The following is a 56783-nucleotide window of genomic DNA, read 5'->3' on the forward strand; positions in this document are numbered from 1 at the left end:
GACCCGCTCGGGCATGCCGCCGCCGCTGAAATCGGTGTCCAGCGATTCGATGGCGTCGCGCTCGGCCAGATAGCTCTCGTGCGCGCGGCGGTAGGCGGCGGCCAGCGCCGGATCGGTCGCGATCCGCTCGGTCATCCCGCGCATCAGGCCCACGGCCTCCTGGCGGCTGGCCTCCGCGGTCAGACGCGGATCGGTCAGGTAGTACAGGGTCGGGAACGGTGTTCCGTCGGGGAGCCGGGGTGCGGTCTTCACCACGGCGGGCTGCCCGTCCGGGGTGCGGTAGGCGATGGCGAGTACGCCGCGCGGCGAACGGCCCAGCTGCCGGGCGACGATCTCGAGATCGGCGTCGCTGGGTGGGGTGTCGGTCACCGGGGCTTTCCTTCCGGGGTCGGGGGTGGCGGCGTGCCGGTCTGCGGCGCGGCCGCCGGAGCCGGTTGCGGGTTGTCCATACTGCGCCACAGCTCGGTGTACCAGGGGTCGGGTTTGCGAGGCGCGGCGGTCGGGGTGGGCACCGCGGGCTGTTCGATGCCGGGGACCTGCACGATGTAGGCGGTGTCACCGGGCATCACCAGCCGCAGGCGCTCGCGCGCCTCGGATTTGATGTACGCCGGATCCTGTTGCTGGGCACGACGATCGCGCAGACGCGCCACGTCCTGCTCGAGGTCGCGGCGCTGCTGGGCCAGCTGGGTCGCTTCGGCGCGCTGGCTCAGGTAGGTGCGCATCGGCACCGCCAGGGTCAGCGCCAGCGCGCAGAGCACCGCGGCAAGCAGCACCGCACGTCCGGTCGACAGACCGAGGAACCGATGCTCGCGCTTGTCCTTCGACCGCCCGGACGATCGCCTCGGCGACTTCTTCGCCGCCAGACCGGACTCGGACCTCGAACCCGATGTCCGGCGCTGCGCGGCCCGCTTACCCGCGGTCGTGCGGGCGGGCGGAGTGGAGACGGTACGTTCCGGGCGCGAGTGAGCCGACCTTGACGAGCGGCGGTCACCACGTCCGCCCGGACTGGTGCCGCGCGCCCGCCGTTCGGTCATCTCTCACACCTCCGCCGCCACAACGATTCCGACGGTACTATCCCTCGACGGCAAAGCGCGGGAACGCAACGTCCCCGGAGTAGCGGGCCGAATCGCCCAGCGCGTCCTCGATGCGCAGCAGCTGGTTGTACTTGGCGACGCGCTCGCTGCGGGCGGGGGCGCCGGTCTTGATCTGACCGCTGCCGACCGCCACGGCCAGATCCGCGATGGTGGTGTCCTCGGTCTCACCCGAGCGGTGGCTCATCATGGTCTTGTAGCCGTTGCGGTGGGCCAGGTCGACCGCGTCCAGGGTTTCGGTGAGCGTGCCGATCTGATTCACCTTGACCAGCAGAGCGTTCGCCGCGCCCTTGGCGATGCCGTCCTCGAGGCGCTCGGGATTGGTGACGAACAGATCGTCGCCGACGATCTGGACCTTGTCGCCGATCTCGTCGGTCAGCGAGACCCAGCCCGCCCAGTCGTCCTCGGACAGCGGATCCTCGATGGAGACCAGCGGATAGGCCGAGAGCAGCTCGTTGTAGAAGGCCGTCATCTCCTCGGCGGTGCGTACCGATCCCTCGAAGTTATAGCCGGTTCCGGCGGTGTAGAACTCGGTGGCCGCGACGTCCAGGGCCAGCGCGACCTCGCTGCCGACCTTGTAGCCGGCCTTGCCGATCGCGGCGGCGATGAGGTCGAGCGCCTCGCGGGTGCCACCGGCAAGATCGGGGGCGAAACCACCCTCGTCGCCCAGACCGGTGGACAGGCCCTTGGTCTTCAGCTCGGCCTTGAGCGCGTGGTAGACCTCCGCACCCCAGCGCAGCGCCTCCCGGAAGGTAGGGGCGCCGATCGGGGCGATCATGAATTCCTGCACGTCGACACTGGTGTCGGCGTGGGCGCCACCGTTGAGGATGTTCATCATGGGCACCGGAAGCACATGCGCGTTCGGGCCGCCCAGGTAACGGAACAGTTCCAGACCCGAGGACTCCGCGGCGGCGCGAGCCACCGCCAGCGAGACGCCCAGCAGCGCGTTCGCGCCCAGGCGGGACTTGTCGGGCGTGCCGTCCAGATCCAGCAGAACCTGGTCCACGGTGCGCTGCTCGACCGCGTCCAGGCCGATCACGGCCGGGGCGATCTCGTCGAGCACGCCCTCGACGGCCTTGTGCACACCCTTGCCGCCGTACCGCTCACCCCCGTCGCGCAATTCGACGGCCTCGTGTTCGCCGGTGGACGCGCCCGAGGGCACTGCCGCCCGGGTGAGCGTGCCGTCGTCGAGAGCGATCTCGACCTCGACGGTAGGGTTTCCGCGCGAATCCAGGATCTCGCGAGCTCCGACCTGTTCGATGATGGCCACGAAAACGACACTCCTTCGGCAGCAACAACGGCCCTGCCCACCGCCGTTCATGAGCAGGTCGCACGGCGATCCCGTGCGTAGCGAGCCTATCCCAGCCGGCCGCGCCACACCCGAACCCCTTACCCACACGCACCCCGTACTTGCACAAGCACCCCCGGCAGGCCCAGCGGCGTGTGCGGATCCACACACCGAGTGCGGTAGCGGGCTGTGTGCGCACCGGTTGCCGGACAGCGGATTCCGTTACGGGTGTCGGCCGATGCCGTAGGCGGCGGCGTCGCGACGGACCTCGGACATGTACGCGGTGGACTGGTTGTAGGTCAGCAGGGCTTGCCGCCAGCCCGGGGCGGCGGCCAGATTGCCGCCGCTGGCGCACAGGTAGCGGGCGGCGGTCAGGGCCGCGTCATCGATGCTGTCCGGATCGGCGACGCCGTCGCCGTTTGCGTCGACGCCCCAGTGTTGCCAGGTTCCGGGCAGGAACTGGAACGGGCCCATCGCGCGGACGTACACCGGACTGCCGGTGCGCGCGGTGGCCACCTCGTCGAGAATCTTTGCCACACCGGGTGATCCGTCCAACGGGATGCCCCGGATGGGCGGTGTGACCCGGCCGTCGGACTCGATGTGCGCACCGCCGTGACTGCCGTGCCGACTCTCCACGTTCGCGATCCCGGCCAGGGTGGTCCAGCCGATTCCGCAGTCCGGGCGCGAACGGGCGAGCACGGCCGCGGCGTAACCGTATGCCTCCAAGGCGATCACGGGGATGTTCAGCGCACCGGATCGATCGGCGGCCCAGCCGTGCAGCTGCGCGGCGCTGCGGCCGGGCGCGTCGAGATCGATCGCCGGAATCACCGCCCCAGGGCCGGGCGGTATGCCGTCCGGAATCGGCGGAAGATGTTCGCCCAGCCCGCATCCGCACAGCACGATGACCGCCGCGACGAGGGCGAACACGCCGACACGAGCAGCTGGAGCGACGCGACCACCGGTCCCCGCACTACGCACACCACCATCATCCAGATGCGTGAATTCGGGCGCCGATCCGCTACGGTGTCTTCTGTTTGTCGCGATGTGGGTTGGCTATCTTAACTCGCCGCTTATTAGGTAAGGCTTGCTTAATAAGGTTGAAGCGACTACCTTCGCAGACGAGTGGTCCCCCCGATGCTTCACCATGCCTCACAGAAGGGAATACCTGGTGAATCACGTTCTTTGCGAACGTAACCCGCACCACCCCGTCGACACCGCGTCCGATAGCTCACCCGACGATCAGATCGAGCGCCGCACGCTCACCGCGCCCGCGGCGCACGCCGTGCGAACCGCCGCGACTGAGATCGCCGTCACATTTCGAGCGATGCCGGGCGTGTCCGAACAGGTGTGTCGCACCCTCGCCGATCCGCGGCTGATCGACCTCGTCGACGTGCGCGCCGCCGAACTCCCCGAGTCCGTGCACAACGTCCTGCGCCCGCCCGCGAGCCATGCCGGAGCAGCTGTCCTGACCGGATTACCGCTGCTGGAGCAGGATCTCGGCCCTACTCCGCGGGACTGGCGCGAGGCGGCGGCCTGGAGCGGGGATCCCGCGCGCGGCCGGGCGTCGTTCCAGCTGGACGTCACCATGTTGCTGCTGGCCCGCAGCGCGGGCGAACCGTTCGGCTGGCACGGGCAGCAGGGCGGGCGACTGGTCAACAACATCGTTCCTTCGCCCGGCCACGAACACGAACAGTCCGGCGCGAGCAGCACCACCCTGCTGTGCCCGCACACCGAGGACGCGTTCCATCCGCAGCGGGCGCATCTGCTCATGCTGGGATGTCTGCGCAATCCGGACCGGGTGGGCACGACGGTGTCCTCGGTCCGCCAGGTACGCCTGAGCCCGGCGCAGCGGCATCGGCTCGGCCGTCCGCGCCTGCCGATCCTGCCGGATGTCTCCTACGGCACCGACTTTCACCGTTATCCCGCCGCGCCGCTCGCCACCGTCGGCGGGGACGAGTCACATCCCACGCTGCGTTACGACCCCGCCTACACCCCGCTCGACGACGCCGACGACGAATTCCGCAGCGCCTACGACCATCTCGGCAAGGAACTCGAAAGGGTCTGCCACACAGCCGTTCTCGAACCGGGCGAACTACTGCTGGTCGACAACGACGTCGTGGTGCACGGCCGGGTACCGTTCACTCCGCGCTACGACGGCACCGATCGCTGGCTCAAACGGGTGAACGTACGCCTGGCGCGCGATCGCCCGGCCGCCGAGTCGGCGGAAAATGGATATGGACAACGTACGGTCACCCCGTTCCGCGGGAGGGCCGAGGCCCGTGGCGCAGGAGTCCACGGGCGGACAGAGGCCGCAGACGACCAGTGAACCGAGGATTGCCATGATGCCCCGAACCACACCGTTGCGTGTGCTCAGCCGCAGCGACCTAGCCGACGTTCCGATCACCCCCGTCGCCGTGGTGCGCGCGGTCGAGGAGGCGTATCTGGCTCTGGCAGCGGGAGATTCGGATAATCCGCGCAAACTCAGCGTGGCTCATCCGGACGGTTGGTCGGTGGCCTACGCCATGCTCGGCCGGGACGGCCGACGCCGCGTGGTCGCGATGAAGACCTCGTACAAATTCGATCCCAGTCACGACCGCAGCACCAAGCGCTACTACACCACCATCACCCTGTACGACGACGCGACCGGCATGCCGATCGCGATGATGGACTGCGCCCGGGTCGGCGCGTTGCGCACACCGGCGGTGTCCTCGCTGCTGGTGCGGGAGACGATCCGTCCGGGAGCGCGCAGCGTACTGCTCATCGGCACCGGAACCCAGGGGCGTAATGCGTTGCCGCACTTGCTCGCCGCGAATCCGCAACTGGACAAGCTGATGCTCTACGGCACCCACCCGGACGGACTGAAGGCGGTGCACGAGCATCTCGCCGTGCACAATCCGCACGTGGAACTGAAGGACGTGGCCGATCCGCGCGAGGCCGCCCGCAGCGCCGACGTGGTGTTGGCCACCGCGGGCCCGGGCACCGAGGTCGCGCTCGAATCCACCGATCTGGCACCGGGTTCCACGGTGGTGCTGGTCGGCTACGGCCTGGCACCCTCGACGCTCGTGGACGCCGATCGCGTGATCGCGACCAACGCCCAGCAGATGTCGCTGACCGGAACCGATATGGCGGGCCCGGACGGGCGGCTGCGCGGCGTGGACGCCGAACTGCCGCAGATCCTGAGCCGCCGCGTCGAGGGCCGCACCCGCGACGACCAGCACATCTTCGTCTACAACAGCGGTCTGGTACTCACCGATATCGCGGTCGCGCACGCCCTGGCCGAACAGGCGATCGCCGAGGGACGCGGTACGGAGGTGTCCCTGTGGGATTGAGGCCGAGTCGGTGCGCGTGAGCCCGATCGCCGCTGCGGCGATGCCCGCCCATCGCGACGAGTGGGAACTGCGCCTGCTGACGGATCCGAATCTGCTGCGGGACATCGCGTTCGCCGTCGGTGGGCCGTTCCATGTGATGTATCCCGATCGGGTCGGCGACAATATCGACGGCTTTCACGCGACGTTCGCCCAGGCCGGTGTGGACGGTGCGATCTACTACGGCAAGAAGGCGAACAAGGCGTCCTGCGTGGTGCGCGCATGCGCCGAACACGATGCGGGAGTGGATGTCTCGAGCGTCGGTGAACTGAGTTCGGCTCTGGCGCAGGGCATTCGGGGCGAGGAGTTGATGGTGACCGGCCCGGCGAAGTCGGCGGAGTTGCTGTGGCTGGCCGCGCGGCACGGTGCGCTGATCGCCGTCGACGCGCCGGACGAGTTGGACGGGCTCGTGCGCGCGGGCCTGCCCGCCCGGGTGCTGCTGCGGATGCTGCCGCCGGACTCGAACAGCCGCTTCGGGATGAGCGGGGCCGAACTCGACGCGGCGTTGCGGCGCACCGATCTGGGGCCGATCACGGTGGAAGGCTTCAGCTTTCACCTGTCCGGCTACGATCCGATCGCGCGGGCGGAACTGGCCGCCACCCTGATCGACCGCTGTCGCGCCGCACGCGAGCAGGGGCATCGCGCCAGGACCATCTCCATCGGCGGCGGGTTCGCGGTGGACTATGTGAGCGAGCGGACCTGGCGGGACTTCCTCGCCGACTCGGACTCGCGGCGATTCCACGCGGACAAGCGGTTCGACTCCTACTACCCGTATCACACCGAATGCCCGGGTCCGGCCATGTTGAACGAGATCCTGCGGCACGGGAATCTGGCACAGCGCCTGCGCGAGAACGAGGTCCGGCTCGCCATCGAGCCCGGACGCGCCCTGCTCGATCGGGCGGGCAGCACCGTATTCCGTATCCAGGGCGTGAAAACCCGGACCGCGCACGATGATTCGTATCAGCTGCTGACCGTCGACGGGACAAGCCTGAGCCTGTCCGAGCAGTGGTTCGACAGCGAGTACCTACCCGATCCGGCGCTGTGGCCCACCCGGCCGGGCGCCCCGACACCGGCGAGCGTCGGCGCGGCCACCTGCCTGGAATCCGACATGCTCAGCTGGCGGCGTATCCCGCTGCCCCGAGCCGCCGACATCGGCGACCTGCTGGTCTACCCCAATACCGCCGGCTACCAGATGGATTCGAACGAGTCGGCGTTCCACGAGTTACCGATACCACCGAAAGTAGTGCTGTACAGCACATCCGGCGAATTCCGCTGGACGCTCGACGCCCGATGATCATCCGGCGTCACCGCAATTTCACCGCACTCGATTTCACCCCCTTGGACCGAGGAGACCCGAATGCCGCTCGTCACGCGTGTGACGGACCTGATCGGCAACACGCCGCTGTTCGAACTGGCGGCGACCACGACCGGTACACGGCTGTTACTCAAGCTCGAGCAGTTCAACCCGACCGGCGCGGCCAAAATCCGGATGGCCCGCGAAATGGTTCTCGATGCGGAGCGTCGGGGTTTGCTGAATGATGGCGGGCATATCATCGAGTCCACATCCGGAAACACCGGACTCGGACTGGCCGTGGTTGCCGCCGAACGCGGATATCGTTTCACCGCGGTCGTCGACCACCACGCCTGCAAGGACAAACTGCGCGCGATGCAAGCCATGGGAACCGAACTCGTCTACGTCGCCGACGACGGCGACGACGCCCTCGCGACCTCGGCACGGGAGGACCTCGCCGAGGAGATGGCCGCTGCCCGGCCCGACGCGTACTTCACCGAACAGCACAACAACGACGCCAACGCCCTGGGTTACTACGCGGTCGCTGACGAGTTGCTGAGCGACCTGGAACGGGTCGACATCCTGCTGTCGGCGGTCGGCACCGGCGGATCCCTGTTCGGCACCGCGCGGCGGCTGCGCGAGTTGGGCCGCCCGGCGCGGGTGATCGGCGTCGAGCCGGAGGGGTCGATCGCCTTCGGCGGTCCGGGTGGCCCTTACTGGCAGTCCGGAACCGGCACACCGCCCGGCGCGACGATCGGCACCGCGGTGGACTATTCGCTGCTGGACGAGGGCCTGAAGGTCTCCGACGTGGCCGCCTTCGCCACCGCCCGCGCCGTCGCGCGCAAGCTCGGGCTGATGATCGGCGGTTCGGCGGGCGGTTCGGTGCATGCCGCCCTGACCCGGCTCGAGGAGTTCCCGCCGGGTTCCACGGTGGTCACCATCGTGTGCGACGGCGGCGAGAAATACCTGGACACGGTCTTCGACGACGCGTGGATGACCGAACGCGACCTGCTCGACGAGTCGGCCGAGGCCGAGGTGCTGACACTGCTGACGCGCTACGCACCGGCCGCGACGGAGGATCTGGTGGGTGCGCGATGACCTCGCCACCGACCCCGCCGCCTCGGACGGATACCGTAACGAGAAGGAGGTTTCCAAATACTCCACCAAGTAAGGTATACCTAAGTGAGAATGCAATTCTCACCGATGGGGCGGCACGATGAGCAACACGACGGCGCGATCGGACGGGCGGCAGCTGACCGCCCTCGCCACGCCGATCGCCATGACACAGCTGGCGCAGGTCGCGGTGTCGACCACCAATATCGCGCTGATGGGCTCGCTCGGAGTGGATCAGGTCGCCGCCGGCGGGCTGGCGCTGGTGCTGTTCAACCAGATCCGCACCATGTGCGTCGGGCTGATCACCGCGACCGGTAATCAGGTCGCAACCGCGCTCAGCCGGGCGGAGAAGCGAAATGCCCGGGCGGACAACGAGATCCGCGAGGTGGTCCGCGCAAGCCTGCTGATCTCGACCGTCGCGGGCATTCTGGGCGGGCTGGTGCTCATCGGCCTGGGCTGGGCGCTGCAGTGGCTCGGCCAGGACGAGGCGGTGCTCGCGCAGGCCCGGCCGATGATGGTGGCGCTCGCGCCCGGACTGCTGCCGTGCCTGTGGTTCCAGGTGATCCGGCAGTACACCGTCGGCATGCAGCGCCCGCAGGCGCTGCTGCTGGTGACGCTCGGCTCGGTCGCGTTGAATCTCGTTGCGGCCCTCGCCTTCATGCACGGCTGGGCCGGTATTCCGGCAATGGGCCTGACCGGCGTGGGGGTGGCCACCTCGCTGGTGTTCCTGCTCATGTTCGTCGCGTTCTGGTTGATGGTGCACCACGACACCGAACTCGGTACGACCCTGCCGTTGCGGCCGTGGCCGGTGCGCCGGGCGACCGTCATGGCGGAGCTGCGCCTCGGCACGCCGATCGCGCTGACCTACGGGTCGGAGGCGGGCCTGTTCTCGGTGCTGGCCCTGGTGATGGGCGCCCTGGGCCCGGCCGCGCTGGCCGCGCACAATGTCGTCTATCAGCTGGTGTACATCGTTTTCCAAGTGGCGGTGGGGCTCTCGCACGGCGCATCGATCCTGGTCAGCCGGACCGCGGCGCGGGAGGAGTACCGGCGCGCCCGCGCGCTGGCCTGGCTGGCGCTGCGGCATGCGGCGGTGATCGCGGCGCTGGTGGGCGTGCTGTACCTGGTCATGCCGAGCATCGTGCTGCGTCCCTTCCTGACCAGCCACGATCGCGGGACCATCCACCTCGCGCACACTCTGCTGCTGATCGCGATCGTGCTGCAATTCTTCGATGCGGCGCAGAACATCGGCAACGGTCTGCTGCGCGGCATGACCGACACCAAGGCGGGATTCCGGCTGTCACTGATCGGCTACTGGATTGTGGGATTGCCCACAGCGCTGATCCTCGCCTTCCCGCTCGGACTGGGTGCGGCCGGGGTGTGGTGGGGTCTGACGGCCGGTCTCGCGACGACCGCCGGATTGATGCTGCGCCGGTACTTCGCGCACCTCGACGCGCGTGAGCAGGCCGAGCCGCGGCTGCTGGCCGGTAGCCTGCCCGGGCACAACTGAGCCGGACTCCTTCATCTGCGCGTAAGCATGTCGTCATCGGCCGCGGGCACTGTGGAGTCGGCGGGTTTCGCTATTCTCGGCAACGAGGACGAAGCCACACAGTGCCCGTCACGAACGGCGAGCGAGCGCGGGGAGGAGTCCGGTGCCCAGCAGCAGAGTCGCGGAATATCCGCGGCCGGACCATATTCTGTTCCATTTCAGTGACACCCATCTGGTCGGTGACGGCGCGCTCTACGGGGCGGTCGACGCGGTGGCACGGTTGCGTGGGCTGCTCGCCCAAGCCGAGGCCAGCCGGATCACACCCGCGGCGATCGTCTTCACCGGCGATCTGACCGATCAGGGTGAGGCGGACGCCTACGACCAGCTGCGCGCGCTGGTCGAACCGCTCGCCGAACAGCTCGGCGCGCCCGTGGTGTGGGTGCCCGGGAATCACGACGACCGGGCCGCACTGCGCGAGCGGCTGCTCGACGAGTCCGGCTCGGCCGAACCGCTGGACCGGGTGCACGTCGTCGACGGGCTGCGGATCGTGGTCCTGGACACGACGGTGCCGGGCGAACACTACGGTGAGCTCACCGATACCCAATTGGCTTGGCTGCGTTCGGTTCTGGCCGAGCCCGCGCCGTTCGGCAGCATCGTGGCCATGCATCACCCGCCGGTGCCGTGCATCCAGGATCTAGCCGTCGCGGTGGAGCTGCGCGACCAGCGCCGCCTCGCCGACGAGCTGCGCGGCACCGATGTGCGCGCCATCCTCGCCGGACACCTGCACTTCTCGACCACCGCGACATTCGCCGGAATCCCGGTCTCGGTGGCGTCCTCGGCCTGCTACAGCCAGGATCTGGCCGTCGCCGACGGCGGGCAGCGCGGCCGCGACGGGGCACAGAGTTTCAACTACGTGCACGTCTATCCGGACACGGTGGTGCATTCGGTGGTCCCGCTCGACCACGGTTCGACCGTCGGGCAACCCGCCACGCCCGAGGAGGCGGCGCGGCGGTTGCACGAGGCGGGCATCGTCATCCCGGAAGCCGGGCGCATCCCGCACGTTCTGCCAGGCGGCGTGGCAGCTCCCGAGTCCAACGGCGAAGCGGTGTCCTGAGCACCGCATCGAGCACGCGGTGCGATGCCGGAGCCCGAGCAGTGCCCTCGAAGTAACCGCGACCGGAAACGAGCACACTCGGTATCCGAATTCGCGCGAGCCACAGCCCGCGCGAGCGCCGGTGTTCTGGAAGCCGAGGGCATCGCGCACGTTCCGCCGGCGGAGGTCAACGGCCGGACCGGGAGGATCGGCGTTCGAATCCGAATCCGGTTATGCCGCACCGGGTTCGAGGGCGGCGAGCGGGTCGTCGTCGGTGATGAGTTCCCACGGGGCGGGCTCGGGGAAATAGCCCTGTAGGAACTCCGAGACCGCCCGGACGCGTTCGGCCTCGGCGACCTCCGGGAAACTGCCGTCGTTGAGGCAGAAGAAGTCCACATTGCGTCGGCGGGACAGGGGTGCCAGCATGCCGAGGCCGCTGTGGCTGGTGGTGTCGACGTAGCGCATCTTTGCCGACTCCTGCGGTACCGCGCGGCCGGTGAACAGGGCGTAGTAGTGGTACAGCGAATTGGTCACCGAGATGTCGGTGGCCGCGCGGAACCGGCTGGCCCGGGTGCGGTCGAAATCCGCGGCGAACTCGCGCTCCATCTCGCGCAATACGCTGCGGCGCAACGGAACCGGCGTATGTTCCAGATGCCGGGTGATCAGCGGCCCGAATCGCCGGGCCAGCAGCTGCCGGTTCACCCGGGCCGCGTTCTCGAATCCGCTGCGCCGTTCGTTGTTGGCCCCCGGGCCGATTCGCGTGCCCGCCTCGATGAACCGGCTGATTCCGGCCGGGGTGAAGAACATCGACGGCCGGATCGGACGGGCGAAGAACATATCGTCGTTGGAGTACAGGAAATGTTCGGACAGGCCCTCGATGTGGTGCAGCTGGGATTCGATGGCATGCGAATTGAACACCGGCAGCCCGGCGGTGTCCGAGAAGTGGTCCGCCGCACGCACGATCGTCACCTTCGGATCCTGCGCCAGCCAGCCCGGCACGGCGGAATCGGTGGCGATGAAGATGCGCCGGATCCAGGGCGCGTTCTTGTGCACCGAGCGCAGCGCGTACCGCAACTCGTCGATCTGGCGGATCCGGGCGTCGGCGGCATCACCCTCGCCGACGACGACCTGCGCCATCATTCCCGCACGGCGAGCACGGAATTCGGGATCGGCGCCGTCCACCCACGAGTAGACGATATCGATGTCGAAGCCGACGTCGTTGGGATGCGGCGCGAACATGCCGTCGAGGGTGGGCCAGCTGGTGTCGAACAGCAGGACCGTGGTGCGGGTGACGTCGGCCAGGTCGAAAACGGTGCGGGTCAACGCATTCGGACGCGGACACTCGACCGTGTCACCGTGCTGATCCCAAAGTTCGATATCAACGTGATGCGCCGGATCCGCATCTCTGCCCAATCTGATCACATTGCGGCGCAACTCATTACAGGAGAATCCGGCGATCATCGACGCCCCCAGCACCCGGCGCAATGCCTTGCGGTACGTGGAGTCCACGGCCAGCACCATCCGACCCGCCGCATCCCGAACCAGCAGGCACGGCACCTCTGCCGCGGCGAATTCACTTCGCAGATAACGCAAGTCATCGATCACCGCGGCCGACACCGACAGATTGCGCACCGCATTCGGGCCCTCGGCCCACCCGGTCGGGTCCACTGTATCGAATTCCGTCATCACCGATCTCCTGTTTTCCACATCGGCCCGCGCCGTCGAACCGACGGAATACGGGCATCCACACCCCTGAGGCGACAAACACACACATCGCCCTCCACCACCGCGGCGGAGGGTTCGCAGAACAGTTGAGCGCTAGGGATGAACCCGAATTCGTCCCGCCGCGGTGAGACTGTTCGGGAAGGCTGCCCACAATCGATGGCGAGTGAATCGCGATTCCATCAGTTCTCACCTCACTCACGGACGGACGCGCGGAAGCGTCGCTGATTGCTCTGACGATCGCCGACAGCGCGCATATACACAACGCGCGGCGCCACCCGGCGAACTTCACCGGACGGCCATCGGCCGGTAACTCTCGAGACCTCGACTGGACGAGGAACTGTTACGAATGATGCAACGAACAAGACCGATTAGTCAATCCATACCCGCGCAGGTCGAACGCATTTTTCACGGCGGTAACGAAACCGTCCCGACCGGGCGGTCGCCGAGCGGAGCGCACACACCTCGCACCCGCATTTGAGGATAGGCATACCAACCGTGCGCGCACCGCGATCACGAACAGTGTGCGCGGCCAGCGGTCATGCGGCGCAACGGCTTACACTACCAACTGTGGCACAGCCCGCCGCATAGCCGACCGTGAGGTGAGCAGAGATGGTAACCGGAGCCCGAGAACGTCACGAGTCCTCGACCGATCATCCCGAACTGGACACCCTGCCGGAGTGGCCGCTGGACACGATCGCGGTTCTAGTGACGACCGATCCGGCTCCGCACGCCATTCCCGTCTCCTGGCCGGTGCGCGCCGGGGATCGCCGAATTCTGTTGAGCCTCAAGTCCGATCGCGGTTCCCTGGCACGGTTGCGGGCGCGTCCCGAGGTGGCGCTGCTGATCCTCGGCGGCGGCAATGTCGCGCTGTGCGCGCGGGGCCGGGCGCACGTGCTGGCCGATCCGATGCCGGGCGCGCAGGATTACACGGCCGTGGACATCGACGTCGACGTGATCGACGATCACCACCAGTCCGCATTCGCCATAACCACCGGGATTCAGCGCAAGGTGCTGGACGATTCCGAGCTGCACTATCTGGAATCCCGGGTGGCGACCTTACGTTCGCTGGCCGAGGTTCGCCGATGATCGCCGCCTTCTCCATCACACCCATCGGGTCCGGCGAGGAGGTCGGGCGCGCGGTCGCCGAGGCGGTGCGCGTCGTGCGCGCCAGCGGCCTGCCCAACGAGACCACCGCCATGTACACCACCGTCGAGGGCGAGTGGGACGAGGTCATGGCCGTGATCAAACAGGCCACCGACGCCGTCATGGCCGTGTCCTCCCGCTGCAGCCTGGTCATCAAGGCCGATGTGCGGCCCGGGGTGAGCGATGCGATCACCTCGAAGGTGGCCAGCGTCGAGCGTTATCTCGCCGAAGGGTAGTCGTGCCCGCGGTTCAGATCGCCGTATGCGGTCCGCGGGAATGCACCGAGGCCGAGGCGGAGAACGCGCGGATCGCCGGTGCGCTGCTGGCCGAGGCCGGGGTGACGGTGTTGTGCGGCGGCGGTGACGGCGTGATGGCGGCGGTGGCCGCGGGGGCGAGCGCGGCCGGGGGCCTGGTCATCGGTATCCGGCCCGACGACGATCCGGCCACGGCCTGCGCCGGACTTTCGGCGGTGATTCGCACGAATATGGGCGAGGCACGCAACGCCATCCTCGTTTCCTCCGCCGACGCGGTGATCGTCATCGGCGGTTCCTGGGGCACCCTTTCCGAATTCGCCCTGGCCCACCGTCGCGGCACGGTCCCCGTGATCACCCTCGGCGGATGGCAGGTCTCCGACAGCACCGGTGCACCCGTGCCCGATCCCTCGATCATCGCGCACACCCCCGCCCAGGCGGTCCAGCACGCGCTGTCCCGGATCGCCGCGACCGAAAGCCAAGCGCACCAAGATAATTCCCGATGACCCAACCGGAACCACGCCCGTATCGGTCCTCTCCGGAACCGATGAGGCACGATACGAACGGCCTGAATCCACACTCGGCACACTTTCGGAACTCCGGAAGGATTCGGCCGGTAGATCGTAGCCAGCCCTTCGTCTGAGACGAATCCGTCTTCTACAGTGAGGATTCGATCTTCGGAAGCCACCGAGGTGAGCGGGAATCACCAATTCTCTTCTTCAGCATCGCATTCGACAGCGAATGATCGCGACGTCGTAATCAGAGCAGACATATCTGCTTGCCGCACTGGTGAATTCAGCGTGGCTGGCTCATGGCCGCCCATTCGCCCAGCACGAAACCGCCTCCCGCGCGGCGGACTTCGACCGCTCCGGAGCCACCGAGGTGGGCGGGAATCACCAATTCCCTTTCGTCTGCGGCGCGTTCGACGACTCGGCGGCGGGTGATCGCGGCCTCGCGGGGATCCAGGCACAGGCAGCTGCTGCACGACGGGTTCAATAGCTGCAGGGGGCTGTGCACCATATCGCCGACGAAGACGGCGCGGTCGGCGCCCGATGCCAGGCGGACCACCGAGGAGCCGGGAGTGTGGCCGGGGGCGGGTTCGAGGGTGAGGTTCTCGTCGATGCGGTAGGAGTCCTCCCACAGGACGCTCTGCCCCGCGCGATGGACGGGGGCGATGCTGTCCTCGTACAGGAGTCGATCGTCGGGGCGGTGGCCGCTGGCGTAGTTGTTGCCGGGGCCGAAGTATGCCTCGTCGGCGGCCGGAATCAGGTACCGCGCGTTGGGGAAGGCCGGCGCCCACTCGCCGTGGACATCGTGCGTATTCCAGCCGACGTGATCGCCGTGCAGGTGGGTGTTGACCACGATGTCGACCTCTTCCGGACGCACACCGGCGCGTTCCAGGCGATCGGGGAAGTCGGTGTGCCGCCGGTTGAACAGTTCCCGCGAGGGTCGCTCTCGATCGTTGCCGACGCCGGTATCGATCAGGATCGTGCGGCCGCCGCTGCGCAACACCCAGGTCTGGACCGCGGCCACGGTCAGTTCGGTGCCGGGATCCCAGTGGTCCGGTGCGAGCCACTCGGCGTTGTCCCGCCAGGTGCGCTCGGTCGTATCGGGCAGCAGGTCCGGACCGGGCATCAACGGCCCTCGCCATTCGATGACCCGGAAGATCTCGACATCGCCCAGCACGATGCTCTGTGAACTCTCCATACGTTTCAGGCTATTCAATCCGAGACGAGTCGATCAATGCTTGTTCAGCTCCTCTGGATACGTATTCATCTCATAGATGAGCGTTATCGCTATGATGGACACATGGACGTGCTCAGTGACGCGATCACCGCCATGCGCCTGGGGCAGCCGTCGTCGAGCCGGTTGCGCACCCGGGACCGCGGCTGGTCCACCCGCCTCGCCCCTTACGACGGCGCGGGTTTCCACATCGTCCTGCGAGGCAGTTGCTGGGTGCTGCCCGCCGAGGGCGATCCGGTCCTGCTCGGTCCGGGTGATGCGGTGCTGCTGCCGCACGGCACCGAACATGTCCTGGCCGACCATCCGGCCGACGAACGCGCCGCGGCCGGAGCCGTCCCGTTCGAACGGTGGAGCGCGCTGCGACTGCCCGAAATATCCTCGGAGACCGCAGAATTCGAGATTCTGTGCGGTAAGTACCGGCTCGACCGCCGCGGGCAGCACCCCCTCATCGCCGAACTGCCGCAGCTGATCCATCTGCCGACCCGCGTCGGTGATCGCATCGAACTGCGCTCCGCGATCGATCTGCTCGGACTCGAACTGGACCGGCGCGGCCCCGGCTCGTGCATCGCGGTCCCGGGCCTGCTCGACCTGCTGCTGATCTACATGATTCGCGCCTGGATGGCCGAATCCCGCACCGGCCTGTGGCCCGCCGCCCTGACCGATCCGATCACCGCCGCCGCCCTGCGCGCCCTGCACACCGACCCCGCGACCCCATGGACCATGGACCGCCTCGCCGCCGAGACCGGCGTCTCGCGCGCCACCCTCGCCCGCCGATTCACCGCCCTGGTCGGCCAGCCCCCGATGGGATACCTCACCTGGTGGCGGATGACCCGCGCCGCCGTCCTACTCCGCGACACCGCAGACCCGTTGGCCGCCATCGCATCTCAGGTCGGCTACGCCACCCCCTACGCCTTCTCCCACGCCTTCACCAGACAATTCGGCCTCTCCCCCGGCCGCTACCGCACCACCCACACCCGAACCCACACCCCCACAACACCATTCGCCGCAGCCGAATAACCGCCTACGCCCGCTCCAACGCATCGAACGGAATGGTCGCCTCCACCGGCTCATCGAGCAACAACACCCGCCGATGCACGGTATGCACCAGATACCGCCGCCCGGACCAGTCGAGCCGATACTCCTCGATCTCCTCGATCCGCTCTTCCTTCTGCTCGAGCCGAACGATCAGATACCTCGGAATCCCCGCTGTCGCATACTGAACGCGCTTGTCGTTGATATCGACATCGATGGTCGATCCGGACGCCGCGCCGCTTCGAGCATTCCAGCCAGCCGCCGAACGACACGACTGTGCAGCGGGCTCTGGGCCATCAGCCGAACCACCAGCCCCTGCACGATCTCGATACCGCCGAGACCATCCGCCTTTCCGTCGGCGAATTCCTCCGCGGTCAGACGAAGTTCGCGATGCTTGTCGGGGCCGCTCATGCCAGGATCAACGCAGATCCGACCGCATCAGGCCATCGGCTAGGTCCTTTGAACCTCGACCATCAGCGAGGACGAGTGCGGCATACTCGAGGGCGGCTAGCAGGTCGTCTCGCTCGAGGTCCGGGTAGTCTTCCAAGACCTCATCGATGCTCATCCCCGCAGCTGGTAGCTCGAGCAGCATTTCGACTGGATATCGCAGTCCGCGCACGACCGGCTTGCCGTGGCAGACTTCGGGTCGGAGTCGATGTGGTGCAGTCGGGAGATGTCGCCGACTATCGCGCGCACGAGTCGTTACCCGTCGGCCAGAAGGTGCGCCAGTCGTCTGGGGAGAGTGCGGTGCGCTTGCCGCGGGATTGTTCGGCGGTGTCTTCGGCGGTGCGGATGGCGGTGGCGAAGGTGAGGGTTGCTTTGCGGAGGCGTTCCTCGGCGCTCTCGGGGCCGCCGAGGTGGATGACGCGCAGCAGGTCGGGGACGAGGTCTTCGGGCAGGCCCGCTTTGGCGCCGCGGGAGCGGACCTTTTCGGCCAGGGCCAGGGCGGGTTGGGCCATGGCTATGCCGTCGAGGCAGGAGCGCCGGGACTTCTCCGCGGATTTCCTTTCCTCCCAAGCCTTTTCCTGGGCGGCGATCTTCTCCTCGACCGTCGCCGACGGATCGATCGGTGCGTCGCGCAGGTGCGGACTGCGGTGCACGAGCTTGGCGACCAGGGCAGCGGCTACGTCGTCGACGGTGAATTCGCCTGCGGCCTGGGCGATTCGGGAATGGAACAGCACCTGAAGGAGCAGATCGCCGAGTTCCTCCTTGACGGTGCCGGTGTCGCCCTGCTGGATGGCGTCGAGCAGCTCGTAGGTCTCCTCGAGCAGGTACGGGCGCAGGGAGTCGTGCGTCTGGGTGACCTCCCAGCCGCCGAAACTCCAGAGCCGGTCCATCACCTCGACGGCCTCGGTCAGGCCGTGCGCGATCCGTTCGGAATCGGCCGTGTGCGCCGGGTCGGCCGCATCGGCCTCGGGAGCACTCATCGCGCCGTCGACACCTCGGTTGCCACGTGCAAATCGACTGTGCCCTGAGGCTTTCCATCCAAGGCGAGCAGCATGTCGGCGATGAACTGGAGCAGTTGCACGTCGCGCACGCGGGCCGCGCCGACGCTGTCCTGCACTCGCGGCAACGCCAGCTGCACGATGCCGGTGGTCGGGCGGTAGGTGGCCGTGGGGTAGAGGCGCTTGAGACGCAGCTGCTTGGAATCGGGCAGCTGCATCGGGGAGATTTTGAGCGTCGTGCCGGTGACCCCGACCTCGGTGAGCCCGTACTCGCGGCACAGCAGCCGCAGTTTCGCCACCGACACCAGGCGGCCCACCTCCACCGGCAGCGGGCCGTACCGGTCGACGAGTTCCTCCACCACCGTGGCCAGCGCCGCATCATCCTGTGCCGCGGCGAGTTTGCGATACGCCTCGAGGCGCAGCCGATCGCTGGAGATGTAGTCGGGCGGGATGTGCGCGTCCACCGGAAGATCGATGCGCACCTCCTTGACCTCCTCATCGGTGACGATCGGGCGGCCGTCGGCGGCGGCGCGATACGCCTCCACGGCCTCGCCGACCAGCCGCACGTACAGATCGAATCCGACACCGGCGACATGTCCGGACTGCTCCGCGCCCAGAACGTTTCCGGCGCCGCGGATTTCGAGATCCTTCATCGCCACGGCCATACCCGCGCCCAGATCGGAGTTCTGCGAAATGGTGGCCAGCCGGTCGTAGGCGGTCTCGGTGAGCGGCTTCTCCGGCGGATACAGGAAGTACGCGTACCCGCGCTCGCGGCTGCGCCCGACCCGGCCGCGCAACTGGTGCAGCTGCGAAAGACCCAGTGCGTCAGCGCGTTCCACGATCAACGTGTTGGCATTGGAGATGTCCAGGCCGGTCTCGATGATGGTGGTGCACACCAGCACATCGGTCTCGCGCTCCCAGAAGCCCTGCACGGTGCGCTCGAGGTTGTCCTCGTTCATCTGACCGTGCGCGATGGCCACCCGCGCCTCGGGCACCAGATCGCGAATCCGCTTGGCCGCCTTGTCGATCGAGGACACCCGGTTGTGCACGTAGAACACCTGGCCGTCGCGCAGCAGCTCGCGGCGGATGGCGGCGGCGACCTGCTTGTCGTTGTAGCCGCCGACGTAGGTCAGGATCGGATGACGTTCCTCGGGCGGGGTGAGGATCGTGGACATCTCGCGGATACCGGCCAGGCTCATCTCCAGGGTGCGCGGAATCGGCGTCGCGGACATGGTCAGCATGTCCACGTGCGTGCGCAGCGCCTTGATGTGCTCCTTGTGCTCGACGCCGAAACGCTGCTCCTCGTCAATGATGACCAGGCCCAGATCCTTCCACCGCACACCGGTCTGCAGCAGGCGATGCGTGCCGACGACGATGTCGACCTCACCGGTCGTCATGCCCTCCAGCACTTCTCGCGACTCGGCCGGATCGGTGAAGCGGGACAGGCCCTTCACCGTCACCGGGAAACCCGCGACACGTTCGGCGAAGGTCTGCAGATGCTGCTGGGCCAGCAGCGTCGTGGGCACCAGTACCGCGACCTGTTTGCCGTCCTGCACGGCCTTGAACGCCGCGCGCACCGCGATCTCGGTCTTGCCGTAGCCGACGTCGCCGCAGATCACCCGGTCCATCGGGACGGCCTTCTCCATATCGGACTTGACCTCGGCGATGGCGGTGAGCTGATCGTGCGTCTCGGTGAACGCGAACGCGTCCTCCATCTCCTGCTGCCATGGGCTGTCCGCGGCGAAGGCGTGTCCGGGGGCGGCTTGGCGTGCGGCGTACAGCTGCACGAGTTCGGTCGCGATCTCGCGAACGGCCTTGCGCGCCTTGCGTTTCGTATTCGACCAGTCCGAACCGCCGAGTTTGGACAGGCTCGGCATCTCGCCGCCGACGTAGCGCGAGAGCTGATCGAGCGAATCCATCGGCACGAACAGCCGGTCGCCGGGCTGGCCGCGCTTACCGGGCGCGTACTCGATGACCAGGTACTCCCGGCGCGCGCCGCCGACGGTGCGCTCGATCATCTCCACGAAACGGCCGATGCCGTGCTGATCGTGCACGACCATATCGCCGGAGTTCAGCGCCAGCGGATCGACCTGGTTGCGACGACGGGCGGGCAGCTTCTTGCCCTCGCCGGGTGCGGTGACGCGGTTGCCGGTCAGATCCGATTCGGCGATGACGACCAGCTTCGCGTCCTCGAAGACCACGCCGTCGTGCAGTGAACCGCACAGCACGCCGACCAGTCCGCGCACCGGTTCCGCACCGGGCTCGAGCGTCGCCGCGGGGACCTCGGCGTCGGCGAGACGTTCCAGAATGCGTTGTGCCGTACCGTGTCCGGCGACCACGATGACCGCGCGGCCACCGGTGCTCACATGTGCGCGCAACGAGGCGAAGACCGTCGCGACGAGTTCCTCGGAACCGCGTGCGGCCGGTGCGGCCAGGACGGGCAGTACGACCTCGGCCGAATCGCCGGAGGACAGCGGGCTCAGCGTCCACCACGGCAGTTCCCGAGCGTCGGCGCCGGCGTGGATGACGTCGAGGCCGCGGTAGGCCGAGGCAGCCAGGTCCAGGCCGTGCGCGCCGAGCGGGGCCGACGCGCCGAACGAGGCGGCCGTCCAGGACGCCTCCAGGAATTCCTGGCCGGTGCGCACCAGATCGGCGGCGCGGGTGCGGATCTTCTCCGGATCGCACAGCAGCACATGGGTTCCGTCGGGCAGGACGTCGGTGAGCAGTTCCAGGCCCTGCGGGCGCAACACCGGCAGCAGCGCCTCCATACCCTCCACGGCGATGCCCTGGGCGAGTTTGTCCAGCATCTCCACCAGTGCGGCGTCGGCGGCGTTGTCGGCGGCGACCTCTGCCGCGCGAGCGCGCAGATCCTCGGTGAGCAGCAGCTCGCGACACGGTTGCGCGACAACCACTTCCACCGCGACATCGCTGAGCGAGCGCTGATCGGCGACCGAGAACGGCCGCAGCTCGCTGATCTCATCGCCCCAGAACTCCACGCGCACAGGATGATCCGCGGTCGGCGGGAAGATGTCCAGAATGCCGCCGCGCACCGCGAACTCACCGCGCTTGCCGACCATGTCGACCCGCTCGTACGCGAATTCGACCAGCCGAGCGGACAATTCGTCCAATTCGAATTCCGCGCCGACACGCAGCACCACCGGCTCGATATCCCCCAGTCCCGAGGCCATCGGCTGCATCAGCGACCGCACCGTGGTCACCACGATCCGCAGCGGCTCGACGTATGGATCCGCCCACCCGTCGCCCGACCCCCGCCCCTCATCGGATCGCTTCGCGATGCCGTAATCCAGCGCCAACCGCCGCAGCACCTGCAATCGCCGCCCCACGGTGTCCGCGCTGGGCGAGAGGCGCTCGTGCGGCAATGTCTCCCACGACGGGAACAACGCCACACCCGAACCCGCGATCTCCGCCAACTCGACGGTCAGATCATCGGCCTCCCGCCCGGTAGCGGTGACCACGACCAACGGCCGCTCCCCCGCCAACGTCGCGGCCACGAACGGCCGCACCGCAGACGGCGCCACCAACTGCACCGGCGATTGCCCGACCAACCCCCTGACCTCGGCAAGCGCAGTATCGGTACCGGCCACCGCGGCCAGTCCCGCAAGAGGTGGGCGTTGGGTGGACATGAACAGACTCCTGGCGCAAATGGGCATCAGACGGCGGCCAACCGAGTCTAATCACCACCCCCGACAGCTCCCCGCCCAGTCCCCGCGCACTCACTCGTTGTAGCAGTACCGCGCCTTCATGATCTTGACTTCCTTCTCGTCAGAGCGATACACGAGCCGATGTTCATCGTCGATGCGCCGCGACCAATACGCCGACAACTCGCCCTTCAACGGCTCCGGCTTGCCGATCCCGCTGAACGGCTCACGCTGGATCTCACCGATCAGTCGTGTAATGCGCTTGGCCATCTTGCGATCCGCGCCGAGCCAGAACAGGAAGTCCTCCCACGCAACAGGGTCGAAGCGAATACTCCTCACACATCACCTGCCAGCGATTCCAGTTCGTCCATTGTCTTGACCACATCGGCGGTGTCCGCACGGTCACGAGCGACGGCCTCCATCAGCCGCCGGGCGTTGGCCGGAGAACGAAGCAGGTAGATGGTCTCCTGCCATGAGTCGTAGTCCTCGGCGGACATGAGTATCGCGTCCCCACCCTTCGAACTGATGCGGACGGGCAGGTGATCGTCGTTGACCTGCTGAATCAGCGGGAACAAGCGCGAACGAGCATCGCTGGCACTGATAGTCATCGAAACACCCCTGAGCTAGGCATTTGAAATACCGTACCACTCAGGTACAGCATTGTTGTACCACTCAGAGGTAGGCCGTCAATCGCCTACGGCACGTAGCGGCGGAGGCGGCGGGCGGCGAACTCACGGAAGTACGCGAGCTTCTCCTCCGGGACGATCGACGGCAGCAGGAAGTACCAGAGACGTTCCATCCGGACGGCCATCTGGTCGATCGACTCGGTGCCCACGGCGGTGATGTGCACCCCTGCGGTCATCTCCTGCAGCAGCATGCCGATGGTGTCGGGGTCCAGGTCGGGTTTCAGATCGCCCTGGGCGACAGCGCGTTCGGCGAGGAGGCGGTGGGTTTCGCCCCAGGTCTTGGCGATGTTGTCGCCACTCGCGCCGCGGTAGTCGCCGATCTGGTGGGTCAGCTTGAGCATCGCGCCGACCATCGGGTCGTTCATGGTGAGATCCGCGACCACGTAGGTGATTCCGATGGATGCCTCGAGTGCGGGCACCCGTGGGTCGAAGAAGCCCTGACACGCGCTGACCAGACGTTCGTTGCCCTGGTCGACCACGGCACGGGCCAGCTCCTCCTTGGAGCCGAAGTGGAAGTACAACGCGCCCTTTGTGACATTGGACTGCGCGATGATCTCGCTCAGGCTCGCATTCGCGTAGCCCAGGCGCAGAAAGACATCGGCCGCGCCCGCAAGGACGGAATCGCGCGTGATCTCCGCGCGCGCTTGCCTAGCCATCAGATCCGCCTGTTCTCAATCCAGCCATCCCGAAGTAGACCGACATCCCGAAGTTGACCGACATCACAGCTCGAACAGCACTTGAAGGATGGGTGAACCGTACCATCCGACCGGCCCGCGCCAGTGGAATCGAGCATTCAGACCAGCCTCTGTCGCTAATTTTGGGTTAACTGTCCAGTTCCTCCCACAATTACGCACCATCCCGGCGCGCGGCGCGAATTAGGGTGTTGCGCCGCCGGAGGATTCGGGGATCCCGCTGGGCCATTCCGATGCCAGCTGCGGATCGGCCTCGAGATGGGTCAACCCGTTCCAGCAGAGATTGACCAGATGCGCCGCGACCACCTCCTTGGAGGGCTCGCGCACGTCCAGCCACCAGGTCGCGGCGGTGGCGACCATACCGACCAGCGCCTGCGCGTACAGCGTGGCCAGGCTGGTGTCGAAGCCGCGGCGGCCGAAATCCCCGGCGAGGATATGAGCGACCTGATTGACCGCCTCGTTCAGCAGGCTCGAGTAGGTGCCCTCGGCCGCGGCGGCGGGCTGATCGCGCATCAGAATGCGGAATCCGTCGGTGCGTTCCTCGATATAGGTCAGCAATGCCAGTGCCACCTGCTCGAGGCGCACCCGGGAACGGTTCTGTGTCAGCGAGGAGGTGACCATGTGCAGCAGCGAGGACATCTCCCGGTCCACGACGACCGCGTACAGGCCCTCCTTACCCCCGAAATGTTCGTAGACAACGGGTTTGGAGACCTGGGCCCGCTGCGCGATCTCCTCGATCGACGTAGCGTCGTAACCGCGTTCGGCGAACAGCGACCGCCCGATTTCGATCAACTGTTGCCGCCGTTGAGTTCCGGTCATGCGTGCGCGCCCCACCCGGCTCGAATCACCCGAGGTCATCCCCAACCACCTCCCTGCGCATCCGTCCAACTTGCTCTGACAACTCTTGCAGACCGTTCGAACCGCCTTTCGCGCGCACTGTCCCACAGCACATCCACACCCCTGGATTTCCAGTGCCAATTCCCCATTCCCACGCGTCCCGCAACGCTCCGGCCACCGCGGAACCGTGACTAACTCACCCGCGCCCCCGACCGCAGACCGACGACACGAGCCACTCGGTCCCGACGCCTGATCGCCGGCCGGAAACGCGGATGTCGGAGCACCCGAAATCACGCTGAGATTTCGAGTGGGTGGGGGAGACTGGCCGAAGACACCTCCGGCATGCGAGGATCTACGCGCATGCCGTGGCGCAGCGGCGGGTTCACGTGATCCGCCGGTGTGACAATCCGCCGTAGTGTAATGGCAGCACCACTGATTTTGGTTCAGTTAGTCCAGGTTCGAGTCCTGGCGGCGGAGCTCGGGAGCACGGTGACTATGGTGGTCGCGTCCAACCACCTAGACGACATCCGATACTGACGACGACACCCGACGACGCCAGCCGAGGGAGATCCATGCCACAGCAGACCGCCGTCGTCGTTCTCGCTGCCGGAGCCGGAACTCGAATGCGGTCCAAGCTACCCAAGGTGCTGCACTCGATGGCCGGACGCAGCATGCTCGCGCACGCGCTGCATGCCGCCGACGAGATCGACCCGACCTACCTCGTCGCCGTCATCGGCCACGACCGGGCGCAGGTCGGCGCAGCGGTGAATGCCGTTGCGGCGGAACTGAATCGGGAGATCGTCCCGGCCGTTCAGGACCAGCAGCTGGGCACCGGGCACGCCGTGCAGTGCGCCCTGGGCGCGCTGCCCGAGGACTTCACCGGCGATCTGCTCGTCACCTCCGCCGACGTGCCGCTGCTGGACGGGCACACCCTCTCGGCCCTGCTGGACGAACATCGCAGCTACCCCGAACGTTCGGCGGTCACGGTGCTGACCTTCGAGCCCGAGGATCCGAACGGATACGGCCGCATCGTGCGCGACGAGCAGGGCCGGGTGCTCGAGATCGTCGAACACGCCGACGCCACTCCGGAACAGGCCGCGATCAACGAGGTCAATTCCGGTGTGTACGTCTTCGACGCCGCCGTCCTGCGGATCATGATCGGCCGGCTGACCACCGCCAACGCCCAGCACGAGCTGTATCTGACCGATGTGCTGAAGCTGGCTCGCGAGGCCGGGCATCCGGTGCACGGCGCGCGCCTGGTCGACGCGAACAAGGTGACCGGCGTCAACGACCGGGTGCAGATGGCCGCGGCCGCGCGAACCCTGAACCGCTACATCCTCGAACGGCACATGCGCGCCGGGGTGACCGTCCTCGATCCGGCCACCACCTGGGTGGACGCGAGCGTGCGGATCGGCCGCGACGCGGTGCTGCGGCCCGGGGTGCAGTTGATGGGCAACACCGTCATCGGAGAGGACGCCGAGGTCGGGCCGGACAGCACGCTCACCGATGTCATCGTCGGCGACGGCGCGCGCGTGGTGCGCACCCACGGCGAGGGCGCGACCATCGGGCCCTCGGCCAGTATCGGCCCCTTCGCCTACCTGCGGCCCGGCACCATCGTCGGGATCTCCGGCAAGCTCGGGGCGTTCGTGGAGACCAAGAACGCCTCGATCGGCGCGCACACCAAGGTGCCGCATCTGACCTACGTCGGCGACGCGACGATCGGCGAGTACAGCAACATCGGCGCGTCCAGCGTGTTCGTCAACTACGACGGCGTCGACAAGCACCACACCACGATCGGCTCACACGTCCGGACCGGCAGCGACACCATGTTCATCGCCCCGGTCACGGTCGGTGATGGAGCCTATTCCGCGGCGGGTACTGTGCTGCGTAGAAACGTTCCGCCCGGCGCTCTGGCCGTCTCGGGCGGCGCACAGCGCAATATCGAGGGCTGGGTGCAGCGGAAACGTCCAGGGACCGCATCAGCACAGGCCGCGGCCGAGGCACTAGAGGCCGCGGGTTCAGCGAGTCAAGCAACCGAGCAAAAGGATGGCGACAGAGAGTGACCGCATTCTCGACGGATAACCAGAAGAACCTGATGCTGTTCTCGGGGCGCTCCCACCCCGAGTTGGCCGAGCAGGTCGCGAAGGAGCTGGACGTCTCCATCACCCCGCAGACGGCTCGCGATTTCGCCAACGGCGAGATCTTCGTCCGGTTCGAGGAATCCGTGCGCGGCTCGGATGCCTTTGTGCTGCAAAGCTTTCCGGCCCCTCTGAACGAGTGGCTGATGGAGCACCTGATCATGATCGACGCGCTCAAGCGCGGGTCGGCCAAGCGGATCACCTCGGTGCTGCCGTTCTATCCGTACGCCCGGCAGGACAAGAAGCACCGCGGCCGCGAGCCGATCTCCGCACGCCTGGTCGCCGACATGCTCAAGACCGCGGGCGCGGACCGCATCATCACCGTCGATCTGCACACCGATCAGATCCAGGGCTTCTTCGACGGCCCGGTGGACCACATGCACGCGCTCGTGCAGCTGTCGGAGTACGTGCGCACGCACTACTCCACCGAGAACGTCACGGTCGTCTCCCCCGACGCGGGCCGGGTCAAGGTCGCCGAGAAGTGGGCCGACTCGCTCAGCGGCGCACCGGTCGCGTTCATCCACAAGACCCGCGACCCGCTGGTACCCAACCAGGTCAAATCGCATCGCCCGGTCGGTGACGTCGAAGGCCGCACCTGCATCCTGATCGACGACATGATCGACACCGGCGGCACCATCGCCGAGGCCGTGCGCGTCCTGCGCGAGGCCGGTGCGGGCGACGTCGTCATCGCCGCCACCCACGGCGTCCTGTCGCACCCGGCAGCCGAGCGGCTGTCCTCCTGCGGCGCTAAGGAAGTCATCGTCACCAACACCCTGCCGATCACCGAGGACAAGAAGTTCCCGTCGCTGACGGTGCTGTCCATCGCCCCGCTGCTGGCCCGCACGATCCGCGAGGTCTTCGAGAACGGGTCCGTGACCGGCCTGTTCAACGGCAACGCCTGAGCTGTATTTTTGGCCTCCGCTCCGCTCCGGCGGGTTTTTCGGCGCCCTGAAGGCTCGTCGTTGCACGGCCGAGACTCGGCCTTCGGCCATGCGCTTCGACCGTGCAACGACGAGCCGCGCCGAAAAACATTGGGTTGATGTTGCTGGCCTGAGGTTTCCGGCGCACAGAGACGCTTCGCTGTCTGAGCGCGTTCGAGACGCAACGGTTGGGCTGTCGGCTCACCTTTCCCGACAGCATTGCGAACTTGTTCCGCGATAAGGCGCTGGGGCCTGGCGGACGGACAACTCGAGGTCCGCTGCCGGGCGCGTTTACATCTGTTGGACCTGCTTGTTCTCGCACAACGTGGGGCGCTGCGCATTCTCTCCGGCCCGGATCGGCGGTAGCGTTGGGCTATTACCCATGGTGGGCTTGTGGTGGAGAGGCGGTATGCCATGACCACGGCATCGGGACCGGATCAGGAACAGGATCCGCTGGTCGAAGAGGTGCTCGAGATGGACGACGACGAGCCGGACCTCGATTACGACATGGGGGATGACGAGCAGGCCGACGAGGTCCGCGAGTACGAGCGGTACATCAGCGATCCGCCGAGCAATCTGGTGATCGACTATCACGAGGACGGCGGACGGCAGGGCATCGCCCGCGATCTCGAACAGTCCTGGACTCGGCGGCGGCACCGTGACGAGGAACGCGCCGAGGACGATCGCCCGGCCGAACTCGCGGCGATGGAGGTGGTCGAGGAACCGGGTGACTGAGCAGATCGCCGCGCGCGGATCGCGCTGTCGTGGTAACCACTACGTACAGGCGATTATCGACAGCGAGGGGGTGCGGTGTGGGAACCGAATCCGACAATCCCGACGCCAGCTGGCAGTACCCGGGCGGCCACCGGCCCGGGCGCCCCGGCTCGGCCGAGGACGACGCGTCCGGAACCTGGAAATGCCTCGGCCCCGATCCCGTTCCGCCACACGGTAATCCGGCCCCATCGCCGATGCACCCGGTCGCCGGGCTGTTCTCCGCCATCGCCTTCGTCTGCGCCGGGCTCACCCTGCTGTCCTGTCTGTGGCTGCTGGGGCCGATCGGCGCGATCCTGGGCGCGGTGGGGCATGTGCGCGGCGAACGTCTCGGGAAATGGGCCGGTCTGGCCTCGGTCGCGGCGACGGTGGTGAGCCTGATCGTCTACCACTTCGCCCCGCGGGATCTGACCCTGGACGGGTCGCGCTAGGTTGACAGCATGAGCCGATTCATCGGGTTCCCGCTGGCCGGGCTCGACTTCTACGAGGATTTGGAAGCCGATAATTCGAAGGCGTTCTGGACCGCGCACAAGCACGTCTACGATTCCGCGGTCCGCGATCCGATGACCGCGCTGGTGGCCGAACTGGAGGACGACTTCGGTCCGGCCAAGATCTTCCGCCCCTACCGCGACGTGCGATTCTCCAAGGACAAGAAGCCCTACAAGAACCACCAGGGCGCGGTGGCGCACGTGGCGCCGGGCGCGGGGTGGTACGTACAGATCGGCGCCCCGGGACTGTTCGTCGCGGGCGGGCTGTATTCGGCCTCCCCGGAACAACTTTCGCGACTGCGCGCGACGATCGACGACGAGGTCCGCGGGCGCGAACTCGAGGGGATTCTGGCCGCGGTGACCGCCGCCGGATACACCGTCGGCGGCGACCGGCTCAAGACCCGCCCCAAGGGCTACCCGGCCGACCACCCGCGGATCGAGCTGCTACGGCACCGGTCGCTGGTGGTGAGCCGGGAGTTCGGCGCACCCGCCTGGCTGGAAACGCCACGTGCCGCAAAACATATCCGCGGTTCCTGGGAGACGATGCGCCCGATCGTGGAATGGCTTGCGGCCGTGGTCGGTTGAGCGTGCGAAGCGGCGCTCAGGTTCGCTGTGCGGGTCCGCGTGCGCCGAGGCCGAGGCGTTTGAGCGCGTAGGCATCCAGTTGGCTCAGCAGCCCGTTCAGGATCAGGGTCATCACCACCAGGATGATCAGCCCGGCGAACTCCCCGGCGGCGTCCAGGGCCATGGCGGAGTTGAACAGTTCGTGGCCCACGCCTTTGGACGAGGCGATGAACTCCCCGCCGATGACGCCGAGAATGGCCAGCGGACCACCCGCCTTGAGCGCGGCGAAGAATGGTGAGGCGAGCGTCGGTATCGTCACGTAGAAGAGCACATGGTGGGTGCGCCCGCCCATCATCTGAATACCTTGCACGAGTTCACGATCGGTCTGCCGCAACCCCAGATACAGGTTGTAGAACATCACGAAGGCCACACCCATGGCAGCGATCGTGATCTTCGACCACGCGCCGATTCCGAAGAACAGCATGAAAAGCGGCGCCAGCGCGATCTTGGGAATTCCGTTGATCGCCGCCATCAGCGGTTCGAGCACCCGGCCGGCCGTGGTGAAGGAACCGAGCAGCAGCCCCAGTACGGCGCCGAACAAGATGCCGAGGCCGAATCCCACCACCACCTCGACGGTGGTCGCCCAGATATCGATCCATCCCTTCGAGGAGATCAGCGTGTCCCACAGGGACACCGCCACCTCGGTCGGTCGGCTGATCGCGTAATCCGGGATCAATGTCCCGCTCACCAGCTGCCACACGGCCAGCACGGCGACGATGACCACGATGCGCATGGCCACGACCGTGCCATTGCTCCAACCCGCGCCTTTCGGCCGTTTTCGCGCGGGCGCGACGACCTCGACTTTTCTCGTACTCTGTTCGATATTCTCCGCGGTTACCATTTCGGTTCCTTCCCGGTCCACCCTGAACACGTCATTGCGGCAGATATTCGTTGGTCCAGTTGGAGTGGGTGATCTTCGTTCCCTTGGGAAGCGCACCCTCGGCGTTGAGGAATGCCATGGTGGTTTTCCATCCGGAATCGTTCATGGTGTTGCTCTCGGGCCAATCGACCTGCCGCAGACTGCGCAACAACACCGCGTCAGGGATACCTTTCAAAACCTTCTTCGCGACGCCCAACGACTCGTCCTCGTGCGAATGCATGAATTTCGTGGCCTGCTGGATCGCGCCGACGAACTTCTGGACGATGTCCGGATGCTCGTCGACGTAGCTCTGCCGGGCCACCACGATCTGGCCGTATCCGGTCTTCGGAATCGACCACGCCGGAACGGTTTCCGGACTAGCCACGACCACGCCGTCACCGGCCGCCTGGACCGCCAGCGGAATCGGCTCCGAGGTGACGAACCAGTCGATCCGGTTGTTGTTCAGCGCGGCCTTGTCCGCGGCCGGACTCGGCAGCGACACATAGCGGACGCGGGAGGGGTCGACTCCGTAGGCGCGCATGAAAATTCCGGCCTGCCCCCTGGTCGTGGCCGAACTCGCCCCGCCCGTCGAACCGATCAGGGCCTTGGCCACCGTCGCGGGCGGAGTCCGCTCGGTCAAGCCGTGCGCCTGGGCGAACTTCTTGCTGACGATGAGCCCGATCGGATTGCCGACCGCGTTCATCGAGACCCCGACCTCCGGGATCTTGCGGCCGACGGCGGTCAGGAAGTCGGTCGGGCTGTCGTTGTAGAACTGCACCGAATCCGATTCCAGGGCCGCCGCCCCGATCGAGGCGGTCAACGTCACGAACTTGACGTCCAGGCCCGCGGCACGGAAATAGCCGTTGGCATCGGCCACGTGCAGCTGCGTGTCGAAGATGCTGCCCCCGACTCCGACGGTCACCGTCGTGCGACCGTCGGAGTCCCCGCACGCGGTCACCAGCGCCGCACCGAGCGCCAGGATCACCGCGAGCACACCGAGTCGATTGCGGCGCTTCACCATTGAATCGCGCATCCGGCTAACCGCCGAGGCGTGCTGGCGGAACTCCGAGGGCGTCGCACGACTGTGCGACCAGCTCGTCGAAGTCGACCGGCCGAGGGATCACCTGTTGTTCGAGCGCGAAGGCGGCGGCTTCGGAGATCGGACCGCGGAGCGCTTCGAAACCGGCCGAATCACGTTGTGCCGCACCGGATGCCGCACTCTCGGAGACGACCTCGCGCATGGCGTCGTACACGGCGCAGATCGTCTCCGAATGCTCCCGCGCCGCCTCGACGGTGACGCCGATGATGTGGTTGACCGGCGCGAACCCCTTGCTCACAGTCCACTGCGCCGCGACGTCGAGCGCGTCGGGAATGGCCGTGCGAATGCGATCGTCCGAGGGGAGTTCATTGCCCATGATGCCGAAATCGAGACGGCCCTCCAGGAAGTCCTTCTGCAATTTCTCGCCCGCCGGCGCGCGGCTCACCCACTCGGGATCGGTGTACTCGTCCACGTGCCCGCCCTCGTACACGATCCAATTCACCTTGCGCAGGTCGACCCCGTACTGCTGCGCGAGAAATCCCCGCATCCACACGCCGGTGGTCTGGCTCCAGGACCGGACGCCGACGCTGCGGCCCTCGACATCCCCGACCGAAAGGTCCGAACACGTCACGAGCGTCTGGTGCTGGAACCGGGTCAGCGCGGTGATCGGCAGCAACACGACCGGCTTCCCGTACGCGACCGCCTGCAACAGGGTCGCCACCGCGAATTCGCAGATATCGGGCGACTCGCCGTTCAGGAAACCGCGCGACGCCTTGTGCACCGGTTCGACGTCGAGCCTTTCCAGCGGCGCCCCGACCGTGGCGGCCGCCTTTTCGGCCGCGCCTGCCAGATCGTCACGACCAACTACCAGTTTCATAGTTCCTCCACATAGGTAAGCATTCGAATTCGTTTCTCACTCATGAGGTCAGTGACCGTGCGGACCGTGACTGTGACTGTGGCCGTGCGGGCCGTGGCTGTGCGGCTCGTGCCCGTTCGGCCCGTGATGGTGCCGCTCGTGATGCTGGCGCAGCAGGTCGACGCCGTAGTCGTTGCCGTTCGGCGTGCGGACGATGGTGTGGATATGGCGACGGGTCGGCACATCGTTGTCGAACATCACCCCGGCCTGATGTTCGAATTCGATGAGGATCACCGGGCTGTGCAGCCGGTAGTAGAAGACCCCGTTCGCGTCACCGGCCCAGGCGAAATGCGTCTCCGATTCCTTGGCCAGGACCTCGTCCATGCGCACCGCGGCGTGCCCGTCGTTGGCGCGATTGACATACAGCCCGAGCAGGTCCCGCGCGATCGCGTTCTGTTCCAGGGTCAGGTCGCCGAGTGCGATGCCCGAATAGTTCAGCTCGAAATTGTCTCGGAAGGCTCCGACGAACAATTCCGGAGGCAGTTCGTCGGCGATCGTCGCGGCCTTGCGCTGCTGCTCGGTCAGACTGGAGAACAGATTCCGGCCCACGGCCTCCTCCCGCCCGAAAGCGCGGATCCCCGCGTACTTCCCGGCTTCCGCGAGCACCGGTTCGGCCCCGAGGAAACTCGGGGTGAGCACCATCTGATCGCCCACGAACGCGCAGTTGACGTTCACGTGGTGACCGTCCAGCTGCCATCCCCAGGGACCGCCGGTCTCCGGCTCCCCGTAGATGCTGAACCAGTACATCCACTCGTTCAGCAGATCGACCTCGTCGCGCAGTTCGCCGATCGTGAGGTTGAGCCGCATCAGATCGATGACCTGCGTGTAACCCGCCGCGCTGAGACTGCGCCGCAGGATCTCCATCACCAGATCGCGGGTGGTCTCGTCGAGGTCCTCCAGGCACAGCCCGTGGCGCAGGAAGTAGCGCGCGCCGTTCGACCAGTGCCGCCAGGACACATCGCCCATCGCGAAGCGCGCCTCGGCCAACTGCCGCGGGGTGAGCGCGGCCAAGTAGTTCTCGGCCGAACGCCGTATCCCGCTGACGTCGACGCCGGTGCTGCGCTGCGGGAACAACCCGGATACCAGGCCATCGGAGGTGCCGACCCCGCGGAAAGGCTCTGCCGCAGCACGTTTGCGCCACTCGACCTTCGCCAGCAACTCCGGTGTCCACACCTCCGGCCGCCGCGTGGGCGCAGGTCCCCGATTACGCAGTCCCATTGATATTTCTCCTTCGCGGTCCACGCTCGACGCCCGCGGACCTGGCTTTCTCATACGTGGGCATTCGCTGTGTCCAGCTCCGCCTTGAACAGGCTCCACAGGTCGTTGTAGAGCTCGGAGAATTCGCTCGTCTCGATCAGGGAGCCGATGTGCCGGGGACGTTCGAACGGAATCGGCAGGATCCGGCGGACCGTGCCGGGCCCGCTGGACATCACGATGACCTCGTCGGCGAGGTAGATCGCCTCGTTGAGGTCGTGCGTGACGAAAACGAGCGTGCCGTTCTGCTCCTCCCACAGATCGAGCAGGTCCTGCTGGAGTTTGAGCCGGGTGATCGCGTCCAGCGGCCCGAAGGGCTCGTCCATCAGCACGATCGACGGATCGTAGATCAGCGCGCGCGCGATCGAGACGCGCTTCTGCATTCCGCCGGACAGCTCCCGCGGATAGTGATTCTCGAAACCGGTGAGCCCGACGAGTTCGACCCAGTGGGCGATCCGTTCGGCGCGCTCGTTCTTCGGGACGTTGCGGAACTTCAGCGCGAGTCCGATATTGGCCCGCACGCTGAGCCAGGGCAGCAGATTGGCGCGCTGGGTCACGTAGGCGGCCGTGGAGTTGACGGTCGTGACGGGTTCGCTGTCGAAGTAGACCCGGCCCTGCGAGGGCGTGAGCAGTCCCGACGCGAGGTCGAGAACCGTGCTCTTACCGCATCCGCTGGGACCGATCACGGCGATGAACTTCCGTCGGGTGACCTGGAACGACACGTCGCGAATGGCGGGCCTGTGGCTCCCTGGGAATTCCAGTGTGACGTCCTCGAAACGGAGCACTTCCGCATCCGTATCGGGCTGAATGGTCGACATCGTCGTCTCCTTGACGTGCACGCGGGTCCCGGGGATCCCGCAGCCTCATATCTGGCGTCGAGTGCACTGTCCGGTGGGACGTCCGCGGCGTTACCCGCGATGACGCCCCACACTGTCACTCATAGATTGTCTAACAATTTGTGACTAGAAACTAGCACGGGGAGATCTGCACCACAAGCATCCTGAGGTCATAGCCGATTATGGCGACAAGGTGAGCTACGAAACCTCTTGCGCATCGCAGTGTTGTATGACAATCTGCATGTGACCTGCAACATACCGGCATCCACACCGACGACATGCGGATGCCGCGCCAGCGGCGGCGGCGGACCTTGATGCCGCCATCCCCTTCCGGCGGACTCGATCCCGAGCCGACCGTCTCGTCCGGCGACCGGATCGTCCGATCACCGCCCTCGAAGCCGATCTCGCGAAACGCAGGTAACCGAGAAAGAAAGTAGACAATGATGAGGAAAATCGCTGCAGCATCGGTGCTGCTCGCGGCCGCATTGAGCATCCCGGCCGGAACCGCGAGCGCGACCCCGGCCGCTCCCGGCAACGGCGCGGTCGACTTCCAGGCGAGCACCACGAACAACACGAGCATCATCAAGACCGACGCCGGTTCGATGGACGTCGCGAACGGCGTCTTCGAGATCAAGTCCGCGACGGGCAAAGTGCTGGCCGGAACGCCGCTGAAGTTCCGGGTGGACGATTTCGAGTTCCCGATCGCGGCGAACATCGCCGGGCACACCGCGACCCTCACGCCGCAGTTCGACATGGCGCACGCGGTCTACAAGCCGGTGGCCCTGCCCTACCAGGACTCCGCGCCCTGGAAGACGCCGTACGACCGTGAGCAGGCGGCCTGGAACCGCATGAAGGACACCATCACCGCCGGCGCCACCATCGGCACCCTGGTCGGCGGCCTGTCCGGTGGCGCGGTCGGTTGCGTGCTCGGCGGCATCGCGGGCGCCACCGTCGCGTCGGCGACCATCATCGGTATCTTCGGCGCGTTCGTCCCGGCTGCCGTGATCGGCTGCATGGGCGGCATCATCGCCGTCGGCGCGCTGGGCACCCTGGCGGGTCAGTTGCTGGTGACCGCCCCGGTCGTGGTCGCGGCCGTGGCACAGTACTTCACCACGATCAACGAGCCGTTCCACCCCTCGACCACTCCGTCGAAGTAGATCGGTTGTCCTGGACCGTATTTCGCTGACCCAGCAGCGACGGCCCGCCCGGTTCCGCACCGGGCGGGCCGCGCCGTCCCCGGACCACGACACAGCGCCGACGCCGTGTCAGCCGTTCGCGGATAAGAGCATCGACTCGACTAGCGATGAGATCCGTTGGCGCACGACACCGATGATCGATCCGCGGCCTGGCGGCGAACAGCGAACCCGGTCGCGGTCGCCCTGCTCGTCGGCATCGCCGGACCTTCGCCCGCACCCGGGTGGCGATCCGCCACTTCGCCGATATCGAGCAGAAGCGTTCCGCGCCAACGGATTATGCCGCACCGTCCGAACGGCGGCGGCCTAGCAGTTGTCGGCGTGCGACGATGCGGACAGGTCCGACGCGGCGAAATTCAGCTGCAACGCGTGCCGGACCGCCGACAGATGGTGTCGCATCGCCGCCGCGGCGGCCTCCGGATTATGGGTGACGATCGCGGCGAGGATCGCCTCGTGCTCCTTGACGGACTCGAGCCGCGGATTGCTGCGCTCGGCATTGCTGTACTGACGCAGGACCAGTGGATACAGCAGGCTGTCGACGAACCTGGTCAGGGTGGACTGCCGTGCGGTCTCCCGGATCTGCTCGTGGAACCTGTGATTGAGCCGCACGTATTCGTCACGCCCGCCGGGCTTCTGGTGGTCCCACATGCGCCGGCAGGTCTCGGTCATCGCCGCGAGGTCCTCCTCGGTGGCGCGTTCGGCGGCCTTGGCCGCCAGGGCCGCCTCGAGCACCGCGCGGGTCTCCAGAATCTCGACGGCCTCGTCCACGGTGAACGAGCGGGTCCGGGCGCCGCGGTTCACCTCGGTGGTGACGTACCCTTCCTGTGCCAGGCGCGCGAGCACCGACCGGACCGTCCCGCGCGAGACGCTGAGCTGCGTGGTGAGCTCGGATTCGGTGAGGCGGGAATCCGGCGCGTAGTGGCCGGACAGGATCAGCGTGCGGAGGTCGTTGTACGCCTGCGCGGTCCGGTTGGCGACCGAATCGGCGCCGACCTCGTTACCCACGGATACCACCATGGCGTAATACCCTCCCGCGATTCGGGGACAACGCCACAATGCCATGTTGTTCAACAACACTGGAGCGTTGCCCGGTGATTGCTCAGTCATCATCCTGCATGGATTGAACCAGCCGGATACTAGTGTTCAGTATTGTTGCACAATATGTCTGTTTTGCGCGAACGCAGCAGGCGATCGGGTCCCCGGTGTCCCGGGCACCCGATCGCCTGCGTGCGAGCTTATTTCTTCAGCAGGGCCAGCGCGTCGGCACGCACCGACAGATCGGTGTAGCTGTCGTAGGCGAGCACCTTCGTCTGAGTACCGCTGGCAATGTTCTGTCGCTGGATGAATTCCGCCTTCTTCTCGGGGAAGTCGAGGGTGGGCGAATAGCAGCCGTTCTGGTTGATGAACTGCCATTCCTGTTCACCCTCGGCCGCGGAACCCCCCGCGCCCACGTATGCCTTCACATACGGGTCCTTGGACTCGGGGGTTCCCAGGTAGGCGAACAGCTGCGCATAGCCCGCCAGCACCTTCACCAGCGCGCCGCGTTTCTTGGAGATCGCCTGGGTCGAGGCCACCGCCGCGTTGTTCATCCACAGCGGAAGTTCCTCGTTCACCGTAGCGATCATCCGGGCGCCCTGCTTCTTCGCGAGCACCTCGTTGCCGACCTGCCCGTAACCGCAGTCGACCTGTCCGGCCAGGGCCGCCTTCAGCGAATCGGCACTACTGCCGACATTGCGGAAGGTGGCGCCGTCCTTGGAAATCCCGTATTTCGCGAACAGCGCGGCGAATACGGCGTACAGCTCCGCCCCGACCGCACCGACGCCCAGCGACTTGCCGCCGAGGTCGCGCACGGAGGTGATCTGCGGATCCTTGCTGAACAGCGCGCTGGTGGACACGACCTGCGTGCCGCCGACGACCTTGAGCCGCATCCCCTTCTCGATCCCGGGGAGTATGCCGATCAGCCCGCTGGTCATGGTTAGGTCGGACGACCCCGACGCGACCGCGGCGAGAACCTGATTGCCGGCGCTGACGTTGGAGATCTTCGTCTTCACGCCTAGCTTGTCGAAATACTTTCCGTCAGTGAGCAATTGGTTCAACGCGACGGCCGCGGTGGCGGAGGTGTTGATGATCGAGATCGTGTTGGGATCGCTACCGCAGGCGGCCAGGAGCCCCGCCGCGCCCACCCCGGCGGTGAGACCGAGAAAGCCGCGACGCGACAGGCGTCCGAGCGGACGCTGGACATGCGTCGTTGCATGGTTCATTACTGCTGTCTCCGAGTCCAGGTGAGAAGGGGGCCAGAACTAGCCGGCGAACTGGGGATAGATCCGGGCCGCCGTGCCGCCGAGAATGTCGGCACGCTGCTCGGGGGCGAGTTCGGCGAGAGCGCCCTCGACGAAGGCGCGCAGATCCGCGAGCGAACCCTCGGACGCGGGGAAGTTCGAACCCCAGGAGATCCGATCGGAACCGAATCCCTCGACCAGGCGGGCGATCAGCTTGGCCGGATCACCGTCGGGCTCGGCCGCGGCCCGGCGGATCGTGATCGGGGTGATCTTCAGGAAGACGTTCGGGAATTCGGTGAGCTCGAACAACTCGCTCAGGCCCGAATACGGCGGTCCGCCGGCAAGATTCGGCCGGGCGCCGTGATCCAGCGCGACGACAAGTCCGGGATGGCGACGCAGGACCGACGCCAGAACCGGTGCGTGCTTGGAGTGCATCTGAATGCACACCGGGATCCGGTCCGCCTCCAGGCGCGACCAGGCCGGTTCCAGCCGGGGATCGTCCAGGCTCGCCGCATTTTTGACGGCCGTCGTGCCGTCGGCCGCCCGCACCCGGACCCCGGCGAAGCCCCGCTCGCCGATCCAGTGGTCGATCCGTTCCAGCGCGTCATCGGCGACCAGGTCGATCGAACCGACGCCGATCAGCCGGTCCCGGTGATCGCCCAGCGAGTCGGCGACGTAGCTGTTGTCGAATCCGTACATCGTCGCCGCCTGCACGACGGCCGCCTTCTCGATCCCGGCCTCGTCGAGCGACCGCAGCAACTGCTCGAGCGTGACGGGGCGCTCCGAAGACCAGGTCGATTGGTGGCCGCCGAGCGGACGGGACGGATAGCGCTCGGTGTCCGGGGAAATGATGTGCGTGTGCAGATCGAAGAGTGTCATTTCGTCCTTACTTCGTTCAGTCGCGCCACGGCGCGGCGATCTTCTCCAGCCAGCGAGCCAGACCGGTGAGCAGGACACCGATCAGCATCAGGGTCAGCACCGGGACCAGCATGGAATCGGTCTGATAGGCCGCGCCGTAGGTCTGGATCCGCCCGCCGAGTCCGGAGATACCGGTGAAGAATTCGGCGGCGACCGTACCGATCAGCGCACGGCCGATCGAGATGCGCAGGCCGGTCATGATGAACGGCACCGAACTGGGCAGGATGATCTTGCGGAAGACCTGCCCCTCCGAGGCCATGTACGCCCGGCTGACGTCGAGCACGTGCTGATCGACCTCGTGCACGCCCGCGGCGGTGTTGAACAGCATCGAGAACACGGTCAGCATGAACACCACGACGACCTTGGACTCGACCCCGAGGCCGAACCACACGATCACCAGCGGGATGATCGCCAGCAGCGGCGTCGCGTTGAGCGCGCTCATGATCCACTCGACCGACGACGCGACCAGCGCGTATCGCCCGATGATCAGACCGCCGAGGACGCCGACGACCACACCCAGCACCAGCCCCATGGCCAGAATCTCGAAACTCTGCCCGATGGCGGTGAACAGCGTCGCGGAGGTGACCTGATCCCAGGCCGCCGCGGCGACGGCCGTCGGGTAGGAGGTGAACAGCGGGTTGGCCTGCCCGATGATCTGCCAGCTGATCAGCAGTACCGCGGCCACGGCCAGCCGCAGCGCCCACACCAGGCCCAGCCGACGCAGGCGTGCCTGACGCTGCTGCTGGGCCCACTCGCGTTCCTCCGCGGTGGGCTCGTCCGACGCCTGGGATCCCTGTGCTTTCGCGGATCCGCGAACCACACTTTGAATCGTCGTCATTGGTCGCCTCCAGCTCGGATTTCGTGAGCCACGATGTCGCGCGCGGTGAGGAATGCGGGATCGGACTTCACCTCGTCGACCGAACCGCGCGTGCCGAGGTTCACGTCGATGATCTTGTGCACGCGTCCGGGATGCGGCAGCAGCACCAGGATCCGGTTGCTGAGGTAGACCGCCTCGTCCAGATCGTGCGTGACGAACATGATCGTCTTGCGGGTGGTCGCCTGTAGTTGCAGCAGTTCGGCCTGCAACCCTTCGCGCGTCTGGGCGTCCAGCGCCGAGAACGGCTCGTCCATCAGCAGGATCTGCGGATCGACGGCCAGGGCCCGCGCGAGTCCCACACGCTGCTGCATACCGCCGGAGAGCTGCTTGGGGTAGTACCGCTCGTAATCCTTCAGGCCGACGAGCTCGAGCGCGGCGCGGGATCGCTCCAGGCTCACATCCTTGTCGGTCCGCTTGAGTTCCAGGCCGAACTGCACGTTGCGCAGCGTGGTGCGCCAGGGCAGCAGCGATGCCTGCTGGAAGACGATGGCCCGGTCGTGACCGGGTCCGCTGACGTCCCGGCCGTCGACCCGGATCGCGCCGGAGTCGGGTTCGAGCAGTCCGCCGATGATGCGCAGCAAGGTGGTCTTACCGCAGCCGCTCAGGCCGACGACCGAGACGATCTCTCCCTCGTTCATCTCGAAGGAGATGTTCTTCAGGACCTGGACGAACCTCGCGCGCTTGCGGTCGGCCATCGACCGGAAGCTGCGCGATACCCCGTCGACCGTCAGCTTGGCCGGTTTCACCGCCGACCGCGGCGCCGTCGCGGCCGTCATCGGTCGCCCAGGTAGCGGTTGTAGTCGGCGAACAGGTCGTCGACGGTGGGCTTGTCGGTGATCAGATGCTGCTGGGCCGCATAGTCGATCGACAGCCGCAGCGCTTCGCGGATGCTGTCGGTCAGGCCGTGGCCGTAGCCGCGCGGGCCCGGCTCGGACTTCGCGGTCCACGCGTCGATCTCCGCGGCGAAGGTGTCCAGGACACTCCGCACGGCTTCGGGGTCCTCGCGCAGGATCTCGGTGCGCACGGTCAGCAGGTGGTTGATCGGCACCGTGTCGTGCCGCTGGTACCAGGCCTGCTCGACCGTCTTGTAGTCCTCGATCAGCGGTTCGAGCGGGGCGTCGGCGGGCACCGCCTTCGGGCCCATCACGACCGCGGTGATGTCGCCCGAGCGGGCCAGATCGACCAGCGAGCCGGAGGTTCGTTCGACATTGGCCGGTTCGACGTATTCCGCGACGTGCGGTCCCTCGGTGGTGACCCAGGTGATGTCGTCGGGGTCGACCCCGTAGTCCTCGGCCAGAACGCCGCGCACCCACATGCCGGTGGTCTGGGTGTAGGAGCGAACACCAACTCGCTTGCCCGCCAGATCCTTCGGGCTCTCGACCGGACCGCCGACCAACCGGACGATCGATCGGTGGTGGAAGTTCCCGTGCAGGGTCAGCGGCAGCAGGCTCAGTTCCTTACCGGCCTCGTGGGCCTGCAGATAGGTGGCCAGCGCCAGCTCGGAGAAGTCGTACTTCAGCTCCCGCACCATCGGGGCGAACGCCCTGTGGATGGGTTCGATCTCCGAGAAATCGACCTTGCGGTTCCCCGGTGCACGTTCGCCGGACTTCACCGGCGTCGTGTACGGGTAGTCGCGAACTGCGGCTGTGTAGGTCCTCATTGTCCACCAACCTCCCAGTGCGTTTTCGTGCTCGGCCCGGCCGTCGTCCGTGATCGCGCCGCGCGGGGTGACCGCTCGGACGTGACGTTCTGATTCGATTCGAAAGGCGGGCGAGGTCGAACCGTCGCTCTCAACGCAGATTGTCTAACAAGATGTGAGATCAAGCTAACATCGTCCCAGCATTACGGCAAGTATCTTGCCCGTGCTGAGTTCACACTGATAACGTGCTGAAGAAAGTTGTTAAACAATCCACGCGATTGCGGGTGCTCCCTCCCCCAGTCGCGGAAGGCGTCCCGCAGCCGAGCACCCGTCCGACGCCGCACGAGCCAAGCGAGGTCCATTGCGTTGATCACCATCAAAGAAGACATAGACGTTCCCGTCCCGCCCGATCGCGCCTGGGAGGTGATCTCGGACCCCCCACAGGTCGTCGGCTGCATCCGCGGCGCGGAACTCGGGGAATCCCATGAGGATGGTTCGTTCGACGGCGCCATGGTGGTCAAATTCGGCGCGGTGCGAGTGAAGTTCGGCGCACGCATCACACTCGATCTCGACGCCGAGACGCAGGAGGGACACCTGACGGCCCGGGGTAACGACGGGCAGGGCGCCACGCGGTACAAGGCCAATGCCACCTTCGGCGTCGGCCAGGGGCCGACGGAGGGGACGTCCCGGGTCACCGTGCGCGGCGAGATCACCCTCACCGGCAAGCTCGTCCCGCTGATCGAAGCGGGTGCGGGAGCGGTCATCTCCCGCATGACGAAGGACTTCGCCGACCAACTCGTCCTGCGCTGTGCGGGCGAGGAGGCCGTGGCCGCCGCCGCGCCGGCCCGCCGATCCTTCTGGGCGCGCCTGGGCGACTGGTGGCGACGGATCACTCAGAAGCAGCAGACCCGGCAGGAGGTCGCCCGATGACGAGGCTGAACAGTGTGATCGGCGCGCTGGAATCGGGCGGGCACGCCTTCGCGGCGTTCGCCCCGCCCGAGCCCGCCGCCGCACTCGACTTCGCGACCAGCGACTACGACGGCCTGGTGTTCGAGTCGGAGCACAAGCCTTGGGACGCAACGACTTTGCGGGACACCCTGCAATATCTGCTGAACCGCCGGCGGATCTTCGAGGCCGAGACGCTCGCCCCCTCCCCGACCCCGCTGGTGCGGGTTCCGGTCAACGGCGCGGAATTCGGTCAGTGGCACGCGAAGCAGGCCCTGGACCTCGGCGCATACGGCATCGTGTGGCCGCACATCTCCACGGTCGAACAGGCGCGCAACGCCGTGGCCGCGTGCCGGTATCCGCGACTGCCCGAGGCCGAACGCTTCGATCCGCCGGGTCTGCGCGGTGACGCCCCTGCCGCCGCCGCCCGCTACTGGGGTATCTCCAACACCGAGTACTACGCCAAAGCCGATGTGTGGCCGCTGGATCCGGACGGCGAGATCCTCGCCGTCATCCAGATCGAGGATCAGCTCGGCATCGAGAATCTCCCGGACATCCTCGAGCAGGTACCCGGCATCGGCCTGATCCTGATCGGCGAGGGCGACCTCAGCCAGGAACTGGGCATTCCGCGCCAGCTCGACCATCCGCTGCTGAACGCGGCCAGGCAGCGGATCGTGCGGATCTGCGACGACCACGGCGTCGTCGTCGGACACCCGCACGTCACCGCGGCCAACGTCGAGCAGGTGCTCGACCAGGGTTACCGCTTCCTGATGTCCGCGCCGGTGCGCAGCTACCCCGGCCTCGAGCTCGGCCGCAAACTCACCGGCCGCTCCTGATCAGCACATTTGGAGAATTCATGATCATCGACTGTCACGGTCACTTCACCACGGCCCCACCCGCACTCGGGAAATGGCGTGAGCGCCAGATCAAATCGTTCGAGGATTCCGGCGCGCGCGTGTCGCCGAGCGAACTGGAGATCAGCGACGAGGAGATCCGCGCCGCCATCGAACAGGGCCAGCTGAAACTGCAGATCGAGCGCGGCACCGACCTCACGATCTTCTCGCCGGGCGCGGGAAAGATGGCGCACCACTACGGCGATGCGCAGACCAGCCTGGTGTGGTCGCAGGTCAGCAACGACCTCATCGCGCGAGTCTGCGGACTGTTCCCGGACCGGTTCATCGGCGCGTGCCAGCTGCCGCAGTCGCCCGGTGATGCGCTGGCGGAATCCGTGCGCGCCTCGGCGGCGGAGCTCGAGCGCTGCGTCACCGAACACGGATTCGTCGGCTGCCTGCTCAATCCGGACCCGTCCGACGGGTATTGGCAGGCGCCGCCGCTGACCGATCGGATCTACTACCCGCTCTACGAGAAGCTGGTGGAACTCGACGTGCCCGCGATGATCCACGTCGCGATGTCCCGCAACTCGGCGATCCAGGGCACCTGCGCGCACTACCTCAACGGCGACACCTCGGTGTTCATGCAGCTGTGCCAGTCGGATCTGTTCCAGGACTTCCCGACGTTGCGGATGATCATCCCGCACGGCGGCGGCGCGGTGCCGTATCACTGGGGTCGCTACCGCGGGATGATGATCGATCAGGGCCGCCCGTCGCTGGAAGAAGCGTTGCTGCACAACGTCTTCTTCGACACCTGCGTCTATCACAAGCGCGGCCTGGAACTGCTCACCGACATCATTCCCGCGCAGAACGTGCTGTTCGCGTCGGAGATGATCGGCGCGGTCCGCAGCGTGGACCCGGAGACCGGACGCCGCTTCGACGACACCAAGGCGACTCTGGACACCATCGATTCGATCACCGACGAGGATCGCGCGGCGATCTACGGCGGCAACGCATTACGCGTCTTCCCGCGTCTGGCGGCGGCGTTGCAGAACAAGAAGCAGCAGGAGGTTGCGCAGTGAAGGTCTACGAAGCACTGGCGAACGCGTTCGCCGCCGAGGGCGCGACCCATGTCTTCGGCATGATGGGCGACGCCAACATGCACTGGATGAACGCGCTGGCCGGGCACGGGACACGCCTGTACGAGGTGCGTCACGAGGGCTCGGGCCTGAGTATGGCGCACGGATTCGCCCGTGCCACCGGACGTCCCGGTGTCGTGACCACGACCAGCGGCCCCGGCACCGCGCAGCTGGCCACCTCGATGATCGTGGCCAGCCGCGCCCGCATCCCGCTGGTCGCCTTCTGCGGGGAGACCTCGCTGGGTGACACCTCGGCCGTGCAGTACCTCGATCAGCGCCGGTTCGCCGCCGCGATCGAATGCGAGTTCCTCCAGGTCACCAAGGCGGACTCGGCCGAAGACATTGTGCAGCAAGCGTTCTACCGCGCCCGGACCGAATCCCGGCCGGTGATGATCAGCGCGCCATTCGACGTGCAGTTGCAGGAGTTCGACGGCTTCAACGAGTACGTCCCGTCCACCGATCTCATCCGGCCCCCGACGCTGCTGCCGAATCCGGAGCGGATCGCGCGGGCGGTCGAGCTGATCGCGGCCGCGAAACGTCCGGTCATCATCGGCGGGCGCGGGGCGCGGCGGGCCGAGGCCGGTGCGCAGATCCTCGAGTTGCAGCGCCGGACCGGAGCCCTGCTCGCCACCACGTTGCAGGCCAAGAACTGGCTGTACGGGGAGAGCGACTATCACGTCGGGATCGCGGGCCTGTTCGGCAGCAAGATCGCGATGGAGCTGCTGCAGGAGGCCGACTGCGTGATCGCGGTGGGCGCGAGCCTCAATCACTACACGATCGAGAGCGGATACCTGTTCCCCGAGGCGAGTTTCGTGCAGATCGATACCGCACCGCACCTCGTGATGGGCAACGGCCGGGTGGCCGACGCCTACGTTCAGGCCGACGCGATCAGCGGTCTGAACGAGCTGAACGCCGCGCTCGACGCCCGCGGCGTCGAGCTGGAGGGCTTCCACACCACCGAGGTGCATCGCAAGCTGACCGCCCCGCTGATCGATCCGTCCGAATACCAAAGCGGCAATGGGCTTCTGGACCCGCGCGAGGCGATCGCGGTGATCGACGCCGAACTCCCCGGCGAGATCGGGCTCGTGCTGGGCAGCGGGCATCAGACCGACTTCGGCACGATGCTGTTCCAGCGCTCGCGCGAGATCACCTCGAACTACGGCATGTTCGGCGCGATCGGCCAGGCCCCGCTGCTCACCATCGGCATCGCCGTGGCGACCGGTGAGCCGACGTTCGTGGTCGAGGGTGACGCGAGTTTCCTGATGCACCTGTCGGAATTCGAAACCGCTTGCCGCTACGGGCTTCCCGTGCTCGTCGTCGTCATGAACGACGAGGGGCTGGGCGCGGAGTACCACAAGTCCAAGGCCAAGGGACTGAACGCGGATCTGGCGCTGATCTCCACCCCGGAGCTGGGCGCTGTCGCGAAATCGCTGGGCGGCAACGGCGCGACCGTCCGCAACACCGATGAGCTGCGGGCCGCGCTGGCCGAATACGTCCGCGCACCCGGTCCCACGGTGATCGATGTCCGGATCACCCGTGACGTGATGAGCGTGCCCTATCGGCGCATCCAGTACGGCGAAGACGTGTGATCCACCGAAAGCCTTGCGGCGCGGACCTTCCGGATCATCGCCGGGTATGCGGAAGGGCGTCGCCGCTCGCGGGCTGAACCGACGACATCATTCATCCGAACGAAAAGGCAAGACATGAGCAAGCTTTCGGTGGTTCTGGGGAATTACGCACACGGCAAGGCCCTGTTGAGCGGCGACGTCGCCATCGACGGGTACACCGTGGAACCGGTGACGGTGGAACCCGTCATCAGCGCGTACCGCCGGATGATCCGCGACCTCGAATTCGACGTGTCCGAACTCGCCCCGACCTCCTATCTGCTGGCGCTGCAGGCCGGGGTGCCGCTCACCGCGATCCCCGTCTTCCTCAACCGCCGCTTCCACCACTCCGATGTGCAGTGCAGTGCGACGTCCGGCATCCGTGTCCCGAAGGACCTGGAGGGCAAGCGGGTCGGCGTGCGCGCCTACACCGTGACCACCGCGGTGTGGGTGCGCGGCATTCTGCGCGACGAGTACGGCGTCGACATCGACTCCATCACCTGGGTCGTGGACGACGACGACCACATCGAGGGCCGCGCGCCGTCGAACGTCGAGCGGGTCACCGACGGCCGGTCACTGGGAGAGTTGTTGCGCGCCGGGGAGATCGACGCCGCACTCAGCGGCAACGCCGGAACCGGACGCGCGGGCGCACCCCGCACCGGCTGGCAGGCCACGACCGAGGAGCCCACCCTCGAGGACGGGCCGTACCCGCTGTTCGCCGATCCCGAGGTGCTCGCCACCGACTGGTACCTGCGCACGGGGATCTACCCGCTGCACTCGGTGATCGCGGTCCGCAGCGAACTCGTCCAGCGTGACCCGAACCTACCCAGCGCGCTGTACGCCGCGTTCGCCGAGAGCAAGCGCCGCCAGGTCGAGGCGGACCCGGAGTGGTCGGCGCTGCCCCGGCTGGGCAAGCAGGCCAAGCAGATCGCCGGCGATCCGATTCCCTACGGTCTGCGGGCCAACGATGCCAGCCTGCGGGCACTGGTGAAGTTCTCCCGCGACCAGGGCCTGCTCGACGCGGACTTCCCCAGCGAGCCCCAGAGCCTGTTCGAAGACGGGGGCGAGTACCCCGACGCCTGACAAAGGCCGTCGAAAAAGCTTGTCCCACAAAGGAAAGACTTATTCATGGATATCATCGACACGCACTGCCACATCATCTCCGACGACACCACCCGATACGCGCGCGCACCGCTGGGCGGTAAGCAGTCCGGCTGGGCGTCCACCCGCCCGGTGACCGCGGACGGCATGATCGCGAGCATGGACGAGACCGGGATCAGCCGCTCGGTACTGGTCCAGGCCACCACCGCGTACGGCTACGACAACTCCTACGTGCTGGACAGCCGGGCGCAGCGGCCCGATCGGTTCGTCGCGGTGGGCACGGTGGATCCGCTGCGGCCCGATGCCGCCGACAACCTCGCCGCGGCCGTCGGCGAGGGCGGCCTGGCCGGGGTTCGCCTGTTCACCAGCGGTAGCACCGTACCCATCCAGGGCGAATGGTTCGCGGCGCCGGAGACCTACCCGTTCTGGGAGAAGGCCACCGATCTCGGCGTCACCGTCTGCCTGCAGATGCGGCTGGGCCCCGCGACCGCCCAGCTGGAGGAACTGCTGCGCCGATTCCCCTCGGTCTACATCCTGCTCGACCACATGGGCTATCCCGATATCGCGGCATCGCCCGCGGGCGCGGGCAAAGAGGTGGCGAGCCTGGCCCAGCACCCGGCCCTGCACCTCAAGCTCACCCACCGCAGCCTCGAACCCCTGCGCGATGTCGGCAAGGAGGCGGCGAGTTTCCTCGAGCCGGTCCTGGCCGCATTCGGCGCACACCGCATCGCCTGGGGCTCCAACCTCCCCGCCGCGGAACAGTCCCTCCCCGAACTCCTGGCCCTTGCCCAGGGCGTCCTCGCCGACGTCCCGCAGGCCGATCGCGAGGAGATCTTCGCCGGGACCGCACGTCGCCTGTACCCGGGCCTGGTCGCATCGGTGTAGTCGCTGACACCGCACCGCCAGGGCGAGCAGCACTTCGGCGAATACATTGCGCGCCTTGCTGATCGCCCCGGCGGTGACAGTGACCACCCACTTGCCCGCGGTTTACCGGCTACTCCGTAGCCGACTCGTCCTCAGGCGGTGGACTCGACGGAGTCTCGGCGAATATGGTGCGCGCCTTGCCATTCAGCCGGGTGAGCATGGCCCGATGAGGGGCCCGGGCCCAGCCGACTCGATGACGTCGCGGTATCGCGGCGCTACCTGTCGACGGTGAGACCGGATTCACGCCTCTCACGAAGTATCCGAATGCCAGCGGAACAGCTTGCAGTCCAGTGGATTTGATCGCAGATCACCAGCCGCGGCCTTCCGGGAACCGATCAGCTGGCCCTGAACAGCGGGTTGCCGTGCGCAGTCGAGCATTCAGCGTGCGGCCGGAACCGGGGGCTGGGCGCGGTCGGCGAGATCGGTGGATTCGTCGGCCCACGCTGCGGTCGGGCGGACGACGCCGGTTGCGATGAGTTCGCGGGCGGCTCTGATGTCGCGGGGGCGGCCGACGGATACGGCTCCGACGAGTGCGCCTCCGGCGAGGGCCAGTGCGGTGAAGTCGCGGGAGTCGATCGATCCTCGGACGATCAGTTCGTCGTACGAGCAGGTCCAGCCCGCGAATTGGAGACTGACACCGTACTGAGTGGACCATCCCCATGGCACATCGATATCGGTGATCTGTTGTCCCAGTATTGATTTCGCGACGGCCCTGCCATCCGCCAGGGCGCTGTTCCAGTGTTCGCCACGCTCGTGGCGGTCGCGCGGGCGGTTGAAGCGGCTGGCCGCGTCTCCGGCGGCGTAGACACCCGAGGTCGAGGTCCGGTACTGCTCGTCCACGAGAATGCCGTCGTACACGGCGATTCCGGCGGTTCTGGCAAGGGCGGTGTCGGGAACAGCGCCGATTGCGACCAGGGCGGAGGAGGCCGTCCAGGTGCGTCCGTCCGTGGCCGTCGCGACCACTCCCCGCCTGTCGATCTGCTCGAGCCGGGCGAGGCGGACGCCATTCTCGATCCGGACCCCGTGCTCGGCGTGCAGATCTGCGACCAGAGTCGAAACCTCTGGTGGCACAGTGCGATCCAAGGGCGCGGCACCCGAGTGCAGGATCCGCACATCCGCTCCCAGGCCCCGAGCCGTTGCGGCGACCTCGAGACCGACCAGGCCCGCACCCACGATCAGCAACGGGCCGTCGTCGATCGCCGCACGCAGCGGCGCGATATCCGCGACGCGGCGCAGCGACCGAACCCGCACGGGCGGATGCTGTTCCAGGCGTCGCGCTCGCGCACCGGTGGCCAGCAGCAGCGCGTCGTAGTCGAGCGACTCGCCGGTGCTCAGCCACAGGCGGCGGCGGTCGGTATCGATATCTGCGACCATGGTGGCCACCCGCAGTTCGATATCGCTTTCAGCCCAATACTTTTCGGGTTCGAGCAGGCACCGGTCGATCTCGCGGGTCCCGTCGAGCAGATCCTTCGACACCATCGGGCGGCGATAGGGACCGTGGTGTTCCGCGCCGACGAGCACGATCCGCCCGGTGTATCCCTCGGCGCGCAGGGTCCGGGCCGCGGTCGCACCGGCCGGTCCGGCGCCCGCGATCACGATCCGATCCGTCATGCGCGACTGACCTCCACCATCTCGAAATCGGCCTTGGCGGCGCCGCAATCCGGGCAGGACCAGTCCTCGGGAATGTCGTCCCAGCGGGTGCCGGGAGCGATGTCGTCCTCGGGCCAGCCCAGCGCCTCGTCGTACTCGAAACCGCATACCAGACAACGGAACAGCTTGTAATCGGTGGTCATCGGGACTCCCTTCCGGACATATCGGTGACGGCGTCGAAATCGACCTTCTCCCGGACGCCGCAGTCGGGACAGCACCACTCGTCGGGGACCGCGGACCAGGGTGTTCCGGGCGGGAATCCTTCGCGTGCGGCGCCGACGGTCTCGTCGTAGACGTAATCGCAGACCGGGCAGCGATACGCGGCCATCACCGCGCTCCGTACTTCGCCAGGACCCGTTCGCGTTGCGCGGGTTGGATATTCACGCGGGTGATGTCGCCGTCGTAGTGGTCCAGCACCCGGTGATCCATCACCCTGCGCCACAGCGGCGGGATATAGGCCAGCGTGATCATGCTGGCGTAGCCGCTGGGCAGATTCGGCGCACCGTCCATACTGCGCAGGATCTGGTACCGCCGAGTGGGATTCGCGTGATGATCGCTGTGCCGCTGCAGGTGGTACAGGAAGATGTTGGTCACGATGTGGTCGGAATTCCAGCTGTGTTCCGGGGTGCACCGCTCGTACCGTCCGCTCGCGGTCCGCTGCCGCAGCAGTCCGTAGTGCTCCAGATAATTCACCGTCTCCAGCAGCGAGAAACCGTAGACGGCCTGCAGGACCAGATACGGCAGGATCGCCGGTCCGAAGATCGCGGCCAGCACGCCCCACAGCACGAGCGTCATCAGCCAGGCGTTGAGGATGTCGTTGCGAATCGTCCACGGGCTCTTGCCCATCCGACCCAGCCGGGTCTTCTCCAGCGCCCACGACGAGCGCAGACTGCCCCAGACGCTGCGCGGCAGGAAGGTCCAGAAATTCTCGCCGAAGCGGGCGCTGGCGGGATCCTCCGGCGTGGCCACCCGCACGTGATGCCCGCGATTGTGCTCGATGTAGAAGTGGCCGTAGGCGGTCTGGGCCAGGGTGATCTTCGAGAGCCAGCGTTCGAGCTCGTCCTTCTTGTGGCCGAGTTCGTGGGCGGTATTGATGCCCACGCCGCCCATCGTGCCGATGCTCAGCGCCAGGCCGATCTTGGACACCACGCTCAGACCGCCGTCGATGCCCAGCCAGGACAGATTCGCCGCGGTCCACAGGTAACTCGCGAAGACCAGGCTGACCAGCTGGAACGGGATGTACGCGTACGTGCAGTAGCGGTAGTACCGGTCGTTCTCCAGCTGCTCCATCACCTCCTCCGGAGGGTTCTGCCCGTCGGGACCGAAGAACCGGTCCAGGCTCGGCAGCAGCACATAGACCAGGATCGGGCCGATCCACCACCACACCGGGCTGACCGCCTGCCAGCCGAACCAGTTGAACGCCCGGACCAGCGCCGCCGCGACCAGCAGTGCGGTCGGCGCGACCAGACCCAGCAGCCACAGATATCGCTTGCGATCGCGCCATTGCCGGGGTCCGGCCGCGGTGGGCCCCGATTCGCCGATCCGAGAGGAAGTCATATCGCACTCCGTTTACACAATTGCAGAATGTGTATCTAGTGAATACAACTTATGATGAGTTGTCAACGACGGAGTCACTCGAGGAGCTGATGTACGATGATCGCCGTGGCTGAAGCGCCGAATTTTCAGAGTGAGATGCGCCTACTCCTGCGCGAACGGGCTCTGGACGCCGCCCGGGAGGTGGTCTGCACCGAGGGCTGGGGGGCGGTGAACATGTCCCGCATCGCCAAGGACGTCGGCATCAGCCGTCCGGTGCTCTACAAGGAGATCGGCACCCGCCAGGCCCTGGCCGACGCCCTCATCGAACGCGAACTCGGCACCTTCCTGAGCGGCATCGTCGACACCCTCGCCGAACACCCCGCCGACCCGATCACCGGCATGACCCGCGCGGCCGACTACACCCTGCGCACCGGCGCGGACAACACCCTGCTCAAAGCGGTCCTGTCCGGCCGCCACAGCGGCGACACCACCCTGCTGCCCGCCCTGGTCACCGAACCCGAACCGGTCCTGGGCCGCGCGGTCGCCGCACTCATCGCCGCCATGCGCGAACGCTACGAACTCCCCACCCTGTCCGACGACGACCTCGAATCACTGATCGAAATCCTCGTCCGCCTAACCCTGAGCCACCTGTTCCAGCCCATCGGCCCCACCGACCGCGCGGTCACCCAGATCGCGTTGGTGATCACCCGGGTCTTCACGGGCATGTCCGCGTAGCACGCGTTCGCCTCCCCTCATCGGGCGACAACGTAACCGCCGCAAGGAAAGTCGATCCCGCACAGATGTGGGTTGCCGCGGGCGCACCGAACACGGCAGTACGTCAGCGATCCGAGACCCGCGAGCAGATAACGTCGATCCGGATGTCGCGATACCGATGCGCGTGGACGGAGTAATCGGCACGGACCTCATGCCGCTCTTCGAAGACTGCGGGCGATCGGAGCAGGTCTGGCAATCGAGTCATCAGCGTTCTGCGGTATTCCCGATTCCCCTCGCTGGCAGCAACGATCAGCGTGCGGGTGGTCGCCGAGCCCCGGGTTCCTGCGACCGGCTCGTGACGGTGCGCGATGGGCAGCCCGGGAAACCTGGTGGGACACTCCAGGCGACCCTGGGAAACCGGTGGCCCGGGCAACCGGTGGCCCGGGCAACCGGTGGCCCGGGCCGCGGGCCGAGTCGCCCCTCAGCGACGGGCGGCCAGGATCAGGGCGAAGCGGTCGTCGGGGTCGGTCCAGATGTGTTCGGTGTCGAAACCGGCGGCCGCGAGTTCGGTGGCGAGGCCGTCGGGGCGGAATTTGGTGGAGATTTCGGTGCGCATCTGTTCGCCTCGGGTGAAATGGACGGTGAGGTCCAGGTCGGGGATCGTGACGGTCATGTCGCGGGTGGCTTCGAGGCGCATTTCGATCCACTCGTTCTCGGCGTCCCACCGGGCGATGTGGGTGAAGGCATCGGGGTCGAAGTCGGCGTGCAGGCGAGAGTTCAACACATGCAATACATTTCGGTTGAATTCCGCGGTTACTCCGGCGGCGTCGTCGTAGGCGGGGACGAGGACGGCGGGGTCGATGACCAGGCCCGCGCCGAGCAGCAGTTGCTCCCCCGGTTCCAGGACCGCTGCCACACCGGCGAGGAATTCCGCTCGCTCGGCGGGAATCAGATTGCCGATGGTGCCGCCCAGGAAGGCGATCATCCGGCGGCCACCGCCGGGCAGATTGTGCAGGGTGTCGGTGAAGTCGCTGACAACACCGTGTACCGCGAGGCCCGAGAATTCCGCGTTGATCTGCTCGGCCGCGCCGCGCAGGGCGGATTCCGAGACATCCTGGGGTACATAGGTTTTCAACGGCCCAGCCGCGCCCAGCGCGGACAGCAGCAGCCGGGTCTTGGCCGCGGACCCGGCGCCGAGCTCCACCAGGACCTCGGCCCGTGCGACCTGGGCGATCTCGCCGACGACGCGCTCGAGCAACGCCCGCTCGGTGCGGGTCGGATAGTACTCGGGCAGCCGGGTGATCTCCTCGAAAAGCTCGCTCCCCCGGGCGTCGTAGAACCATTTGGGCGGCAAGGTCTTCGGATCCGAGGTCAGCCCGTAGCGCGCGTCCGAGCGCAGCGCCTCGGTGAGATCGGCGTCGGTCAGATGGATTTCCAGCGTCGGTGCGGTCATCGCAGCGCCCTTTCGGAATCTTCGGTGTGCAGCGGGACGATCGACAGGTGGCCGGGGCGCAGCGTCACCAGCTGCCGGTCCGGGACCGCCCGCCAGCGCGGATCGTCGTCGTAGGGTTCGGAGGACACCACCGCGATCTCGTCGGTGACCAGCACCGACAGCGCGTGGTGAACGGTTGTGGCCCACAGTGTTTCGCCATCACCGAGCAGCAGGTTCAGGCGCGATTCGGGCGAGAGGTCCAGCACGGCCCGGATCACTCGCGGCAGGACCGCGGCCGGGTCCGCGACCGAGGAGTCCGCGTCGCCGGACTTCTCCAGCAGATCGCGCACGATCACCCACAGAGTCGCGGCATCCGTGCGTGATTCGGCCCCGATCAGCGACGGCGAGCCGAATTCGGTTGCCAGCCGGGTGAGTACCGGCTGCCAGTCCGGAATCCGGCCGTTGTGGCTGAACGCCCACTGCCCGCCGGTGAACGGCGCGCACGCATTGCGTTCCACCGACAGCGAATTGGTGGCCGAACGCACCGCGCCCAGCACAGCGGACGAATGCAATTGCGGCAGAACCTCTTCCACCGCCGGATCGGTCCAGATCGCCGAGGAATTGCGGTACCGGCTCACCCCGCCGCCGGGCAGCCACCACGCGACGCCGAAACCGTCGGCGTTGATGGTGCCGCCGCCCCGCATGTCGTGCGGAGCCCACGCCTGCGTGTACAGCGAATGCGCTCCGCGCGTGAGGATTTCGCCGACCGGGGCGACAGGTCCGAGATATCCCAGATGACGGCACATCAGCGCTCGTCCGATCGCAGATCGCGAGCGAGCCGGAAACCGGAGAAGATCTGCCGGCGAATCGGGTGATCCCAGTTGCGGAACGTGCCGCGGCACGCGACCTGATCGGTGCCGAAACTCCCGCCGCGCAGCACCCGGTAATCCCCGCCGAAGAACACCTCGGAGTACTCCCGGTACGGGAACGCCTCGAAACCCGGATAGGGCTCGAAACCCGAGGACGTCCACTCCCATACGTCCCCGATCAGCTGATGCACCCCGGCCGGGGACGCCCCCGCCGGATACGCGCCCACATCGGCCGGTTCCAGATGCCGCTGACCGAGATTCGCGGTGGTCTCGTCGGGATCGGCATCGCCCCACGGATACCTGCGCGAGCGCCCGGTGGCCGGATCGAAGCGAGCCGCGAACTCCCATTCCGCCTCGGTGGGCAGGCGCTTACCGGCCCAGGTGGCGTACGCCTGCGCCTCGTACCAGCACACGTGCGCCACCGGCTGCCGTGGACGCAATGGCGTCATCCTGCCGAAAGCCCTACGGCACCAGCCATTTCCACCGTCCCGCTCCCAGAACTGCGGTGCGGTGAGATCCGCTTCGACCCGATGCGCCCAGCCCCGCTCGGACCACAGTTCCGGACGACGGTAACCGCCGTCCTCGAGGAACTCCAGATATTGCGCATTGGTCACCGGCGCGGCATCGATCGCGAATCCGGGCAACCGCACCGGATGGGCGGGCCGCTCGTTGTCCAGCGCCCACGGATCGGTCGAGGTGCCCATCATGAATTCCCCTGCGGGAAGGACGATCTCGCCCGACACCGGAACCGCCGCAGTGGGCGCGGGCGCGGCCGAGAGCACCGCCGCACCGGCGCGCAGCTGATGGGTGGCCAGCATCGTCTCGTCGTGCTGCTGTTCGTGCTGGGCGATCATGCCGAAGGCGAAACCACCGGAGATCAGCCGATCACCGCGTAAATCACTGTCCGCCAGCACATCCCACACCTTCCCGCGCACCTCGCCGGTGTAGTCGCGAGCCTGCGCGGGATCCAGCAGCGGCAGCGCGGGCCGGTCCGCGCGCGGATGCCGGAACGCGTCATAGAGCTGATCGATGTCGGCGCGCACCGGCTCCCGCCCGCCGACATCGCGCACCAGCCACAGTTCCTCCTGATTGCCGATATGCGCCAGATCCCACACCAGCGGGCTCATCAGCCGCGAATGCTGAGCCACCAGGTCGGCCTCGTCGACGCAGTCGGTGAGCCCGGTGGTGCGCTCGCGCGCCCTGGTCAGGACCCGGGCGATCTGCTCGCGTAATCGCTCGGTATCGGCGCGGTCGGATCCGGGAAGATGAACGGTCATCGAAGAACTCCGAGGGTGAGATGAATGGAAAGCGGCATCGGCGCGCGACGCAGGAGTCAGCGCGCGGTGGGCATGAGTCCGGCACGGCATCGGCGCACCGCGGCATGCACCGCGTCGGCGGCCTCCGGGGCTGCGGCGGCCGCGGCGATTTCCAGCAAATCTACTGCGGCCGAACGGATTTCGGGATCGGACAGACCGCACCGAGCGGCCTCGAGCCAGCGGTCCGCCACCGGGGCGGCCGCGCCGGCCGCCGCGGCCACCACCTCCGGCGCGGACATCAGCGCTTCGATCACGTGGATCGGCACCGACCAGTCCTGGCCGGGCTGGGCGTCGATATAGCGCACCTCGAGATATCCCGAGGCCCGCACCGGCGGGAACATCGTGGTCAGGTGATAGTCCAGATCGGCGGCATCGGGCCGGCGGCCGATCTCGTCGTCGAGAGCGCCGCACAGCCAGTCGGCGAAGGTCGCGCCGGGCGGGGCCGACCAGTCGTCCTCGTGCTCGGCGCGCCGCACACACAGCAGCGGGACATCGAGCACCCAGCGGGCGTAGGCGGTGATCGGATCGGGCCAGTCCAGCACCGGCGGCCTGGTCCGGGCGTGGTCCAGGCGCAGCCAGGTGCGCATTCGCTGGGACGCCCAGGAGCCGGCCGGGGCGTCGTGCAGATCCGGTGAGCAGGCGAATGCCGCCAGCAGGGCCGGGCCGACGGTGTTGAGCGCGGTCCACCGGGCCACGATCTCGGCGTGGTCCGCGCCCGCGTCGACGCTGACCTGCGTTGCCGCGGTATTGCACATCATGAGCTTGCCGAACGGGCCGATTCCGGCGAAGGAACGTTCCATGGCCCGATAACGCGGGGCCTGCAACACTCGCCGCGCCGGGCGAAGGCCATCGGCCGCGGCGGAGAACGTTCGGATGGAACGAGATTCGAGCAATCGTTCGAGATGGCGGACATCGGCCCGCAGGCTCGCACAGAGTTCGGCGGCGGATTCGAACGGAGCACTGGAGAGTTCGACCTGCCCACCGGGTTCGACGGTGACCCGGCTGCCTCCGGGCAGGGGTAGAGCGGGAGATTCGGGCGAAATCGTCGACGGCGCGTAGGGGCCCAGTGCCTCCGCGAGCGCCGTCGGCTCGGGACGCGGGCCGGATGCCGAACACTCACCGGATTCGGTGAGCCACTCGAGCTCGGCACCGATCAGACAGGGTGGCCCCTGTTTGAAACAGACACCGCCGATATATGCCTCGGCCGCGGCGCGTGAGGTGAATCCCTCCCCCGCTCCGACCGCGGCCCTGACCGCCGTGACTGCCATGTCAACCTCCGCTCCGCCGCGGCCGTGCTCGACGCCGCGGCAGCCGTGCTGCTCCTAGCTGTGTCGCCCGGTGCCCGTCCGGCCGGGCGAACCTGCGCTGGCCGCCCGGGGAATTCGTTTCCGCCGACCCGGACCAGAGTAGCGGCGGGCACCGACAAGAAATCTGACGAAACGGTAACGGCTGGGCAGCCACCGCTTCCGACCAGCATAAATCGCTGCGCCCCGACCCCGTGGGCAATCGCGGATTCGCCGCGGGGCCCCGCGACACCCGCATTCGCCGCGCCGGAATCGGCGAGTTGGCCGCACACCGGGCGACCGACATCTTCTATCGTCGATTGGGTGCTCGATCTGACTCGACTTCGCGCCGACATCCCGGCCTACGACAATGTCACCTGGCCGACACCGGTATTCCTGGACAGTGCCGGATCGTCGCTGCCGCCCCGACCCGTGCTCGACGCGGTGACCGGACATCTGCGACGGGAATCCGAGATCGGCGGATACCGCGCCGCGAACGAGCGCCTGGACGATCTGGAATCGGTCAAGACCGCGATCGGCGCGCTGATCAACGCCGACCCGGCCGGTATCGCCTTGAGCGACAGCGCGACCCGGGCCTGGTCCGATTTCTTCTACGCGGTACCGCTCGCGCCCGGCGACCGCATCCTGATCTCCGAGGCCGACTACGCCAGCAACGCCATCGCGACGCTGCAACGCGCGCAGGCGTCGGGTGCGGTGGTCGAGCAGATCCCCAGCGACGAATCCGGTCA

56 protein-coding genes, 1 tRNA gene and 1 pseudogene (2 of these 58 cut by a window edge) are annotated in these 56783 nt (G+C 67.1%); 25 read left to right on the plus strand and 33 right to left on the minus strand.

Going from position 1 to position 56783, the window contains the following annotated elements:
• The 4 genes from NM2_RS18845 to NM2_RS18860 all read right to left on the minus strand — a co-directional run.
• On the minus strand, positions 1–369 hold the 5' portion of the coding sequence (locus NM2_RS18845; protein WP_067670360.1) for a DUF501 domain-containing protein. Its footprint begins 183 nt before the window's first position; 369 of the gene's 552 nt are visible here — the first part of the coding sequence; it begins with the start codon at positions 367–369; its stop codon lies beyond the left edge, outside the window.
• Positions 366–1034, minus strand: a complete 669-nt coding sequence (locus NM2_RS18850) for an FtsB family cell division protein (protein WP_067670362.1) — start codon at positions 1032–1034, stop codon at positions 366–368. Before NM2_RS18850 ends, NM2_RS18845 begins: the two co-directional genes overlap by 4 nt.
• A 37-nt stretch (positions 1035–1071) precedes the next feature.
• Positions 1072–2361: a phosphopyruvate hydratase gene (gene eno, locus NM2_RS18855; protein ID WP_067670364.1), complete on the minus strand. Its 1290-nt coding sequence runs from the start codon at positions 2359–2361 to the stop codon at positions 1072–1074.
• A gap of 240 nt (positions 2362–2601) precedes the next feature.
• On the minus strand, positions 2602–3357 hold the full coding sequence (locus NM2_RS18860; protein ID WP_067670366.1) for a lytic transglycosylase domain-containing protein: 756 nt from the start codon (positions 3355–3357) through the stop codon (positions 2602–2604).
• 190 nt (positions 3358–3547) lie between these two features.
• Between NM2_RS18860 and NM2_RS18865 the strand changes: the two genes are divergently transcribed.
• The 6 genes from NM2_RS18865 to NM2_RS18890 all read left to right on the plus strand — a co-directional run bounded on the left by NM2_RS18865 (position 3548) and on the right by NM2_RS18890 (position 10748).
• Positions 3548–4705, plus strand: a complete 1158-nt coding sequence (locus NM2_RS18865) for a TauD/TfdA family dioxygenase (RefSeq protein ID WP_067670368.1) — start codon at positions 3548–3550, stop codon at positions 4703–4705.
• Positions 4706–4721: 16 nt separating this feature from the next.
• Complete coding sequence (locus NM2_RS18870; protein ID WP_245718106.1) at positions 4722–5708, plus strand: ornithine cyclodeaminase family protein; 987 nt, start codon at positions 4722–4724, stop codon at positions 5706–5708.
• Between the two features lie 16 nt (positions 5709–5724).
• Positions 5725–7038, plus strand: coding sequence for a type III PLP-dependent enzyme domain-containing protein (locus tag NM2_RS18875; RefSeq protein WP_245718107.1), 1314 nt, complete (start codon positions 5725–5727; stop codon positions 7036–7038).
• A gap of 63 nt (positions 7039–7101) precedes the next feature.
• On the plus strand, positions 7102–8133 hold the full coding sequence (locus NM2_RS18880) for a PLP-dependent cysteine synthase family protein (RefSeq protein ID WP_067670370.1): 1032 nt from the start codon (positions 7102–7104) through the stop codon (positions 8131–8133).
• Between the two features lie 118 nt (positions 8134–8251).
• Entirely contained in the window at positions 8252–9655 is a 1404-nt protein-coding gene (locus tag NM2_RS18885; RefSeq protein WP_067670371.1) for an MATE family efflux transporter, read from the plus strand.
• A gap of 142 nt (positions 9656–9797) precedes the next feature.
• The gene (locus NM2_RS18890) at positions 9798–10748 is read left to right on the plus strand and encodes a phosphodiesterase (RefSeq protein WP_169816194.1); all 951 of its coding nucleotides are present in this window, start codon (positions 9798–9800) and stop codon (positions 10746–10748) included.
• Between the two features lie 210 nt (positions 10749–10958).
• Here NM2_RS18890 and NM2_RS18895 read toward each other — a convergent pair whose 3' ends face one another.
• Entirely contained in the window at positions 10959–12413 is a 1455-nt protein-coding gene (locus tag NM2_RS18895; protein ID WP_067670548.1) for a stealth family protein, read from the minus strand.
• A 648-nt stretch (positions 12414–13061) separates the two neighbouring features.
• On the opposite strand from NM2_RS18895, the gene NM2_RS18900 reads away from it, so the two are divergent.
• Genes NM2_RS18900 through NM2_RS18910 form a run of 3 tightly spaced genes read left to right on the plus strand, consistent with a single transcriptional unit; the run spans position 13062 to position 14352 of the window.
• Positions 13062–13538, plus strand: coding sequence for a pyridoxamine 5'-phosphate oxidase family protein (locus NM2_RS18900; protein WP_067670373.1), 477 nt, complete (start codon positions 13062–13064; stop codon positions 13536–13538).
• Positions 13535–13831, plus strand: coding sequence for an MTH1187 family thiamine-binding protein (locus NM2_RS18905; protein ID WP_067670375.1), 297 nt, complete (start codon positions 13535–13537; stop codon positions 13829–13831). The genes NM2_RS18900 and NM2_RS18905 overlap by 4 nt, the downstream gene beginning before the upstream one ends.
• A 2-nt stretch (positions 13832–13833) precedes the next feature.
• On the plus strand, positions 13834–14352 hold the full coding sequence (locus tag NM2_RS18910; protein ID WP_067670377.1) for an SLOG cluster 4 domain-containing protein: 519 nt from the start codon (positions 13834–13836) through the stop codon (positions 14350–14352).
• Between the two features lie 289 nt (positions 14353–14641).
• On the opposite strand, the gene NM2_RS18915 is transcribed toward NM2_RS18910, so the two are convergent.
• Complete coding sequence (locus tag NM2_RS18915; protein WP_067670379.1) at positions 14642–15553, minus strand: MBL fold metallo-hydrolase; 912 nt, start codon at positions 15551–15553, stop codon at positions 14642–14644.
• Between the two features lie 102 nt (positions 15554–15655).
• Here NM2_RS18915 and NM2_RS18920 point away from each other — a divergent pair, with 102 nt between their 5' ends.
• Positions 15656–16606: an AraC family transcriptional regulator gene (locus NM2_RS18920; RefSeq protein ID WP_067670381.1), complete on the plus strand. Its 951-nt coding sequence runs from the start codon at positions 15656–15658 to the stop codon at positions 16604–16606.
• A 168-nt stretch (positions 16607–16774) separates the two neighbouring features.
• On the opposite strand, the gene NM2_RS51695 is transcribed toward NM2_RS18920, so the two are convergent.
• From NM2_RS51695 to NM2_RS18960, 8 genes and pseudogenes are all read right to left on the minus strand, one after another.
• Positions 16775–17032: a hypothetical protein gene (locus NM2_RS51695; protein WP_067670383.1), complete on the minus strand. Its 258-nt coding sequence runs from the start codon at positions 17030–17032 to the stop codon at positions 16775–16777.
• A 7-nt stretch (positions 17033–17039) separates the two neighbouring features.
• Positions 17040–17258, minus strand: a pseudogene (locus tag NM2_RS18930) (DUF433 domain-containing protein); the annotation flags it as partial.
• A gap of 46 nt (positions 17259–17304) precedes the next feature.
• The gene (locus NM2_RS18935) at positions 17305–18048 is read right to left on the minus strand and encodes a nucleoside triphosphate pyrophosphohydrolase (protein ID WP_084531245.1); all 744 of its coding nucleotides are present in this window, start codon (positions 18046–18048) and stop codon (positions 17305–17307) included.
• Entirely contained in the window at positions 18045–21710 is a 3666-nt protein-coding gene (gene mfd, locus NM2_RS18940) for a transcription-repair coupling factor (RefSeq protein ID WP_067670386.1), read from the minus strand. The genes NM2_RS18935 and mfd overlap by 4 nt, the downstream gene beginning before the upstream one ends.
• Positions 21711–21800: 90 nt before the next feature.
• Positions 21801–22064 carry a Txe/YoeB family addiction module toxin gene (locus NM2_RS18945; protein WP_067670388.1) on the minus strand — a complete coding sequence of 88 codons (264 nt, stop codon included), beginning with the start codon at positions 22062–22064 and terminating at the stop codon, positions 21801–21803.
• Positions 22061–22333 carry a type II toxin-antitoxin system Phd/YefM family antitoxin gene (locus NM2_RS18950; protein ID WP_067670390.1) on the minus strand — a complete coding sequence of 91 codons (273 nt, stop codon included), beginning with the start codon at positions 22331–22333 and terminating at the stop codon, positions 22061–22063. The genes NM2_RS18945 and NM2_RS18950 overlap by 4 nt, the downstream gene beginning before the upstream one ends.
• Positions 22334–22419: 86 nt before the next feature.
• Complete coding sequence (locus tag NM2_RS18955) at positions 22420–23067, minus strand: TetR family transcriptional regulator (RefSeq protein ID WP_067670392.1); 648 nt, start codon at positions 23065–23067, stop codon at positions 22420–22422.
• 219 nt (positions 23068–23286) lie between these two features.
• Entirely contained in the window at positions 23287–23922 is a 636-nt protein-coding gene (locus tag NM2_RS18960) for a TetR/AcrR family transcriptional regulator (RefSeq protein ID WP_067670395.1), read from the minus strand.
• Between the two features lie 424 nt (positions 23923–24346).
• Here NM2_RS18960 and NM2_RS18965 point away from each other — a divergent pair.
• From NM2_RS18965 to NM2_RS18990, 6 genes are all read left to right on the plus strand, one after another.
• A tRNA-Gln gene (locus NM2_RS18965) sits at positions 24347–24417 on the plus strand.
• Positions 24418–24512: 95 nt separating this feature from the next.
• Positions 24513–26003, plus strand: coding sequence for a bifunctional UDP-N-acetylglucosamine diphosphorylase/glucosamine-1-phosphate N-acetyltransferase GlmU (glmU, locus tag NM2_RS18970; protein ID WP_067670397.1), 1491 nt, complete (start codon positions 24513–24515; stop codon positions 26001–26003).
• A complete protein-coding gene (locus NM2_RS18975; RefSeq protein ID WP_067670399.1) occupies positions 26000–26980 on the plus strand; it encodes a ribose-phosphate diphosphokinase in 981 nt (326 codons plus the stop codon). Before glmU ends, NM2_RS18975 begins: the two co-directional genes overlap by 4 nt.
• Positions 26981–27412: 432 nt before the next feature.
• Positions 27413–27733 carry a hypothetical protein gene (locus tag NM2_RS18980; RefSeq protein ID WP_245718109.1) on the plus strand — a complete coding sequence of 107 codons (321 nt, stop codon included), beginning with the start codon at positions 27413–27415 and terminating at the stop codon, positions 27731–27733.
• 77 nt (positions 27734–27810) lie between these two features.
• Positions 27811–28200: a hypothetical protein gene (locus NM2_RS18985; protein ID WP_067670401.1), complete on the plus strand. Its 390-nt coding sequence runs from the start codon at positions 27811–27813 to the stop codon at positions 28198–28200.
• Positions 28201–28209: 9 nt separating this feature from the next.
• The gene (locus NM2_RS18990) at positions 28210–28842 is read left to right on the plus strand and encodes a DUF2461 domain-containing protein (protein ID WP_067670403.1); all 633 of its coding nucleotides are present in this window, start codon (positions 28210–28212) and stop codon (positions 28840–28842) included.
• 16 nt (positions 28843–28858) lie between these two features.
• On the opposite strand, the gene NM2_RS18995 is transcribed toward NM2_RS18990, so the two are convergent.
• The 5 genes from NM2_RS18995 to NM2_RS19015 are packed head-to-tail and all read right to left on the minus strand — an operon-like array spanning position 28859 to position 33767.
• Positions 28859–29722, minus strand: coding sequence for an ABC transporter permease (locus NM2_RS18995; RefSeq protein WP_084531269.1), 864 nt, complete (start codon positions 29720–29722; stop codon positions 28859–28861).
• A 31-nt stretch (positions 29723–29753) separates the two neighbouring features.
• Positions 29754–30773 (minus strand): ABC transporter substrate-binding protein, encoded by a 1020-nt coding sequence (locus NM2_RS19000; RefSeq protein ID WP_067670407.1) that lies wholly within the window; start codon positions 30771–30773, stop codon positions 29754–29756.
• 4 nt (positions 30774–30777) lie between these two features.
• Positions 30778–31656 carry a hypothetical protein gene (locus NM2_RS19005; RefSeq protein ID WP_067670409.1) on the minus strand — a complete coding sequence of 293 codons (879 nt, stop codon included), beginning with the start codon at positions 31654–31656 and terminating at the stop codon, positions 30778–30780.
• A gap of 48 nt (positions 31657–31704) precedes the next feature.
• Complete coding sequence (locus NM2_RS19010) at positions 31705–32913, minus strand: DUF3500 domain-containing protein (RefSeq protein ID WP_169816195.1); 1209 nt, start codon at positions 32911–32913, stop codon at positions 31705–31707.
• A 50-nt stretch (positions 32914–32963) separates the two neighbouring features.
• Positions 32964–33767 (minus strand): ABC transporter ATP-binding protein, encoded by an 804-nt coding sequence (locus NM2_RS19015; protein WP_084531249.1) that lies wholly within the window; start codon positions 33765–33767, stop codon positions 32964–32966.
• 461 nt (positions 33768–34228) lie between these two features.
• Between NM2_RS19015 and NM2_RS19020 the strand changes: the two genes are divergently transcribed.
• On the plus strand, positions 34229–34942 hold the full coding sequence (locus NM2_RS19020) for a DUF8020 domain-containing protein (protein ID WP_067670556.1): 714 nt from the start codon (positions 34229–34231) through the stop codon (positions 34940–34942).
• Positions 34943–35284: 342 nt separating this feature from the next.
• Here NM2_RS19020 and NM2_RS19025 read toward each other — a convergent pair whose 3' ends face one another.
• The 6 genes from NM2_RS19025 to NM2_RS19050 all read right to left on the minus strand — a co-directional run bounded on the left by NM2_RS19025 (position 35285) and on the right by NM2_RS19050 (position 40712).
• Positions 35285–35995: a GntR family transcriptional regulator gene (locus NM2_RS19025; protein ID WP_084531251.1), complete on the minus strand. Its 711-nt coding sequence runs from the start codon at positions 35993–35995 to the stop codon at positions 35285–35287.
• A 218-nt stretch (positions 35996–36213) separates the two neighbouring features.
• Entirely contained in the window at positions 36214–37239 is a 1026-nt protein-coding gene (locus NM2_RS19030) for an ABC transporter substrate-binding protein (RefSeq protein ID WP_067670413.1), read from the minus strand.
• A 39-nt stretch (positions 37240–37278) separates the two neighbouring features.
• Positions 37279–38136, minus strand: a complete 858-nt coding sequence (locus NM2_RS19035) for an amidohydrolase family protein (RefSeq protein WP_067670415.1) — start codon at positions 38134–38136, stop codon at positions 37279–37281.
• Positions 38137–38152: 16 nt separating this feature from the next.
• Entirely contained in the window at positions 38153–39013 is an 861-nt protein-coding gene (locus NM2_RS19040) for an ABC transporter permease (protein WP_067670417.1), read from the minus strand.
• The gene (locus NM2_RS19045) at positions 39010–39828 is read right to left on the minus strand and encodes an ABC transporter ATP-binding protein (RefSeq protein ID WP_067670419.1); all 819 of its coding nucleotides are present in this window, start codon (positions 39826–39828) and stop codon (positions 39010–39012) included. The genes NM2_RS19040 and NM2_RS19045 overlap by 4 nt, the downstream gene beginning before the upstream one ends.
• Positions 39825–40712, minus strand: coding sequence for an ABC transporter substrate-binding protein (locus NM2_RS19050; protein WP_067670421.1), 888 nt, complete (start codon positions 40710–40712; stop codon positions 39825–39827). Before NM2_RS19050 ends, NM2_RS19045 begins: the two co-directional genes overlap by 4 nt.
• A 345-nt stretch (positions 40713–41057) precedes the next feature.
• Here NM2_RS19050 and NM2_RS19055 point away from each other — a divergent pair, with 345 nt between their 5' ends.
• From NM2_RS19055 to NM2_RS19080, 6 genes are all read left to right on the plus strand, one after another.
• Positions 41058–41621: an SRPBCC family protein gene (locus NM2_RS19055; RefSeq protein WP_067670423.1), complete on the plus strand. Its 564-nt coding sequence runs from the start codon at positions 41058–41060 to the stop codon at positions 41619–41621.
• Entirely contained in the window at positions 41618–42472 is an 855-nt protein-coding gene (locus NM2_RS19060; protein WP_067670425.1) for an HpcH/HpaI aldolase family protein, read from the plus strand. Before NM2_RS19055 ends, NM2_RS19060 begins: the two co-directional genes overlap by 4 nt.
• 20 nt (positions 42473–42492) lie before the next feature.
• The gene (locus tag NM2_RS19065; RefSeq protein ID WP_067670427.1) at positions 42493–43548 is read left to right on the plus strand and encodes an amidohydrolase family protein; all 1056 of its coding nucleotides are present in this window, start codon (positions 42493–42495) and stop codon (positions 43546–43548) included.
• Complete coding sequence (locus tag NM2_RS19070; RefSeq protein WP_067670429.1) at positions 43545–45194, plus strand: thiamine pyrophosphate-binding protein; 1650 nt, start codon at positions 43545–43547, stop codon at positions 45192–45194. Before NM2_RS19065 ends, NM2_RS19070 begins: the two co-directional genes overlap by 4 nt.
• Before the next feature lie 114 nt (positions 45195–45308).
• Positions 45309–46292 carry an ABC transporter substrate-binding protein gene (locus NM2_RS19075; RefSeq protein ID WP_067670431.1) on the plus strand — a complete coding sequence of 328 codons (984 nt, stop codon included), beginning with the start codon at positions 45309–45311 and terminating at the stop codon, positions 46290–46292.
• Positions 46293–46337: 45 nt separating this feature from the next.
• Positions 46338–47195 carry an amidohydrolase family protein gene (locus tag NM2_RS19080; RefSeq protein WP_067670433.1) on the plus strand — a complete coding sequence of 286 codons (858 nt, stop codon included), beginning with the start codon at positions 46338–46340 and terminating at the stop codon, positions 47193–47195.
• Between the two features lie 417 nt (positions 47196–47612).
• On the opposite strand, the gene NM2_RS19085 is transcribed toward NM2_RS19080, so the two are convergent.
• The 4 genes from NM2_RS19085 to NM2_RS19100 are packed head-to-tail and all read right to left on the minus strand — an operon-like array spanning position 47613 to position 50441.
• A complete protein-coding gene (locus tag NM2_RS19085; protein WP_067670434.1) occupies positions 47613–48845 on the minus strand; it encodes an NAD(P)/FAD-dependent oxidoreductase in 1233 nt (410 codons plus the stop codon).
• The gene (locus tag NM2_RS19090) at positions 48842–49027 is read right to left on the minus strand and encodes a rubredoxin (protein ID WP_067670436.1); all 186 of its coding nucleotides are present in this window, start codon (positions 49025–49027) and stop codon (positions 48842–48844) included. Before NM2_RS19090 ends, NM2_RS19085 begins: the two co-directional genes overlap by 4 nt.
• A complete protein-coding gene (locus tag NM2_RS19095) occupies positions 49024–49212 on the minus strand; it encodes a rubredoxin (protein ID WP_067670438.1) in 189 nt (62 codons plus the stop codon). The genes NM2_RS19090 and NM2_RS19095 overlap by 4 nt, the downstream gene beginning before the upstream one ends.
• The gene (locus tag NM2_RS19100) at positions 49212–50441 is read right to left on the minus strand and encodes an alkane 1-monooxygenase (RefSeq protein WP_067670440.1); all 1230 of its coding nucleotides are present in this window, start codon (positions 50439–50441) and stop codon (positions 49212–49214) included. Before NM2_RS19100 ends, NM2_RS19095 begins: the two co-directional genes overlap by 1 nt.
• A gap of 96 nt (positions 50442–50537) precedes the next feature.
• Here NM2_RS19100 and NM2_RS19105 point away from each other — a divergent pair, with 96 nt between their 5' ends.
• Positions 50538–51155 carry a TetR/AcrR family transcriptional regulator gene (locus tag NM2_RS19105; protein ID WP_067670442.1) on the plus strand — a complete coding sequence of 206 codons (618 nt, stop codon included), beginning with the start codon at positions 50538–50540 and terminating at the stop codon, positions 51153–51155.
• 460 nt (positions 51156–51615) lie between these two features.
• Here the strand turns inward: NM2_RS19105 and egtD are convergent, their stop codons facing one another.
• The 4 genes from egtD to egtA are packed head-to-tail and all read right to left on the minus strand — an operon-like array spanning position 51616 to position 56019.
• The gene (gene egtD, locus NM2_RS19110; protein ID WP_067670445.1) at positions 51616–52587 is read right to left on the minus strand and encodes an L-histidine N(alpha)-methyltransferase; all 972 of its coding nucleotides are present in this window, start codon (positions 52585–52587) and stop codon (positions 51616–51618) included.
• Positions 52584–53372: an ergothioneine biosynthesis protein EgtC gene (egtC, locus tag NM2_RS19115; RefSeq protein ID WP_067670447.1), complete on the minus strand. Its 789-nt coding sequence runs from the start codon at positions 53370–53372 to the stop codon at positions 52584–52586. Before egtC ends, egtD begins: the two co-directional genes overlap by 4 nt.
• On the minus strand, positions 53372–54712 hold the full coding sequence (gene egtB, locus NM2_RS19120) for an ergothioneine biosynthesis protein EgtB (protein ID WP_067670449.1): 1341 nt from the start codon (positions 54710–54712) through the stop codon (positions 53372–53374). The genes egtC and egtB overlap by 1 nt, the downstream gene beginning before the upstream one ends.
• A gap of 56 nt (positions 54713–54768) precedes the next feature.
• Positions 54769–56019, minus strand: a complete 1251-nt coding sequence (gene egtA, locus NM2_RS19125; RefSeq protein WP_067670451.1) for an ergothioneine biosynthesis glutamate--cysteine ligase EgtA — start codon at positions 56017–56019, stop codon at positions 54769–54771.
• A 339-nt stretch (positions 56020–56358) separates the two neighbouring features.
• Between egtA and NM2_RS19130 the strand changes: the two genes are divergently transcribed.
• Positions 56359–56783, plus strand: partial view of an aminotransferase class V-fold PLP-dependent enzyme gene (locus NM2_RS19130; RefSeq protein ID WP_067670453.1) — the start only. 772 nt of this gene lie beyond the right edge of the window; 425 of the gene's 1197 nt are visible here — the first part of the coding sequence; the start codon lies at positions 56359–56361; the stop codon falls past the right edge of the window.

This window comes from Nocardia miyunensis NBRC 108239, assembly GCF_001613065.1.
Lineage (GTDB): Bacteria > Actinomycetota > Actinomycetes > Mycobacteriales > Mycobacteriaceae > Nocardia > Nocardia miyunensis.

Excerpts from the sequence above, each read along its gene's own strand:
- NM2_RS18870 (WP_245718106.1), top strand. The coding sequence starts at position 4,722 with ATGCCCCGAACCACACCGTTGCGTGTGCTCAGCCGCAGCGACCTAGCC.
- NM2_RS19005 (WP_067670409.1), bottom strand. The coding sequence starts at position 31,656 with ATGAAACTGGTAGTTGGTCGTGACGATCTGGCAGGCGCGGCCGAAAAG.
- NM2_RS19045 (WP_067670419.1), bottom strand. The coding sequence starts at position 39,828 with ATGACGGCCGCGACGGCGCCGCGGTCGGCGGTGAAACCGGCCAAGCTG.
- NM2_RS18955 (WP_067670392.1), bottom strand. The coding sequence starts at position 23,067 with ATGGCTAGGCAAGCGCGCGCGGAGATCACGCGCGATTCCGTCCTTGCG.
- NM2_RS18980 (WP_245718109.1), top strand. The coding sequence starts at position 27,413 with ATGACCACGGCATCGGGACCGGATCAGGAACAGGATCCGCTGGTCGAA.
- NM2_RS19060 (WP_067670425.1), top strand. The coding sequence starts at position 41,618 with ATGACGAGGCTGAACAGTGTGATCGGCGCGCTGGAATCGGGCGGGCAC.
- NM2_RS18995 (WP_084531269.1), bottom strand. The coding sequence starts at position 29,722 with ATGGTAACCGCGGAGAATATCGAACAGAGTACGAGAAAAGTCGAGGTC.
- NM2_RS18905 (WP_067670375.1), top strand. The coding sequence starts at position 13,535 with ATGATCGCCGCCTTCTCCATCACACCCATCGGGTCCGGCGAGGAGGTC.
- NM2_RS19030 (WP_067670413.1), bottom strand. The coding sequence starts at position 37,239 with ATGAACCATGCAACGACGCATGTCCAGCGTCCGCTCGGACGCCTGTCG.
- NM2_RS19010 (WP_169816195.1), bottom strand. The coding sequence starts at position 32,913 with ATGGGACTGCGTAATCGGGGACCTGCGCCCACGCGGCGGCCGGAGGTG.
- glmU (WP_067670397.1), top strand. The coding sequence starts at position 24,513 with ATGCCACAGCAGACCGCCGTCGTCGTTCTCGCTGCCGGAGCCGGAACT.
- mfd (WP_067670386.1), bottom strand. The coding sequence starts at position 21,710 with ATGTCCACCCAACGCCCACCTCTTGCGGGACTGGCCGCGGTGGCCGGT.
- NM2_RS19015 (WP_084531249.1), bottom strand. The coding sequence starts at position 33,767 with ATGTCGACCATTCAGCCCGATACGGATGCGGAAGTGCTCCGTTTCGAG.
- NM2_RS19080 (WP_067670433.1), top strand. The coding sequence starts at position 46,338 with ATGGATATCATCGACACGCACTGCCACATCATCTCCGACGACACCACC.
- NM2_RS19090 (WP_067670436.1), bottom strand. The coding sequence starts at position 49,027 with ATGACCACCGATTACAAGCTGTTCCGTTGTCTGGTATGCGGTTTCGAG.
- NM2_RS18920 (WP_067670381.1), top strand. The coding sequence starts at position 15,656 with ATGGACGTGCTCAGTGACGCGATCACCGCCATGCGCCTGGGGCAGCCG.
- NM2_RS51695 (WP_067670383.1), bottom strand. The coding sequence starts at position 17,032 with ATGAGCGGCCCCGACAAGCATCGCGAACTTCGTCTGACCGCGGAGGAA.
- NM2_RS18950 (WP_067670390.1), bottom strand. The coding sequence starts at position 22,333 with ATGACTATCAGTGCCAGCGATGCTCGTTCGCGCTTGTTCCCGCTGATT.
- NM2_RS19020 (WP_067670556.1), top strand. The coding sequence starts at position 34,229 with ATGAGGAAAATCGCTGCAGCATCGGTGCTGCTCGCGGCCGCATTGAGC.
- NM2_RS18895 (WP_067670548.1), bottom strand. The coding sequence starts at position 12,413 with ATGACGGAATTCGATACAGTGGACCCGACCGGGTGGGCCGAGGGCCCG.
- NM2_RS19035 (WP_067670415.1), bottom strand. The coding sequence starts at position 38,136 with ATGACACTCTTCGATCTGCACACGCACATCATTTCCCCGGACACCGAG.
- egtA (WP_067670451.1), bottom strand. The coding sequence starts at position 56,019 with ATGGCAGTCACGGCGGTCAGGGCCGCGGTCGGAGCGGGGGAGGGATTC.
- NM2_RS18885 (WP_067670371.1), top strand. The coding sequence starts at position 8,252 with ATGAGCAACACGACGGCGCGATCGGACGGGCGGCAGCTGACCGCCCTC.
- NM2_RS19105 (WP_067670442.1), top strand. The coding sequence starts at position 50,538 with ATGATCGCCGTGGCTGAAGCGCCGAATTTTCAGAGTGAGATGCGCCTA.
- NM2_RS18960 (WP_067670395.1), bottom strand. The coding sequence starts at position 23,922 with ATGACCGGAACTCAACGGCGGCAACAGTTGATCGAAATCGGGCGGTCG.
- NM2_RS19085 (WP_067670434.1), bottom strand. The coding sequence starts at position 48,845 with ATGACGGATCGGATCGTGATCGCGGGCGCCGGACCGGCCGGTGCGACC.
- egtD (WP_067670445.1), bottom strand. The coding sequence starts at position 52,587 with ATGACCGCACCGACGCTGGAAATCCATCTGACCGACGCCGATCTCACC.
- NM2_RS18880 (WP_067670370.1), top strand. The coding sequence starts at position 7,102 with ATGCCGCTCGTCACGCGTGTGACGGACCTGATCGGCAACACGCCGCTG.
- egtC (WP_067670447.1), bottom strand. The coding sequence starts at position 53,372 with ATGTGCCGTCATCTGGGATATCTCGGACCTGTCGCCCCGGTCGGCGAA.
- NM2_RS19040 (WP_067670417.1), bottom strand. The coding sequence starts at position 39,013 with ATGACGACGATTCAAAGTGTGGTTCGCGGATCCGCGAAAGCACAGGGA.
- NM2_RS18990 (WP_067670403.1), top strand. The coding sequence starts at position 28,210 with ATGAGCCGATTCATCGGGTTCCCGCTGGCCGGGCTCGACTTCTACGAG.
- NM2_RS19000 (WP_067670407.1), bottom strand. The coding sequence starts at position 30,773 with ATGCGCGATTCAATGGTGAAGCGCCGCAATCGACTCGGTGTGCTCGCG.
- NM2_RS18935 (WP_084531245.1), bottom strand. The coding sequence starts at position 18,048 with ATGAGTGCTCCCGAGGCCGATGCGGCCGACCCGGCGCACACGGCCGAT.
- NM2_RS19025 (WP_084531251.1), bottom strand. The coding sequence starts at position 35,995 with ATGGTGGTATCCGTGGGTAACGAGGTCGGCGCCGATTCGGTCGCCAAC.
- NM2_RS19095 (WP_067670438.1), bottom strand. The coding sequence starts at position 49,212 with ATGGCCGCGTATCGCTGCCCGGTCTGCGATTACGTCTACGACGAGACC.
- egtB (WP_067670449.1), bottom strand. The coding sequence starts at position 54,712 with ATGACCGTTCATCTTCCCGGATCCGACCGCGCCGATACCGAGCGATTA.
- NM2_RS19050 (WP_067670421.1), bottom strand. The coding sequence starts at position 40,712 with ATGAGGACCTACACAGCCGCAGTTCGCGACTACCCGTACACGACGCCG.
- NM2_RS19065 (WP_067670427.1), top strand. The coding sequence starts at position 42,493 with ATGATCATCGACTGTCACGGTCACTTCACCACGGCCCCACCCGCACTC.
- NM2_RS19100 (WP_067670440.1), bottom strand. The coding sequence starts at position 50,441 with ATGACTTCCTCTCGGATCGGCGAATCGGGGCCCACCGCGGCCGGACCC.
- NM2_RS18850 (WP_067670362.1), bottom strand. The coding sequence starts at position 1,034 with ATGACCGAACGGCGGGCGCGCGGCACCAGTCCGGGCGGACGTGGTGAC.
- NM2_RS18900 (WP_067670373.1), top strand. The coding sequence starts at position 13,062 with ATGGTAACCGGAGCCCGAGAACGTCACGAGTCCTCGACCGATCATCCC.
- NM2_RS19075 (WP_067670431.1), top strand. The coding sequence starts at position 45,309 with ATGAGCAAGCTTTCGGTGGTTCTGGGGAATTACGCACACGGCAAGGCC.
- NM2_RS18915 (WP_067670379.1), bottom strand. The coding sequence starts at position 15,553 with ATGGAGAGTTCACAGAGCATCGTGCTGGGCGATGTCGAGATCTTCCGG.